This is a genomic window from Croceitalea sp. MTPC6 (genome assembly GCF_036985525.1).
In the GTDB taxonomy this organism is placed as follows: Bacteria; Bacteroidota; Bacteroidia; order Flavobacteriales; family Flavobacteriaceae; genus Croceitalea.
In genome coordinates this window covers 55,823-113,493 of sequence record NZ_BTGR01000002.1, presented here as the reverse complement: position 1 = coordinate 113,493, position 57,671 = coordinate 55,823, and the positions used below count along the sequence as shown (strand labels likewise).

The following is a 57,671-nucleotide window of genomic DNA, read 5'->3' as shown; positions in this document are numbered from 1 at the left end:
ATATAATTTCCTATGGAAGAAAATACTACGATAGACATTAGCGCTGTGAATGAGAAAATTGCCAAAGAAAGTGCTTTTATTGACCTCCTTACACTGGAAATGAACAAGACTATTGTTGGTCAAAACCACATGGTAGAGCGTTTGCTAATTGGTTTATTAGGCCAAGGTCATATATTATTGGAGGGTGTGCCAGGTCTAGCAAAGACTCTTGCTATAAATACTTTGGCAAAAGCTGTTAAAGGTAGTTTTAGCAGGATACAATTTACTCCAGACCTTCTACCTGCAGATGTTGTAGGGACTATGATTTACAATATTAAAGAAAACGATTTCTCTATAAAAAAGGGTCCTATATTTGCCAACTTTGTTTTGGCAGATGAGATTAACCGTGCCCCTGCCAAAGTACAATCTGCTCTGTTGGAAGCCATGCAAGAGAAGCAAGTCACTATTGGTGACGAAACTTTTAAGCTAACTCCTCCATTCTTAGTAATGGCTACACAAAACCCAGTTGAGCAAGAAGGAACTTATCCATTACCAGAAGCTCAGGTTGACCGTTTTATGTTAAAAACAGTAATTGACTATCCTAAACTGAATGAAGAACAGCTCATCATACGCCAAAATCTTAAGGGAAGTACTGAGGCTATTAAACCTGTAGTTACCTTAAAGCAAATACTAAGCGCCCAAGAAGCTGTCCGTGAGGTATATATGGATGAGAAAATAGAAAAATACATCCTAGATATCGTTTTTGCTACTCGTTATCCAGAAAAATACAACTTAGAAAATCTAAAGCCCTTAATTAGTTTTGGTGCTTCCCCGAGAGGAAGTATCAACCTTGCCAATGCTTCAAAATGCTATGCCTTTATTAAGCGTAGAGGTTATGTGATTCCCGAAGATGTGCGCGCTGTTGTTCACGATGTGCTTCGCCATAGGATTGGAATAACATATGAGGCTGAAGCAGAGAACATCACTTCGGAAGAAATCATCAACAAGATTATCAATGAGGTAGAAGTGCCTTAAAATCAGTTGCCAGTGAACAGTTGAGGTAAAACAAATTTATGTTTTACAGCACTGAAAACTAATCTCTGCTTACTGAAAATAAATGAATACAAAAGAGCTACTTAAAAAAGTACGGAAGATTGAGATTAAGACACGGCGGTTGTCTGATCATATCTTTGGAGGTGAGTATCACTCAACCTTTAAAGGGCGAGGCATGACTTTTAGTGAAGTTCGTCAATACCAGTTTGGTGATGATGTGAGATCTATTGACTGGAATGTAACCGCTCGTTATAACGAGCCATATGTAAAAGTTTTTGAGGAAGAGCGGGAACTCACTATGATGTTAATGGTAGATGTTAGTGGCTCTGAGCTTTTTGCAACTACCAATCAGTTTAAAAAAGATGTCCTCACCGAAATATCCGCAACATTAGCTTTCTCTGCCATGCAGAACAATGATAAAGTTGGATTGATTTTGTTTTCAGATGAAGTGGAGCTTTTTATTCCACCAAAAAAAGGGAAAAGCCATGTGCTTCGAATCATAAGAGAGCTTTTAGAATTTAAACCAAAAAGTTCGGAGACGAATATTGCTGAGGCACTCAAGTTTTTGACCAATGTAATGAAGAAGAAAGCTATCGTATTTGTGCTCTCGGATTTTATTGCAGACGATTATGACAACACTTTGCGAATTGTTGGAAACAAACATGATGTCACTGGGATTCGAGTGTACGATGAAAAAGAAGAGTACATTCCAAATCTAGGGATGATTCAGGTTCAAGATACAGAAACTGGAGGGGTAAAATTGATAAATACCAGTTCAAAAAAAGTACGTCATGAGTACTGGCGTTTTCATCTGGAGAAAGTTGATTATTTCAATAATTCCTTTACTAAGTCCGGTAGTGGTGTTATTGATTGTCGAGTGGATGAAAGTTATGTTAAAAAGCTATTGGGTTATTTTAAACGCAGGGGATAGATGAAGGTGAAAAGTTTTAAGTTAAAAGTTAAAAGTTTATCCGGACTTATTGGTCGCGGCATAAGCCTTGGCTTTTTATTGCTCACATCTATTGGTTTTGCCCAAAATTCCTCTAAAGTTTCTGCTGAAATCGATACTACAAACATCAAAATTGGTGAACAGATTAAGTATAAAATCATTGTAGAAACAGACTCATTAAACTTAGTCTACTTTCCAGAAGATCAGACTTTTTCTCCCTTAGAAATGGTTGAGACCCTAAAAATTGATACTACAAAAAATAAAGATAGGGTTACGCTTCAGCGAATTTATGCATTGACACAATTTGATAGTGGAGCCTATACCATTCCACCGCAACGAATTGCTATAAATGAAGAGCCTTTTTTTACTGATTCATTTAAAATTAGGGTTGGAGACGTTGCCGTAGATACCACCAAACAAAAGCTTTATGACATTAAACCTTTAATCGAGGTTAAAAAAAGTAATGCCAAAATTTGGATAATCGCCATCTTAATTTTGCTGGGTCTTTTAATAATTGGTGGGCTGGTTTATTGGTTTTTTCTAAGAAAAAAACCGCTCACAGAAGAAGAAAAAGTTGCTCTATTGCCCCCTTACGATAGGGCTTTGTTACAACTTAAAGAGTTGGAGAATTCAAGATATCTGATACAGGATGAATACAAAAAATATTACTCTGAACTAACTGACATTGTTCGTTCCTATCTTGAAGAGGACGCTCACGTATCCGCCCTGGAAAGTACTACCGATCAGTTAATTGAAAAACTAGAGCTTCTTAAAGATGCGGGGGAATTAAAAATTGATGAAGATACTATTGGTCAGTTCAAAAAAGTCTTGCAAACTGCTGATTTAGTAAAGTTTGCCAAGTCCAAACCACCAACTTCGGTTGCAGAGCAAGACCGTCTCCTAGTAGAAAATATAGTGGTAAAAACGAAAGAGGCATTACCAGAACCCACGGAGGAAGAATTATTGCAGAACGAAGCCTACATAGAAGAATTGATAAAGAAAAAGCAGCGTAAGAGGGTCTATATTGCTGCTGCCGTATTTGGCGGATTAGTTTTAATTGGCGGTGGAGTTTCCCTTGCTTACTTTGGATTTAAAACAGTTAAAGACACTGTTTTTGGTTATCCTACCAAAGACCTATTGGAAGGAGAATGGGTAGCAAGTTCTTATGGTTTCCCACCTATTGATTTGGAAACTCCAGAAGTACTATTAAGAAATACAGAAGAGTTGCCACAAGAAGCCCGTGAAGCTCTTAAAGAAGTTCAATTGTTCTCTTATGGCAGTATGCTCGGTCTATTTTCTATAAACGCTAGTTCAGCGACTTTTAAAGAACAGGAAGATCCTAATTTTGAAGGCGCAGTGTCCAGTGCTATGGTGGCTTTTGAATCTAATGGTATAAAAAACATTATTCCCAAGCAAGAAGAATTTGTTACCAAGTCTGGAGTTCAAGGATTAAAAGTCTATGGCTCTGGACAATACCAAGACCCTGTTTCAAAAGACAAAAAGAAAATAGAGTATACCATCTTATTGTTTGGTGGTAAAGGTTTTATGCAGCAAGTTTACATGACTTGGGAAGAGGGAGATGAATACGCAGAACAGATTGTTGAACGCATATTGGCTTCGGTCGATGTAAAAACGCAGGTGTAATGTTGGAGAATATAGAGTTTGCGAATCCACAATTATTCTGGCTGCTAATTTTGCTTCCATTGGCATTGTTATGGTACATATTAACTCGTAAAAAACAAGTTGCATCTTTAAAAATATCCAGTACTAAAGGGTTTAAAAGCTCTGGTTTTTTATCCAACCTTAAACCATTGCTTTTTATTTTAAGACTTCTGGCATTAGCAGCAATCATCACTGCATTGGCAAGACCCCAAACCAAAGAAGTATCTACACGAACCAAAACGACCAAAGGAATAGATATTGTAATGTCCATAGATGTTTCGTCCAGTATGTTGGCTAGGGATTTAAAGCCAAACAGGCTGGATGCACTAAAGGAAGTCGCAGAAGATTTTATCAGAAAACGCCCTAATGACAGAATTGGTTTGGTCGCTTACGCTGGAGAAAGTTATACGAAAACCCCAATCACTAGTGATAAATCAATTGTTTTGGCTGCATTGAGAGACATCGATTATGGACAACTGGAAGATGGAACCGCAATTGGAATGGGTTTGGCAACATCAGTAAACAGGCTCAAAGAAAGTAAGGCCATTAGCAAGGTTATCATTCTATTAACAGATGGGGTTAACAACGCTGGTTTTATAGAACCTCAAACTGCAGCCGATTTAGCCGTGGAATATGACATAAAAGCATATACAATTGGTCTTGGAACCAATGGTAATGCACTTACGCCAATAGCTTATAAACGTGATGGTACATTTCAATTTGGTATGCGACAAGTAGAAATTGATGAAGATTTATTGAAGGACATAGCAGCTGTCACTGGAGGAAAATATTTTAGGGCTACAGATAATGACAAGTTGGAAGAGATATACGACGAAATCAATAAACTAGAAAAAACAGAAATCGAAGAATTTAAATACACCAGGTTTGAAGAAAAGTTTAGGCCTTGGGTGTTTATAGCTGGTATACTTTTACTCTTGGAGTGGGTGTTAAGAGCTACAATATTTAAAAGCTTTATTTAGAATTATGGTGCAATTTGAAGAAAAATTATACTTCTATTTACTGGGCATTGTTCCGGTACTGGTATTGCTTTTTCTACTCTTGCAGGTATGGAAAAAAAGCAAGCAGCGTGAGTTTGCCGATTCCAAATTATTAAAACGTTTGGCTCCAGAAAAATCGAGTTTTAAATCAACTTTAAAACTTATCTTTTTATTGCTAGGAATATCCTTTTTGGTCTTAGCTCTCGTAAACCCCAAAATTGGAACAAAGTTGGAGACTATTAAGAGAGAAGGAGTAGATATTGTGTTCGCAGTTGACGTTTCTAAAAGTATGTTAGCTGAGGATATAGCACCAAACCGGATTGAGAAATCCAAGCGCTTGGTTTCAGAAATCATCAACCAATTGGCAAGTGACCGTATCGGAATTATTGCCTATGCAGGACAAGCCTATCCGCAACTACCAATAACAACAGATTATGGAGCGGCAAAAATGTTTTTGCAAAGTATGAATACGGACATGCTTTCATCCCAAGGAACTGCTATTAATTCTGCAATAGAGTTGGCAACCACTTATTATGACGATGATGAACAAACCAATCGTGTATTGTTCATTATTTCAGATGGAGAAGACCATTCTGAAGGTACTACGATACAAGCTGTTGAGAAGGCTGCCCAAAACGGGATTAGAATATTTACTATTGGCGTGGGTAAGCCTAAAGGAGCACCTATTCCCATTAAAAGAAGAGGTGTAGTAGAAAGTCTTAAGAAAAATTCGGAAGGTGAGGTGGTCATTACCAAATTAAATGAAGCTGTTCTTGATGCTATCGCACAAGAAGGAAATGGGCAATATATTAATGGCTCAAATACAGAGGAAGCTGTAAATTTTATTAAAGAAGAATTAGACCGTATGGATAAAAAAGAGTTCGAAGCAAAGCAATTTGCAGAGTACAAGGACCAGTTTCAATGGTTCCTGGGCATCGGACTTTTATTTCTATTTTTAGATATTTTCTTGTTAGATAGAAAAACCCAATGGTTGAAAAAGTTGAACCTTTTTAATGAACATGATGATGAATAGGATAAAAGTAATCGTTAGCCTAAGTATCTTCTCTTTTTGTGTAGTGCAAGCCCAAGAAGAAGACAAAAAAGCACAACGAGAGGCAGAAAAAGCACTTCGTGAGTCAAAGAACATTACTTATGAAGCAAATGAAAATTTGGTTCAAAACGACTTTGTCAATGCAGAAGCTGAATATAGAAGGGCTATCTCTAAAAGTCCAGAAAATATAGCTGCACCCTACAATTTGGGTAGGGCATATTATAACAGGGAAAGTTTTTCAGAAGCCTTTGGAAACTTTAAAAAAGCTGGAGAAAAAGCAGATTCCAAAGCTGAAAAGCACAAAGCATACCATAACATGGGCAATGTGTTCATGAAAAACAAAGAATATGAAAAAGCGGTTGAGGCCTATAAGGAAGCTTTACGCAACAATCCAACAGACGAGGAAACCCGATACAATCTCGCATTGGCTAAAGAAATGCTAAAAAAGCAACAGGACGAACAGAAAAACGACCAAAACAAAGACGATAAGAACGAGGACAAAAAAGAAGACCAAAATAAAGACCAAAACCAAGAAGGCGATAATAAAGAAGATAAGGAAGGAGACCAAAAAGACGATCAAAATAAAGACGATGGTGAAGATGGTGACAAGGGAGAGAAAAAACCTGAAGAAAATAAAGAGGGTGATGGTGATGAAAAGAAGGAGCAAAAACAAAAACCAAACGAAGGCGATAAACCTGAAGAAAAGAAAAAACCTAGGCCAAACCAACTCTCCAAGCAGCAAATTCAGAATTTGTTAGAGGCAATGCAGAATGAAGAAAAGAAGGTTCAAGAAAAGATAGATGCGAAAAAAGTGAGAGGAGCTAAAATCAAAAACGAAAAAGACTGGTAAATGCGAAGTTTGTTCTTCACATACATATTCTTATTTCTGCCAATTTATTTAATTGGCAACACCCCTCCTGTACAAGATGAGGTGACTTTTGAAATGAAACTTAGCAAAGAACGTTTGGGTGTTAATGAACGTTTGCGAGTGGAATTTGTAATGAACAAGGACGGTGACAACTTTAACCCACCCAGCTTTAACGGTTTTAAGGTTGTAATGGGGCCATCTCAATCCATAAGCTCTTCTTGGGTCAATGGCAAGCGAAGTTTTTCAAAATCTTATGGCTATATTCTAACTCCTATAGCTAAAGGTTCTTATCAAATTGGTCAGGCAACAATCGAGATAGATGGTAAAATCTACAAAACTGTTCCAAAGAAAATTGAAGTAACAGCTGCTGTTGCCAATCCAAATGCGCCAAAAACAGCAGATGATATAGCTGATGAAAACCTACATTTGGTAGCAGAGGTTTCAAAAGGTAGTCCTTATTTGAATGAAGCCGTAACCGTGGTCTATAAATTATATATTAGTCCTTCTGTAACTGTAACTAATTTTAGACCTCTCGACAGTCCCAAATACAATAATTTCTGGAGTCAAGATATTCCTGTAAAACGGTATGATACCCAAAACACCACTTACGATGGAAAACCATTTAGAAGCGTAATTCTTAAGCGTGTTGTATTATATCCACAAAAAGCGGGAAAGCTTATCATAGAACCTTTGGCATTGGAAATATACGTAGATGTTCCTACCAATAGAAGAGATTTTTTTGGTGGAAGAATCCTTAAGCAAGCTAAGAAAACAGTTTCTGCGGGCAGGAGAACGCTAAACGTAAAAAACTTGCCTGAAGCAGGCAAACCAAATGATTTTGGTGGCGCAGTTGGAGATTTTAATTTTTCGGTAACAACCAGTAAGAGTTCACTGAATGCTTCAGAATCTTTGCAGGCCAGAGTGGAAATTTCGGGTAAAGGAAATTTAAAATTATTTCAACTTCCTGAACCAGAGTTGCCAAGTGCTCTCGAAGTTTACGAACCAGAGTTTGATGAAAGTGTAAGGACCACCCTTTCTGGTATGGAAGGTAAAGTTGCCAATAACTATACCGTAGTCCCATCATTTAGGGGTAAATATCCCATCCCAAGTATTTCATTTAGTTATTTCAATCCTAAAACAGGAAAATACAATACACTTAATTCAGATGAAATAACAATTAATGTTATGGAAGGTCCTGAAGATGCCAATGCAAGCATAAACTCAACCTCCCCTAACCAAAGACTAGTAGTGCCAACCGGCAAACAGTTTCATTTTATAAAGGTACAGCCCAATCTTAGCACTATTGGCACTAAATATTTCTTTGGATCCAACAAGTTTTACTTGATGCTCTTGGGACCACTTTTGCTGATTCCCTTGTTCATTTTACTTTACAGAAAGAAAAAAGAAAAAGAACAGGATGTTGTGGGCAATAAAGTCAAAAAAGCAAACAGATTGGCACGCAAATACTTGTCCAAAGCAAAAAAAGAGCTTGGTAATGAAGGCGACTTTTACATTGCCCTAGAAAAAGCATTACACAACTATTTAAAAGCTAAACTAAAAATTGAAACCTCTGAATTCAGTAAAGAAAAAATAACTTCTTTATTAAAAGGAAAAGTTGTAGATGATACAGCTACAGAAAGTTTTATCAACTTACTTAAAAACTGTGAACTTGCTAGGTATAGCCCTTTTACAGATGTACAGATGCAGCAAGATTATGATAAAGCTAGTGAAGTGATCTCTCAAATAGATAAGCAATTATGATAAAAGATATAGTTGTTGTTTTAGTCTTTCTATTCGTTACAGGGATATCCGCCCAAAATGAAGTACTGTTCAGTCGTGCGACCGATGCTTACAATGAAGGTGATTATGGCAAAGCCATTAAGTACTATCAAAACATTCTTGATAATGGTAAACATTCCGCTGAGCTCTATTTTAATATGGCCAATGCATATTACAAGCGTGATGAAATTGGACCCAGTATTTACTATTATGAAAAAGCCTTGCTTTTAAAACCTAATGATCAAGAGATTATAAATAATCTGGGGTACGCACAGAATATGAGACTAGATGCCATAGATAAAATGCCAGAAAGTGCTATGACAAGATTCTACAATACTGTAATTGGAAGGTTTTCTTTTGACCAGTGGGCCTATTTTGGCGTAGTAATGATTATACTTTTTGTACTTGCATATTTAGCATATTATCTTTTGAATATGGCAACACAAAAACGAATTTCATTTATTGTGAGTATGACAGCTTTGATTTTATGTGTGGTTTCCATAACCTTTGCTTATTTACAATACGATGTCTATATAACTGACAACCCCGCCATCATTTTTGAACGTGAAGTAGCGGTAACTTCTGAACCAAATCAACGAAGTGAGCGCATTTTCACTTTGCATGAAGGCACTAAAGTCAATGTTTTAGAAGAACTGAATGATTGGGTAAAAATTAAAATTGCTGATGGACAAACTGGCTGGCTTCCTGTAGAAAGCTTAAAAGTGTTGAAGGGTTTTTAGAACAGTTTTAACAAAAATTCAATAGTTTTACTATTATCTTTACAGTTCAACATTTTTTAATGCTCAAATCTCTAACATTTTCGCTTTTATCAGTTATGCTTGTCGTATCGATATTAGCCCCATCTATAGAGACGCTATGCAAATCCAAAGCCGATTCGATTCTTGTAATGGATTTTAGCGAAGAAGAGAACAACAATAAAGAATCAGAAAAAAAGTTTGATCAAAAAGAATTGTTTTTTTCGAGTATTGCTGAAAAAAACAGTTTTTCCTTTACAAATGAGATAACTAAAAGTCAAACTTCATTACTTCCATATTCAGATTTTTCTGCTGAAATAGTCCTGCCCCCTCCTAAAAAGTTGGTGTAGTTATTAACTTTTTTTAAATTATTCCTTCAACTGTCTTCAAATCAAACAACTAAGAAGACTAAAAACTATTTTTCATGTTCAAGAATATTAAAAAAGACTTGCCTGCAAGTATTGTAGTGTTTTTTGTAGCATTACCTCTATGTTTGGGTATTGCACTTGCTAGTGGTGCGCCTCTCTTTTCAGGTTTAATCGCCGGTATTGTAGGTGGTATTATGGTTGGTGCTTTAAGTGGCTCGCAAATTGGGGTAAGCGGTCCCGCAGCCGGACTAGCTGCTATTGTATTAGCTGCAATAGCTACATTAGGTTATGAAAACTTCCTAGTAGCCGTAGTTTTGGGTGGTGCCATTCAACTGCTGTTTGGGGTACTTCGCTTAGGTATTATCGGGTACTATTTTCCTTCGTCTGTAATTAAAGGGATGTTAACAGGTATTGGTATTATTATCATACTGAAGCAAATCCCTCATTTTTTCGGTTATGACCCTGATCCAGAGGGTGACTTTGCCTTTTTTCAGGTAGATGGGAAAAATACATTTTCTGAAATTTTAGAAACTGTAAACAACGTAAGTCCTGGAGCAACTTTGATAGCCGTAATTGGTCTAGGTATTTTGTTGTTATGGAGTAATGTGTTGTCCAAAAAAGGCAAGATATTCCAGCTTGTTCAAGGGCCCCTAGTAGCTGTGGCTATAGGAATACTATTTTATGTTTTCACTAAAAACAACGAAACACTTGCAATATCTGCAGATCATTTGGTGAATGTGCCAGTTCCGGAAGATGCCAGTTCCTTTTTAGCACAGTTTAGTTTTCCAAATTTTGCTGCCATAACTAACCCGGCTGTGTGGTTGACTGCCTTTACTATAGCCTTAGTGGCCAGTTTAGAAACATTATTGTGTGTGGAGGCCACGGATAAATTGGACCCAGAAAAGCGGGTTACACCAACCAATCGCGAACTTTTGGCACAAGGTGCAGGAAACATTGTTTCTGGTCTTATTGGGGGTATTCCCATAACGCAGGTAATTGTGCGTAGTTCTGCAAACATTCAATCTGGTGGAAAGACAAAAGCTTCCGCTATCATTCATGGGTTCTTTCTACTGATTTCTGTAATGCTGATTCCAAGGTTACTGAACATGATTCCACTTTCTGTTTTGGCAGCGATACTATTTATCGTAGGCTATAAATTGGCAAAACCTAAGCTTTTTAAAACAATGTACCAGCTAGGATGGAAACAGTTTTTACCTTTCATCACAACTGTATTGGTCATCGTGTTCAAAGATTTGCTTTGGGGTATCGGAATTGGGCTGGCAGTAGGTATTATTGTAATTTTAATAAAAAGCTACCAAAATTCGCATTTTTTACATATTGAAGAAAACCACTCTGGTGATAAAGACCTTGTAAAAATGACCTTGGCAGAAGAAGTTACTTTTTTTAACAAAGGTGCTATACTTAAAGAATTGGATAGCCTACCTGAAGGAGCTTATTTAGAGTTGGATGTGAGAAAGACCAGATATCTTGATAATGATATCATTGAAATTTTAGAGGATTTTTCGACCAAAGCCAAAAACAAGAATATAGACATCAAGCTAATTTCTGAACGAGGCATCGTTGAAAACCCTCCTAGCTATATCGAATTTTTTAATCTAAGAAAGAAAACATCAGCATAATTATGAAAGCACAAACAAAAGAAACACAAGACGCATTAAACCCAAGTAGTGCTATTACATTATTAAAAGAGGGAAATGCTCGTTTTGTGGAAAACAAAAAAGCGGATAGGGATTTGTTGGCTCAAGTTAAACAGACCACATCCGGTCAATATCCCTTTGCTACCATTCTAAGTTGTATTGATTCACGCGTATCTGCCGAGTTGGTTTTTGACCAAGGTGTAGGTGATATTTTTAGTGCTAGGGTAGCGGGTAATATTGTAAATGAAGATATTTTAGGCAGTATGGAGTTTGCGTGCAAACTTGTAGGAACTAAAGTGATCGTTGTGTTGGGGCATACCAGTTGCGGTGCTGTGAAAGGAGCCTGTGACGATGCAAAAATGGGTAATCTTACTACTTTATTGCATAAAATAAAGCCTGCCGTAAGAGCAGTTTCCGAACCTACTGATTCAGCACAAAGAAACTCTAAAAACATCGATTTTGTAAATGCTGTTGCCAACGAAAACGTGCAACTTACAATTGAAGACATTCGAAGCCTAAGCCCTGTATTGAAAGATATGGAAGATAATGGCGAAATTGCTATTGTGGGTGCTATGTATGATATAACTGATGGCAAAGTACATTTTATGTAAATTGCTTTTTGGTAAAACACTTAAAAAGGTCAATGGAAATCCATTGACCTTTTTATTTTAACGCATTCCATCATTAAAAAAAGCACTAAATTTGTCTGCCAATAGTGCCATCAACCATGATTGAGACCATAAAGGAACATTTAGCTGAAGTTGAAAAGTTTACCTCAACTTCAAAAGATGAAATCGAAAATTTCCGAATTAAGTATTTGGGGAAAAAAGGCCTACTCAATGAATTCTTTGCGGAATTCAAGAATGTTCCCAACGAGCAGAAAAAGGAATTTGGTCAGGTTATCAATCAGTTAAAAACCTCTGCTACTGAAAAGGTGAATTCCTTAAAAGCAGCTTTAGAAAACCAAACAGAAACTACTGGTAAATATGGCGATTTAACGCGCCCTGGTGAACCTATAGAAATTGGCGCCAGACATCCTATTTCAATTGTAAAAAACCAGATAATCGATATTTTCTCTAGGATAGGTTTTAATGTATCTGAGGGACCGGAAATTGAAGATGATTGGCACAATTTTACGGCACTTAATTTACCGGAATACCATCCTGCACGTGATATGCAGGACACCTTCTTTATCCAAACAGATCCAGATATTTTATTAAGAACCCATACCTCATCGGTACAGGTTCGTTATATGGAAAACAACAAACCACCTATCCGTACTATTTCCCCCGGTAGGGTATATCGAAATGAAGCTATCTCTGCCCGTTCGCACTGCTTTTTCCATCAAGTGGAAGGTCTATATGTGGATAAGGACGTTTCGTTCGCAGATTTAAAGCAAACGCTTCAATACTTTACTTCAGAAATGTTTGGGAAGTCAAAAATTAGGCTTCGCCCATCGTATTTTCCTTTTACAGAGCCTAGTGCAGAAGTGGATGTATACTGGGGATTGGAAACCGAAACAGATTATAAAATGACCAAAGGAACAGGTTGGTTAGAAATTATGGGTTGCGGAATGGTAGATCCTAACGTTTTGACCAATTGTGGAATTGACCCTGAAGTCTATTCTGGATTTGCTTTTGGTATGGGTATAGACCGTATCGCCTTACTACTTCACCAAATTTCAGATATCCGTTTACTTAGTGAAAATGATGTTCGCTTTCTAGAACAGTTTAAAAGTGCACTTTAAGGCATAGTATTGAGCAACCTTTACCTGTTGTTGTTTGTTTAAAGGATTATTGTGGTTATTTTTAGATAATAAATCAACCCTTTGACTCTATCCTCATGGCCAAATCATTTTACGACACTAAATATTTAAAAGGGGACATTACCGGTGGCCTAGTTGCAGGTGTGGTAGCGCTACCATTGGCACTAGCATTCGGCGTCCAATCTGGCCTTGGTGCCATAGCAGGATTATATGGAGCTATTGCAGTAGGTATTTTGGCAGCAATTTTCGGTGGCACCACTACCCAAGCCAGTGGTCCTACAGGACCAATGACGGTCGTTTCAGCTGCTCTGGTAGCAAATGCAATAGATATGGCAGGAAGTTTACAAGACGCAATGGGCATTATCCTCTTAAGCTTTTTGGTTGGTGGTGCATTACAGATTGTGTTTGGCCTAATTAATATTGCTGGATACATTAAATACTTTCCCTATCCAGTTGTATCAGGATTTATGAGTGGTGTTGGACTTATAATTATAATCCTCCAGATTTTTCCTTTTGTAGGATTAGATTCTGCAAAATCTACCCTAAAAGTAATGAGCGATTTGCCAAGATTGTTTATCGATTTTAACTGGCAAGCATTAGCTCTTGGGGGAATGACAGTAGTTATTTACTACCTATTCCCAAAAATTACAAAAGCAATTCCCAGTGCATTGGTAGCGCTCATAGCAGTTTCAATTTTTGCTTATTTTATCCAATGGGATGTTCCTATTATAGGTGAAATTCCATCTGGTCTTCCAGCACTACAACTGGAAGGTCTGTTCACAGTTGATAGCAGTGCTTATGGTCTAGTATTGGAATATGGTTTGGTACTGGCAGTTTTAGGTTCTATAGACTCTCTACTTACATCTGTTATTGCTGATAATATGACCAAGACCAAACACAATAGCAACCGCGAACTTATTGGACAAGGAATAGGCAATATGGTCGCCGCTGTAATCGGTGGTATACCTGGTGCCGGAGCAACAAAAGGAACAGTAGTGAATATAAATTCTGGTGGTCGCACAAGGTTATCTGGAGCTTTACACGGTGCTTTTCTTTTGGCTGTGTTATTGGGGCTTAGTTCATTAGCGGCCTATATTCCGTTAGCAGTTTTGGCGGGGATTTTAATTCCTATTGGCTTTAAAATTGTCGATACCAAGGGGCTTAAGCATTTAAAGGTAGTACCACGGGCAGATGCTATTGTACTATTGATCGTATTGCTTTGGACTACTTTTGGTAGTCTTATCCAAGCAGTGGGCATAGGGGTAACCTTGGCTGCGCTACTTTTTATGAAACGTGCCAGCGATATTGGTGAGAAGGGAATGCAAGTAGGTACTTTGGCTGGCTTTGATGGTGAAAAGCCCTGGGAAGATGAGACGGAATTCTATGAAAAATTTAAGGACAAGATTTATATAAAACATCTATATGGACCTTTATTTTTTGGTTTTACTTCGCATTTTCAAGAACAGGTCAAGAATATTGATGATGATATAAAGGTGCTAGTCATACGTATGGATCGTGTGCCCTATGTTGACCAATCCGGTATATATGCCCTTGAAAATGCCATCTTGGATTTAACCTTAAAGAAAATTAAGGTAGTTATCACAGGATTACAAGAACAGCCCAGGGAGCTTTTGGAAGGAATTGACATCATCCCGGATTTGGTCCCAGAAAATCAGGTTTTTCCTCATATCGAAGACAGTTTTGGTTGGGTTTCTGCTCAACTAAATGCATAAAACTTTCTAATACTGCCCATAAAGACCACGATGAAAAATGATATTGAGATTCCTGTAGTTAAGGACGTTTATGTTGCCATTGTTCATGAGTGGAATAAAGAATTTCTCTCAAAAGACTGGAATGCCTATATCATAAACAATCGTACTGCGCCTATTGAGATGGCACTAGTAGTTTCTAAAGGCTATGATGGGGAACGAAAAACCTCTACCATGCGATATGCCTTTGGTATAGTTAAAGCAAAAGGATATGAAAAAATAGAAATGGTGACTGAAGATGTGCTTAACTTAAATAATGAGTTTTATGTTACCTACTATATAGACAAGAAACTGTATGAAAAACGATTTCTTTTTGAAAAAAATAGGGTAAAAGAAAGTAACCTTGTTACTATTCCTCTCATAGAAATGGATGGGGTTTTTGCTGAATAGAAACTCTTATGCCTAATTCTAAAAAGCCTATTCCCAATATAAATAAGGCTTTTTACTTAATTGCGAATTGTAATATTTGGTTCGGCCTGTAACTTCTTCCCCTAGCCAATCAGGTTTTATAAAGAGTTCGTCTTCATGTTGTAACTCGATTTCAGCAATCACCAGTCCTTTATTCTCGCCTAAAAATTCATCCACCTCAAAAATGTGTTTTCCAATAGCAACTTCATAGCGTATTTTATCTAAAATGACTGGTTCACATAAATCCATGAGGTTAGTTGCTTCAGCTACGCTAATTTCTGTCTCCCACTCAAAGCGTGTGGTGCCAGAATCATTCCCTTTTCCCTTTACAGTTAAATAGCCTTTAGCACCTCTAACACGAACACGCACTGTTCTTTCCGGGTCTGTATTCAAGAACCCTTGAACAATTCTAGTTTCTGTAGTTGAACTAGTTTTATATACACTGGATTTTACTAAAAACTTACGTTCAATTTCTAGATTGCTCATACTGCGGAAGCTGTTTTAGTTCATCTGAAAGAATCCTATTTTTTTCAAAATCGTTATTTGCTAACCAAACCATAGATTTCGCAATAGTTCCCGGGTGAATTACCCTATATTTCTTTAATGACCCTTGAAACAAAAAGCTTAAAACCTGCATCATTTTTTTAAAGAAATATTCTCTAGGTCTCTTCTCTTTTCTATTTCCCCCAATCATAGAGGGTTGTACCATGTGTGTTTTTGGAATCTCAAGTGTTAAAACTTCATCTTCCATCTCTCCTTTAATACGATTGTAAAAAATAGAACTGTTTGCATCTGCCCCAAGTGCTGAAACTATAATAAGCGTATTGATATTATTTTGGATACAAAGCTTGGCTGTTGCAACGGGAATCCCATAATCTATTCTCCTGTACAGTTCTTTATCTGGAGTCTTAGCATTTGTACTACCAATGCAACAAAAAACTTCATCCGCCATAAAATGTTCTTGCTGCTGGTCTAATTCTAATAAATCACAAAGGTACTCTTCAATTTTTTGGCTTTTAATTTCGACTGGCCTTCTAGAGAAAAGAACAATTTTTTTATATCGCTCATCCTTTACCAAAAGCTCTAGCAAAATACCTCCAACCAAACCAGTAGCACCTAAAATAATTGCAGTTTTTCCTGTCCTTTTCATCCATCTAAATATAGTCTAAATTTGAAGTATGGACTTCGATTTTCCTTTACGAAAAATCATTCATGTGGATATGGATGCTTTCTATGCTTCCGTAGAACAGCATGACAATCCTGAGCTCAAAGGAAAGCCTGTTGCAGTTGGTGGGGGTTCAAAAAGAGGTGTAGTTTCTGCAGCAAGTTACGAAGCCAGAAAATTTGGTGTTCGAAGCGCCATGAGCGGTTACATTGCTCAGCGTAACTGCCCAGATTTAATATTTGTAAAACCTAGGTTTGATCGTTATAAAGAGATTTCTCAACAGGTAAGAAGCGTCTTTTTTGAATATACGGATTTGGTTGAGCCACTATCCTTAGATGAAGCTTATTTAGATGTTACCAAAAATAAAAAGGGAAATCCATCAGCTACGCTAATTGCGGAAGAAATTCGGAAAAAAATACTAGAGAAAACAGGTCTTACAGCTTCTGCAGGAATCTCGATAAATAAGTTCATTGCCAAAGTGGCCAGTGATTACAACAAACCTAATGGGCAAAAAACGGTAAACCCAGAAGAAGTAATCCAATTTTTGGAAGATTTGGATATTCGAAAATTTTATGGTGTCGGTAAAGTGACCGCTGAGAAAATGTATAAACTGGGTATTTTTACGGGCAAGGATTTAAAAGAAAAGTCTTTAGAGTTCCTAAATGCAAATTTCGGCAAAGGCGGTAAATTTTATTACAATGTAGTACGCGGTATTCATCTAAGCGAAGTAAAGACCCATCGTATTCCAAAATCAGTAGGTGCAGAGCGTACTTTTAGTGAAAATTTAAGTAGTGAAATTTTTATGTTAGAACGTTTGGAACACATAGCTGTAGAACTAGAGCGACGGCTCTTAAAATCTAAAATTGCTGGTAAAACCATAACTCTAAAAATTAAGTATAGCGATTTTACCCTACAGACGAGGAGTAAAACACTACCCTATTTTATTTCTGATAAAGACCTTATCCTAGAGACGGCCAAAGAACTCCTCTACCAAGAAAAACCGGAAAATTCTGTACGTTTACTTGGTATTTCTTTAGCAAATCTTAATACTGATAAAAAGAAAGTTGAGAAAGATACTCCGCCTGAACAATTATCCGTACAATTGAAGTTTGACTTTTAGTCCTTAAATGTTTTTTACAGAAACAGTTAAAAACCAGATTATTATAGAAGAAAAGAGAATCCCAATAGCATTTGCCATAAAGGCTTTCTTACGTTCAATTTTAAATAAATATGCCACAATTGTCCCAGCATAAACACCAGTGCCAGGTAATGGAACCATTACAAAGAGCACAAGTCCAAAAAATCCAAACTTTTTAATCTTATCCCTACTCCCAAATTTTGCTCTTTGCGCCACCCAAACAGCCGCCCTTTTATATGGGCGCCATCTCACAAGAACTTCATTTACATATTCTAAAAAGAATATCATAATAGGGAATACCAATAGATTAGCTAGAAAACAGGTAATAAGAACCAAGTAACTGTTCACTCCTTGGGCTATTCCATAGGGAATGCCCACTTTAGATTCTCCAAACGGAGAAATACTCCAAAGTAAAGCAACCAATAAGTCTACAATCACAGCTAAAATTTCTTGCAAAACTACGTCTGAAAAATGCGATACTCGTTAATAAAAAACCTAAAAATTGATTAAAATTTGAGGTATAGACAGACTAGTCTTTATTATCTTTAACCAATGCAAAGAACCAATATAAAGCAACATATTGTTGATGTTGCAAGTAAACTCTTCTATACGCAAGGCTATAATGCTACTGGCATCAATGAAGTTATTGCCAAATCTGAAATTGCCAAAGCGACACTTTATCACCATTTTAAATCCAAAGAGGATATTTGCATTGCCTATCTAGAGCAGCGTCACCATACTTTTTTAAAATCATTAAAGGAGTTTGTTGCTCGAGCTAGCAGCAGTAAACATCAACTGTTAAGTATTTTTGATTTTCTTAGAAATAATTACAGAGAAGGCGATTTTCATGGTTGTTGGGCCATAAAAACATTGGGGGAACTACCACCACAAAACAAAAAAATTCTTGCGGTAATACAAAAACAGAAGAAAGAATTACTCTTGTATCTAGGCGAAATTGTAGGTGATAATATCGCTAATATCTCTATCGCAGAAACAGAGAAAATTTCTGGTGGTATTTATTTACTTTATGAAAGCGCTATTACTGAAAGTCATCTCCATAAAAATGACTGGCCAATTCATTTGGCGAAGAGCATTGCCCCTTCACTATTTGCTGAAGCTAAGTTAGTATCATAAAAAAGCCCCGTCACTTGTTTAAAGCAATAGGGCTTTCTTTAACACTTGAAAAATTATTTTACTAACAACGTATTATCTGTTGATGTAGGGTTCAATGGGCAAAAATAGATATACTCCCCTTTGCTCAAGGTTGTTGGTTTTGATGTTTGCGAAGAATTAGTTCCAACAGGTGCTGTCACATATGCGGTCTGTATATGGTTCTCTGCCTTACTAATATCTCTCCCCTTTTCCACTAAAACAAAACCCACATTATGATCTACTCCATTATTTGAAATTTCAAATACATAAGTACCTTCTGATACTGTTACTTGTTTTTGTGTGAATTCACCTTCTGTTTGTTCCAATGCAATGGTTTTGACTGATTTGGACATCATTTTGTCTTTCATCATCTTGTCTTGTGCATTTACTGTGAATACAGTTCCTACAGCTAATACTAAAACTGCTGCTATTTTTTTCATCATTCTTGTTTTTAAGTTATTAATATTGAATTAAACTGTTGCTACTTCCAATGGTTGTGCTACTGGAAAATCAACTGGGATTTCTGTTGTGTTATTTATATAATTGGATATGGTTTTGTCACCTACCAAAACAATGGTGTCTATTAAGTTTTCTTTTGTCCATCCTGCTTCAAAGAAGTTTTCCAATACTTCTGTATCAGTTGCCCCCCTATTCTCCGTGATGTTTTTTGCTAACTTAGCTAGGGCGTCCAACCTCTTATCAAATGGTGCATTGCCAGATCTAAGTTCTAATATTTGCTCGTGTGTAAATCCGTTCATTTTACCAATAGCGGTGTGTGCAGAAAGGCAATAAAGACAGTTATTTACTTCACTCACCACTAAATTCACAACCTCTTTTTCTTTTGCCTTTAAAGATGTTTTAGCATTTGACAGGTTTAGATAATTACCTAACGCATTTTCTGAATGCGCATAGGTTGCGAATAAGTTAGGTACAAAACCTACGGCTTTTTCAAGATTGTCGAAAATTACTTGATTGTTACTACTTACTTCTTCTCTTTTGGGTACATTAAATGTGCTCATAATTTTATTTATTTAAATTTTCTATAAATGGTTTTTCAGCATCACAATAAAAATCATGATGATGTTTTTGCTCGAAATGCGCATCAGTTGAGATGATCTGCATTGTAGGTTTTCCTGATGTTCTAAATATTTCTATAAGATTAAAAATTGATTTCTGTGCTATATTCATCGCTATAGATTTTTAATTACACAGCAAAGATGTAGCAAATGGAAGAGTAAGTGTTAGCAGTGATTTCCCGACTGCTTGCCAAAATTTCCCTTAAGCAGGTATTTCAGCCTTTTCACGGTATTGTGAAGGTGTAAACTGGGTCATTTTTTTAAAAAAACGGCTAAAATGGGCTGGGTCATTAAACCCAAGGTCATAAGCAATTTCTTGATTTTGCTTGTCCGTAAAATGAATAAGTCGTTTGGCCTCTAATGCCAATCTGTCCAAAATAATTTGTTGCGGAGACTTCTGGTTATAGATTGAGAAAAGGTTAGAAAGCGTTTTAGGTGATTTAAAAAGTAAATCTGCATAATCGCTAACTCTTCTTTTAGTCTTGTAATGAATATCCACTAAATAGTTAAACTTACGAATAACGTCTATTTGTTCATTATTGAGTTCCCTAACAATAAGTTGCTCTTTGGCAAGGCGCGTACTCATGATAATAAGTCTTTTAAGCATCATTTGGAGCATGTCTCCCTGTATCTTATCTGGTGTAGAAAACTCCTCTACAAAAACTTCGTAGAGGGTATCAAATCTTCTTTGTTGTTGTTCTGGAATTGTAATAATAGGTAAGTCTTGGGTTCCAAAAAAGAGGATTCCGTTACATGAAACTTCAGTATCGTGATCTGCGATACAATAGAATTCACGGTTAAATAAAAAGGCCGTAACAGGCAGTTCAGATTCGTTAAAAGAAATGTTTTGCAAATAAGTTGTGGTCACTATCTGATTAGGTAATAAATTAAAACTAATACCATCCACATGCAGCTTAACCACCTCTTTATTTCTATTCCATAATAATTTGATGGTATTCTCAGTTGATGAAAACCTCTTTTCATCATGTCTAATATTATCTGTTAAACCTAAAATAGAATTTAATTTGTCCTCTCTAAATTCCAGTTTCATAGTTAATTTTACCTTTTAAAATGCTTATTATATAAGCTTTGGTCTGCTTTTTCTGTTGATTCTTACAGTACATAAAACTCCATTTTTAGATAATAGGTTCAACAAAAATGTTAATCCTTTGCCCAAATTTTAATCCCCCTACAACTTTTTATAGTATTGGGCTATGAAAGAGATACAACATTACGATAGGGCAGCACATAAATTCTACCAAAAACAAAGTTTTAATGCCTTGCCCCTCACCTCATGGGATTTGTTTGCTGAAGAATTTCAGACAATTGGTGACGCGTTAAATGATGTGTTCATTTTAAAGAAGTTAGCTGAAACTAATAACTGGAATTCAACAGTTTCTTTTGAGGAAGAAATTTTGAAAAAGAATCATGTGGTTGTGATTACTGATGAATCTTTGAACATTGTTCACTCCTCCAAAAATATTTTTAAAATGAACGGATATTCCTCTGAAGAGATTATTGGTAGAAAGCCAAAAATGTTCCAAGGAGAACTTACCTGCAAAGAGACCGCACATAAAATTGGAAAGGCGGTTGCAAATAAAATTCCTTTTGAAGCAACTATTCTTAATTACAGAAAAGACGGTTCAACCTATAATTGTTGGATAAAAGGTGCTCCTATTAAAGATAAGAATGGAAATGTGGTAAATTTTATCGCTTTTGAAAGAGAGGTTGCATAGCCTATTCTATCTCGGTTACCCGTAATGTATTTACCATTCCTTTGGCTTTAATAGGCATTGCTGCTAGGCTAACAACCATGTCTCCTTTATTTAAAAACCCTCGCTTAATAGCTATAGCATTTACATCTTCTATAGTATCATCTGTAGAAACAAATTTGTCATAAAAGAATGCTTTAACTCCCCACAATAGATTTAACTGTGTTAATATTCTTCGGTTTGAAGTAAATACTAAAATATGGGCACTAGGTCTCCAAGCTGAAATTTGAAAAGCCGTATAGCCACTATTGGTTAATGTTGAAATTGCTTCTGCCTGAATTTCATTTGCCATCAAAGATGCATGATAACAAATTGATTTTGTAATATATCTTTTTGTTCTTATATGTGGAGGCGCCTGTGGTACAGTTATCAATTCTGACCCTTCTACACTTTTAAGGATACTCGCCATTTTTTCAATAACCTGAACAGGATAGTTCCCAACCGAGGTCTCACCGGAAAGCATTACTGCATCTGCTCCATCCATCACAGAATTAGCAACATCATTGACTTCTGCTCTAGTAGGCGTTAGGCTTGTAATCATTGTCTCCATCATTTGCGTGGCAATAATTACAGGTATTCTTGCCTTCTTAGCAGTAAGCACCAATTTCTTCTGAATCAAAGGAACCTCGTGAGCTGGAACCTCTACGCCTAAATCCCCGCGAGCAACCATTAAACCATCACAATAGGCAACTATCTTCTCAATATTTTCAACCGCTTCTGGTTTTTCAATTTTAGCTATTATTGGAATCTTATGCTCAGAATGTTCTTTGATTATATTTTGAAGGTCAATTAAATCTTGACTAAACCTTACGAATGACAATGCTATCCAATCCACCTCTTGGGAGATAGCAAAAATGGCATCTTTTACATCTTTTTCTGTAAGTGCGGGCAAAGAAATATTTGTATTGGGAAGATTTACCCCTTTTTTAGATTTTAACGGACCACCTTGAACTACTTTAGCTTTAACCTCATCTTTTCCGTTAGTGGAGATTACTTCGAACATCAATTTCCCATCATCTAATAGGACCCGCTCTCCAGCTTTTACATCTTTAGGAAAATTAGCATAGTTCATATAGACCCGTTCTGCATTACCTTCAAACGGTTCTCCGGTTACAAAAGAAATTTCATCTCCTGGAGCAACAACAACTTCACCACCCATTACACCAACCCTTAGTTTGGGTCCCTGTAAGTCTGCCAAAATGGAAGTGTTCTTTCCTGTTTCTTCATTAAGTTCTCGAATCATTTTTATACGCTCGATAACATCATCATAATTAGCATGTGAAAAGTTAATCCGAAAAACATCGGCACCAGCTTCCATCATACTTCTTAAAACATCTTTATTGCTAGTTGCAGGTCCTAATGTTGCTACGACTTTGGTTTTTTTCTTAGTTGGCATTTTTCAGAAAATTAAGTTTCTCTTAGATTTTAAAGTAGTTGCCTCTAGACTATAAGCGGTAACTACTCTTGGTATAAGATTAATTTTTTTTATCGTTTCCCTTGTTAAGGTATCATCCTCTGCTTCAATTTTAAGAAAGTAATCTACTTCCTTCCGCTCTTCTACTAAATGAATTGTATTTATGGCAATTTCACTTGAAAAAAGCCCTAAAGCATCACTTTTTTGCTCTTCTTTTACGGTGTTGCCGACAAGTGTCCAATAGTGTTCTTTTATTTTATCCTTCCATTCATAAATAGAAAAAGATTCCAACCATTCATCCCTGTCTTCATCATCCTCTTCCTTTTCTTCTCGCCTACTTAGCTTTAGACCAAGTACACTATTTAAATGATAGGCCATTGCATAACCCTCTAAACCACAATGTATAGCAATGAGTTTAAAAGTATCGTCATAAAAATCTGCCGATATCTTATTTATAGTGACCATCAAATTTGAGCGAATTGTAAATATAGGACTAAATAGGCAAAACAGCCTAGTAGTTATAACTGTTTACACCCTTAAAAAGCTACGAAAACGTTTGAGTTTACCTTTTCTTAAGCTTTACGTATTATCAATTTTATCTTGTAGCGCAAAGTAAGCCCGTTTAGATGCTTTTTCTTCTGCCTTCTTTTTTGATGTGGCTCTAGCCTTTGCCGTTATTTTATCCCCTATAGTTAATTTAACCGCAAAATGCTTTAAGGAATCATTGCCTGTGTCTTCATAAACATCATAATGGAAGTTTTTCTTTTGTTTTTGACACCATTCAATAACCAAGCTTTTGTAGCTGATTACCTTACCCTCCAATTGCTCAATATCCACATAAGGTTCTATCACTCGATTCTTTATGAATTTTTCGCAGTACTTGTATCCTTTATCCAAATAAATAGCCCCAACTAGCGCTTCAAAAACATTACCATGTATATTCTCCCCAAAGTGTGATTTTGGGATTCTACTTTCAACGTATTTAAGAAGTTCTAAATCTTTCCCCAGTTCATTTAGGTGCTTTCTACTCACAATTTTAGAGCGCATTTTAGTCAAGTACCCCTCATCCCCTTCAGGCACTTCATTGTAGAGGTGTTTAGAAATTATAGTTCCGAGCATGGCATCGCCCAAGAATTCTAATCTTTCATAGTTCATTGGGTTTCCATTGTTATCCCTTCTGTTAACTGACCTATGGAGAAATGCCTTTTTGTAAAAGTGGATATTTTTAGGTGCGAATCCTAAAATTGCTTTCATTCCCAAAAAAAAATCCCCATCCGTTTTCGAATGGGAATTAAATATTTTGGGGTAAAATTTCATATGTAATATTAGCTCATTTTTTTGAACAAAACACAAGCATTGTGTCCACCAAAACCAAACGTGTTGCTCATAGCAACATTAACTTCCCTTTTTTGTGCCTTGTTCAATGTCAAGTTTAAAGAAGGGTCAATATTTTCATCTACCGTGGTGTGGTTTATTGTAGGGGGCACTAAGCTGTGCTCCATTGCTAAGATTGAAGCTATTGCTTCAATAGCCCCAGCAGCTCCTAATAAATGACCAGTCATTGACTTGGTAGAATTGATGTTTATATTGGATGCATGTGAACCAAATACTTTAGAAATTGCTTTTAACTCTGCTACATCCCCTAAAGGAGTAGATGTTCCATGGGTATTAATAGCATCTACATCTTCAGCTTTTAGACCCGCATTCTCTAGGCAATTTTCCATAACCTTAACAACACCTATTCCTTCCGGATGTGGGGCGGTCATGTGGTATGCATCACTAGATAGTCCACCTCCTAAAACCTCTGCATAAATCTTAGCACCTCTTGCTTTGGCATGCTCATATTCTTCTAAAATCAATGCTCCTGCCCCTTCGCCTAAAACGAACCCATCTCGGGTCGCATCAAAAGGTCTTGAGGCCGTTTCTGGGCTTTCATTTCTTGTAGATAGTGCATGCATAGCGTTAAATCCTCCCATTCCCGCAATAGTTACCGCAGCTTCGCTACCACCAGTAACCACAACGTTACAATGTCCTAAACGTATATAGTTTAAAGCATCTATCATTGCATTGGCAGAAGATGCACAGGCTGAAACCGTAGTATAGTTTGGTCCCATAAAGCCATGCTTGATTGAGATATTACCTGGAGCAATATCTGCAATCATTTTAGGAATAAAGAAGGGATTGAACCTTGGTGTCCCATCACCTGCGGCAAAATTCATTACCTCATTTTGGAAAGTTTCCAATCCGCCAATACCTGCACCCCAAACGACACCTACCTTAAATTTGTCTATTGTATCTAAATCCAATCCTGAATCTGCAATAGCTTCATCTGAGGAGACCAAAGCGTATTGCGCAAAACGATCTAGCTTTCTAGCCTCTTTTCTATCGAAAAAATTTAGTGGGTCGTAATCTTTAAGTTCGCAGGCAAATTTTGTTTTAAATTTCTCTGTATCGTAATAAGTAATGGGGGCCGAACCACTTTTTCCATTCTTTAGTCCATCCCAATAGGTTTCAATATTGTTTCCTATGGGCGTTAATGCACCCAATCCGGTAACGACAACTCGTTTTAATTGCATATAACTAATTTTTTTAACCTATTCCGCCTTAAATTAAAAAAAATTATCCATGTGGTAATACCCACATGGATAATTTACAATCTTTAGTAAGATATCATAAAATTACTTAGCTTCCTCTATATAGCTTGTTGCTTGACCAACGGTTGCAATGTTTTCCGCTTGATCATCAGGAATTTGAATATCGAATTCTTTTTCGAATTCCATGATAAGTTCCACAGTGTCCAATGAATCTGCACCTAAATCGTTGGTAAAACTTGCTTCAGGTACCACCTCATTTTCATCAACTCCTAATTTATCAACGATGATAGCTTTTACTCTTGATGCAATGTCTGACATAATAATATTGGTTTTAAAAAATTTAATCGGGGCAAAAATATAAAACTTTGGATTAATTACACTATTTGTCGATAAAATGTGACTTAAAATAAGAATTTTAAGCTGAACAAACTTAATTTAGCCTAGTTTAAACTTAGATTTTAGCTTTCTTTATTTGAATGAAACGTATTGTACTACTTGCTTCGGGTTCGGGCTCAAACGTCGAAAACATCATTGAACATTTTCACAGAAATGATAACGTAGAGGTTACGGCAGTACTTACAAATAAAAATACGGCCCATGTTTTAGAACGCTGCAAGCGATTAAAGGTTCCTGCACTATACTTTAATAGAGCTGCTTTTTTTAATACAGATACCGTTTTAAAGCTTTTAGAATCCCAACAACCGGATTTAATAGTATTAGCTGGGTTTTTATGGAAAATCCCTGAACATCTTATAACCGCTTTTCCCAATAAAATCATCAATATTCATCCTGCACTGCTTCCAAAATATGGCGGAAAAGGAATGTATGGCAACAAGGTCCATGAAACCGTAAAGCAAAACAAAGAGACCGAAACCGGCATTACTATCCACTATGTAAACGAAAACTACGATGAGGGTGCAATTATTCATCAAGCAAAGACAGTAGTAACACCGGAAGATACTTCTGAAACTATCGCCGAGAAGGTACATGCATTGGAATACGAGCATTTCCCTAAAGTAATTGAGAAACTATTAGATTAGCATGGCTAAGAAGCAAAAATTCTACGTAGTATGGGAAGGAAAGCACCCTGGTATTTTCGAATCTTGGGAAGATTGCAAGGCACAAATTACAGGGGTAAAAGGCGCTCAGTATAAATCTTTCTCCACATTTGCCGAAGCGAAAAAGGCCTTTAATGGTAATTATCTTGAATATAAAGGAACGAAAAAGGGAAAACCTTCACTAACGCCTCAAGAATTGTTGAAGATTGGCGAGCCCAATATGCACTCTATAGCAGTCGATGCAGCTTCCAGTGGTAACCCAGGAATAATGGAATATCAAGGTGTAGATACAAAGACCAAGAAAAAACTGTTTAAACAAGGCCCATTTAAGCAGGGGACCAATAATATAGGTGAGTTTTTAGCTCTGGTTCATGGATTGGCGTTTTTAAAACAGCAGAAAAGTGATCGAATTATTTATTCCGATTCGCGAATTGCAATTGGTTGGGTGCGAAAAAAAACCTGTAAAACCAAGCTAAAACCCAATGCGAAAAACAAAGTAGTTTTTGAATTGATTGAAAGAGCCGAAACCTGGTTAAAGCAGAATTCTTACAATACACCAATAGTAAAATGGGAAACAAAAGCATGGGGTGAAATACCTGCTGATTTTGGAAGGAAATAGTTCTATAAAATCGCCATATATTTGCAGCAAAATTCTAATTGAATGGGCAAACTATTGATTTTGGGCACCCTAGCCTTCGACGCCATTGAATCTCCTTTTGGAAAAACGGACAAAATACTGGGTGGTGCAGCCACTTTTATTGCCCTTGCAGCTTCAAAATTTGATGTTGACTCGTCTATTGTTTCTATAGTTGGTGATGATTTTCCACAAGCATATCTGGATTTGCTTACCGATAGAAATGTAGATATTTCTGGCGTTGAAATTGTAAAAGGAGGGAAAACCTTTTTCTGGAGCGGCAAATATCATAATGATATGAATACCCGTGATACACTTATTACAGAATTAAACACACTAGCGGACTTTAATCCTATTGTTCCGGATAATTACAAAGATGCTGGCGTGGTAATGCTAGGAAACTTACACCCTAGTGTACAGTTGAGTGTAATCAATCAGATGGAAAAGCGACCAAAACTTATCATTTTGGATACCATGAATTTTTGGATGGACAATACCTTGGATGAGTTGCTGGAAGTAATCAAAGAAATTGATGTAATAACCATAAATGATGAGGAAGCGAGACAATTAACAGGAGAATACTCCTTAGTTAAAGCCGCTGAAAAAATACACACCATGGGACCAAAATATGTAGTCATTAAAAAAGGAGAGCATGGTGCTTTACTTTTTTATAACCAACATATCTTTTTTGCACCTGCTTTGCCTTTAGAAGAAGTATTTGATCCTACGGGAGCTGGTGATACTTTTGCAGGCGGTTTCGCAGGGTATTTAGCATCAACAGAAAATAGTTCGTTTGAGAATATGAAGAATGCCGTAATACACGGTTCCAATCTAGCCTCTTTTAGTGTAGAAAAGTTTGGAACAGAACGTATGAAGGTTTTAAATAAAGAAGAAATCGATAGTAGATTGCATCAATTTAAAGCATTGACACAATTTAATATTGAATTACAATAACCCAACGCCCTGAATATTCGGGGCTTTTTTATTTTATAGAAACATGAGTGATGCCATTAAGCACGAATGTGGAATTTCATTGATTCGATTGTTAAAACCTCTCGAATATTATAAAGAGAAATACGGAACGGTATTTTATGGGGTAAACAAAATGTACCTCATGATGGAAAAGCAGCATAACCGTGGGCAAGATGGGGCCGGTTTTGCAAGTATTAAATTGGACATGAATCCTGGTGAGCGTTATATGAGCAGGGTAAGGTCTATAGAGCAACAACCCATACAAGATATCTTCAAACAAATAAATGATAGAATAAATCTGGCGATAAGTCAAGATTCTGATTTATTGGAAGATGTCAATCGTCAGAAAAAAGAGATTCCTTATATCGGTGAACTACTTTTGGGTCACGTTCGCTATGGCACTTTTGGAAAGAACAGTATTGAAAGTGTACATCCTTTCCTTAGACAAAACAACTGGATGCACCGTAACTTAATAGTAGCTGGAAACTTCAACATGACCAATGTTGATGAACTCTTTGGGAATTTGGTGGAGTTGGGCCAACACCCAAAAGAAATGGCGGATACTGTTACCGTAATGGAAAAAATAGGTCACTTTCTGGATGATGCTGTTGCCAAAATTTACAAACAAATAAAAAAGGAGGGTTATAACAAGAGAGAGGCTTCCCCTCAAATTGCGGAACGTTTAAACCTAGCCAAAGTGCTGCGTAAAGCAGCCAAAAACTGGGACGGTGGATATGCCATGGGCGGATTGGTTGGCCACGGAGATGCCTTTATGTTGCGTGATCCGGCTGGAATTAGACCAAGCTATTACTATAAGGATGATGAAATTGTAGTTGTAGCTTCGGAAAGACCGGCCATACAGACAGTATTCAATGTAAAATATGAAGATGTAAGAGAACTCGACCCTGGTCATGCCATCATCATAAAAAAGAGCGGTGCTGTTTCTTTTGAACAAATTTTAATCCCTACAGAACGAAAAGCATGTTCTTTTGAGCGTATTTACTTTTCTAGAGGAAGCGACAAAGAAATTTATCAAGAAAGGAAAAAGCTTGGACAATTGGTTTTCCCACAGATTTTAAAGTCTGTCAACAATGATTTGGCAAAAACCGTCTTCTCCTATATACCAAATACTGCGGAAACCTCTTTCTTTGGAATGGTAAGGGAAGCGCAACGGTATTTAAACAAGAAAAAAGAAGAACAAATACTAAATATTGGCTCATCTATTACCAAAGAACAACTTCATACTATTTTGGATGTTCGCCCAAGAATTGAAAAAGTAGCTATTAAAGATGCCAAACTACGCACATTTATTACCCAAGATAGTAGTAGGGATGATTTGGTTACACATGTCTATGATATTTCTTATGGATCTGTGAGTAAAGATGATAATCTGGTGATTATTGATGATAGTATTGTGAGGGGTACTACCTTAAAAAAGAGCATTCTAAGAATGTTGGATAGACTTTCCCCTAAAAAAATTGTTGTGGTATCTTCCGCACCGCAGATACGCTATCCCGATTGTTATGGTATTGATATGGCCAAATTGGAAGATTTTATAGCCTTTAGGGCTGCTCAAGCATTACATGAAGAACATGGAACAACCAGCAAAATAGAAGAAATTTACAAGAAATGTCTTCACCAAGTGAACTCTAAAGATAAAGACGTAGTAAATTATGTTCAAGAATTTTATGCTCCTTTTTCAGCAGAGGAAATTTCCAATAAAATTGGGGAATTGTTAAGTTCTGAAACGATTAAGGCCGAAGTAGAAATCATTTATCAAACTATAGAAAACCTCCATGAAGCATGTCCCAAAAATCTTGGTGACTGGTACTTTACGGGAAATTATCCTACTCCAGGTGGTAACCGTGTGGTGAATAGGGCCTTCATTAACTTTTTTGAAGGTAAGAATGAACGTGCCTATTAGGTTTCTGCGTTTTATCGTGTAGTTTGTGCAATTCATCGATGAAAACAACTATTCAACGTCATTTTGGGTCTTTTGGGAAAATCAAAAAGTAAATTAGTGCTTGCCATAGCATAAGTAGGTTAAGTTCATGGTAAGATTTGGGGCAAAAAAGGTGGAGACTTCTCCGCCTTTTTTATTTGTACTACTCAACATTCAATCTCCTTGTACTCCTTTTCTTCAGCTTTTATAATCCATTTAATTTTGCTCGGTATTTCAACGTAATTAAGTGATGCTCGTCTAAAACCTTTTGTGTACACTAGAGGCTGCCATACATTTGGAGAACCATAGCATAAGTAGGTTAAGTTCATGGTAAGATTTGGGGAAAGAAGGCGGAGAAATCTCCGCCTTCTTTATGTTTGAACATCAATGTTTTACCTCTTTTTCCCCTAAAAAAAATACTCTTGCAACAGTTTTTAAAATCAAAAAATTGTTAAATATTCTTTGTTATTTCTCACAATACCAGTAATTTAGTCCTGCCATAGCATAAGTAGGTTAAGTTTATGGTAAGATTTGGGACGAAAAGGGTGGAGGCTTCTCCACCCTTTTCTATTGCCCTAATTTGAGTTTCACCATAAAAAAAGCGCACCTTTTAAGATGCGCTTTAAAAATTTAAAAGATTTTTAATTCTATTTATTCGCAGCGTACAGTTCTGAAACCTTATCCCAATTGATTACATTGAAAAAAGCAGACACATAATCTGGTCTTCTGTTTTGGTAGTTTAAATAGTAAGCATGTTCCCAAACATCCAAACCTAAAATAGGGTGTCCACCACAACTTGTTCCGGGCATAATAGGATTATCTTGATTAGGAGTAGAACATACTTCCACTTTACCTCCTTTGTGCACGCAAAGCCAAGCCCAACCCGATCCAAAACGAGTTCCTGCTGCTGCACTGAACTTTTCTTTAAATCCATCAAAAGAACCAAAGGCATCATTAATGGCATCACCAAGTTCCCCAGAAGGGGTTCCGCCACCATTAGGTGACATTATACTCCAAAATAGTGAATGGTTATAAAATCCACCACCATTATTTCTTACTGCACCATTAGACATGTCTAGTCCTGAAAGGATATCATCAATAGATTTTCCTTCGAGACCCGTTCCTGCAATAGCCCCATTTAATTTGGTGGTATACCCATTATGGTGTTTTGTATGGTGAATCTCCATAGTGCGTGCATCAATATGTGGTTCTAATGCATCATATGAATATGGTAAATTAGGTAATTCAAAAGGCATAATTATTTGTTTTTAAGTTAATATTCGTGTCTCTCAAAAGTACGGGTTTTAACACTAAAATTCATCAAAATTTATGTTAAGAACATTACAAGAATGTGTAATTTGCGTAGAAAACACTTGTCTGTCAATACCATTAAAATATACAATGCTTCAGCTGGTTCAGGTAAAACTTATCAACTAACAAAGGCCTATCTAAAATTAATTCTTGCGCCTTATTCAAAACAAAAATACAGGGAGTTGTTGGCCATTACTTTTACCAATAAAGCTGTTGCTGAGATGAAGCAGCGTATTCTGGAAAGTCTTCATGCTTTTAGTAAGGAAAAGCTTGAAAAAGACAAAACCCCTCTTTTTAATGATATACTAGAAGAGCTTCATTTAACCCCATCAAAATTGCGCATAATATCTAAACAGGTATTAAAAGAGCTTCTACATAATTATGCTTTTTTTGAAATTTCAACCATTGATAAATTTACCCATAAGATTATCAGGACCTTTGCTCGAGACTTAAAAATTTCTCAAGGTTTTGATGTTGTTTTAGATACTGATGTTCTTCTTGAAGAAGCTGTTGGAAGATTGTTAAACCGAGCTGGTGAAGAGGATAGTCTTACAAATGTTTTACTCGATTTCTCCCTTGAAAAAATAGATGATGATAAAAGTTGGAACATTGCCTATGACCTTTTTGAAATTGGAAAACTACTTTTTCAAGAAAATCATAACTCCCATATAAAAGCCATTTCAAGTAAAAGTATAAAAGATTTTGTGCGGCTGCAGAAAACATTGAAAGCTACTATTAAACGTAATGAGGATAGTATTAAAGCAGCAGCAGAACATACGCTAGAATTAATTCATTCCCATGGACTGGAATTTACCGACTTTACACGAAGTTCCTTCCCTAAATTTATGCAAGGAATAGCAGATGATGGCTTTAATATTGATTTCACTGCCAATTGGAAACAGAATTTTGGTTCAAATAAGCTCTATAACAAAAATTGTCCAGAGCCAATAAAAGCTAAGTTAGATGAACTTCATCCAAAGTTTTTAATCCTTTTTAATACTGTAAAAGATAATTTCCATAGCCTGAGTTTTTTAAAGAATTGTTACAAGAATATTGTTCCGTTGACAGTACTGAACGAAATAGCCAAAGAAGTTAGCAAGTTGCAAAGAGAAAATGATGTTTTGCCAATTTCAGAATTTAATTCCATCATTTCAAAAGAGATTAAAAATCAACCCATACCTTTCATTTATGAACGTTTGGGAGAAAAATATCGACATTATTTTATAGATGAGTTTCAAGATACTTCCTTGATGCAATGGGAAAACCTTATTCCCTTAATTAGTAATGCTATTGAAAGTGAAAATGAAAAAGGTGAAAAAGGGTCATTACTCTTAGTTGGTGATGCAAAACAGGCCATTTACCGATGGCGGGGTGGTAGGGCCGAGCAATTTTTAAACCTTTTGAATCTACATACAAATCCATTTGCGATTGCTCCCCACATTGAAAACTTAGATACTAATTGGAGAAGCAAAAAAGAGATTGTTGATTTTAATAATACTTTTTTCAGTTTTGCAGCAAAAAAACTGAACAACCCTACTTATAGAAATCTATTTGAAATTGGAAATAAACAAAAAGCCAACAAAGAAAATGGTGGTTATGTTGAGTTGATTTTTACTGAAAAAGAATTAGACGATACTGACTACCAATATTGCGTAAAAACTTTTGAGGTTTTAAAAAGAGCCTTGGACGCTGGCTATAGGTTGCTAGATATTTGTGTTTTAGTGAGGGATAATAAAAAGGGAGCTATACTGGCAGATTTTCTTACTGAAAAAAAAATCCCAATAATCTCTCCAGATTCACTCTTATTGGCCAACAATAATGAAGTGCTTTTCTTGGTTTCTTTACTTCGGTTCATAGATAATCCTGAAAATAAAGAAGCGGGATATTCAATTTTAGATTACTTGTTTAAAGAAGAAAAAGGCCATCATGATTTTATAAGAGAGCACCTAACTTCAGTTGATGCTTTGCTTGATAAGGAATATGGTTTTATAATTGATTCTTTAAAAAGGCGTCCCACCTATGATATTTTAGAACAAGCTATTTCAAGTTTCAAGCTAACGGGGCATTCAGATGCGCACTTGTCTCATTTTATAGATGAGGTTTTTGATTTTTCGCAGAAAGAAGACTCAAGCATTTTTTCATTTTTAAAATTCTGGTTCCATAAAAAAGAAAAACTAAGTGTAAAAGCTCCTGAAAGCTTAAATGCTGTTCAAGTCATGACGGTTCATAAATCAAAAGGTTTGGAGTTCCCTGTCGTAATTTTTCCTTATGCCAATTCCAAAATAGTGGACCCCCGAAGTAAAAAGTTATGGCTATCCGTAGAACAAGAAACTTTTGACGGCTTTGATGAGCTATTGATCAATTCAAATAAAGAACTTACAAACTATAATAAGATAACAGAGGAAGTTTATAATAATGAGTTGGACAAGCTAGAGTTGGACGCTTATAACGTTTTATATGTAGCATTGACCAGGGCTCAAAAAGCCTTATTTATAATTTCAAATGAGGGAAACAACAAAGGCACCTATGGTGAATTGTTCATTGATTATCTTAAAGACATTAATCTTTGGGAAGCCTCAAGGTTATCATATTGTTTTGGGGATTTTTTGTTAAATGAGGTACAGATAGAAACTGCTGAACTTCAAGAAAACATACCTTACATATGCTCTCAAAAAAGCAACACAAATTTTAAAATAGTAACAAAGGCAGAAATGTTATGGGATTTGGAAAGGCAAGAAGCTATACAAAAAGGAAACTTGATTCATAAGGCACTCTCTAGGGTAGATTATCAAAATGATATTGAAGAAGCAATAATATCATTTAAAAACAATGGTGATATTAAAGCTACAGATGTACCTTTGATTGAGAAAAAATTAAAGCAAGTTGTTTTTCACCCCCACCTTAACCCATATTATCAAGAAGGGTTGATAATTTACAATGAAAAAGAACTATTAAATCCAAATGGGACGCTTTTAAGACCAGATCGCTTGGTAATAAAAGATAATAGTGTAACCATCATAGATTATAAAACTGGTAGTAAGAGCCAAATACATATAAATCAGTTGCAAGAATATGCAAGCGTTTTAGAAAAAATGAACTATGTCGTCAAAGACATGATACTTGTATATATAAACGAAACGGTAAACCCAATTTTCATATAAATTAAAAACATGTACGGGAAAATTAAAGAACACCTACAAAAAGAGTTAGAAGAAATTAAAGAAGCAGGACTCTATAAAAAAGAACGGGTCATAACATCCCCACAGGGAGCTGTTATAAAAATTTCGACCGGTGAAGAGGTTATCAACTTTTGCGCAAACAATTATTTAGGCTTGTCATCACACCCCGAAGTAGTAAAAGCGGCCAAAGAAACTTTAGATTCACATGGTTTTGGAATGTCATCCGTTCGCTTTATTTGCGGAACCCAAGACATCCATAAAGAATTAGAGGAGAAAATAGCAGAATTCTACGGCACTGAAGATACTATACTCTATGCAGCTGCTTTTGATGCAAATGGAGGGGTTTTTGAACCTCTTTTAACTGCTGAAGATGCTATCATTTCAGATTCTTTGAACCATGCATCTATCATTGACGGGGTTCGTTTGTGTAAAGCAAAGCGTTATCGCTATGCTAATAATGATATGGCAGATTTGGAAAAACAACTAAAGCAAGCAAATGAAGACGGCTCTAGGTTTAAAATTATAGTTACAGATGGTGTATTTTCCATGGACGGTCTTTTGGCCCCATTAGATGATATCTGTGATTTAGCAGACAAATATGATGCTATGGTGCTAATCGATGAGTGCCACTCAGCTGGGTTTATAGGGGAAACAGGTAGAGGCACCTTGGAAGAAAAAGGGGTTTTAAAAAGAATTGACATTATAACTGGAACCCTAGGTAAAGCTCTTGGAGGGGCAATGGGTGGTTATACAACCGGAAAAAAGGAAATTATTGAAATCCTGAGACAACGCTCAAGGCCTTATTTATTTTCAAATTCGTTGGCCCCAGCTATTGTAGGAGCATCTATTAAGGTGTTTGACATGCTAAAAAATGATACTTCATTACGTGATAAGCTTCAAAAAAACACGGAATACTTTAAAAAAGGCATGAAAGTCGCAGGCTTTGACATTATTGATGGTGACTCTGCTATAGTACCCGTTATGCTATACGACGCCAAATTATCACAACAAATGGCAGACAAGCTGCTTAAAAAAGGCATTTATGTTATTGGTTTTTTCTATCCTGTGGTCCCAAAAGGGAAAGCAAGAATAAGGGTACAGCTTTCAGCCGCACACAAAAAAGAGCACTTAAATCTTGCAATAAATGCATTTATTGAGGTTGGGAAAGAACTAAACATCGTTTAAATGCATGTTTTTTTCTATGTAATGCGTTAAAAAAAATAAGTAATTGATTTTGTTAATAGTTCTTAACAACTTACATTTGCAGCTGATAAACACTTAAACTTAAAATTTTGAGCATGAAACATCTTAGCAAATTTTTAGTTGTTGCCTTACTAGTAGTAGGCTTTAACAACCTACAAGCGCAAGACGAGAATAATCCATGGCAGGTAAGCTTTGGGGTAAACGCAATTGACACATACCCTGCAAATGCAAGCCAACTTTCTGAAGCATTGGGTCAAACAAGTTCTTTCGGTGATGAATTCTTTAATGTAACTGATCACTGGAACATTTTACCTTCTATATCTTATGTATCTGTATCTAGATACATCGGTGATGGTTTCTCTGTTGGAGCTAGAGGTTCTTTAAATAGAATAGATAAATTAGGTGATGTTAGTGTGGATGACTTGTCCCATTATGCAATTGACGGAACAATTAAGTACAACATTCTCAAAAATACTAAATTAGACCCTTTTGTTGAAATCGGTGGTGGTTACACATGGGTTGACGAAATCGGTGCTGGTACAGTTAATGGTGGTATTGGTTTAAACTATTGGTTTTCCGATAACCTTGGTGTTAGTGTTCAATCTTCGTACAAGCACGCTTTTGAAGATTATGGAGTAACACATCTTCAGCACTCAGCTGGTCTTAATATTCGTTTCGGTGGTACAGATACAGATGGTGACGGTATATATGACAAAGACGATGCTTGTCCAGAAGTTGCTGGTCTTGAAGCATTCAACGGATGTCCTGATTCTGACGGTGATGGGATAGAAGACGGTAAAGATAGTTGTCCTAATGCAGCTGGTTCTAAAGAAATGAATGGATGTCCTGATTCTGACGGCGATGGCATTGCTGATAAAGACGATGCTTGTCCTAACGAAGCTGGTGTTGCTGCTCTAGCTGGTTGTCCTGATGGTGATGGTGACGGTGTTGCTGACAAAGACGATTCTTGTCCAAGCGAAGCTGGGCCAGCTGAAAATAAAGGTTGCCCATGGCCAGATTCTGACAATGATGGTGTACTAGACAAAGACGATCAATGTCCAGAAGTTGCAGGTACTGTAGCTAACAATGGTTGTCCAGAAGTAACTGAAGAAGTACAGAAGCAATTGAATGACTACGCTAGAACTATATTATTTGATACTGGTAAATCTTCTATAAAAGCTGAATCAACATCAGTTATGGTTGATATTATCACAATATTAAAAGAATATCCTAACGCTAAGTTTACGGTAGAAGGACATACTGATAGTGTTGGAAGTTCTAAATTAAATCAAAGTCTTTCTGAATCAAGAGCATTATCAGTTAAAGATTTCTTGGTAGACAAAGGAATCGAAGAATTCAGATTATCTGCTGTAGGTTACGGTGAAGATAAGCCGATAGCTACAAACAATACTAGAGCTGGTAGAACTCAGAACAGAAGAGTAGAAATCAACTTAGTAAAATAAGTTTAAGATAAAATTTTTTAGGAAAGCCTCAGCAAAATTGCTGAGGCTTTTTTATTTTTAATGAATGCAGAGTTTTCTTGAAAATGTACTAAACGAATTACTTCTCGAATATGAAAATGTAGAAAAACTCACTTTTGTACTCCCTAGCAAAAGAGCATCAACTTTCTTGAAAAAACACCTATCTGCTCATATAGATAAACCAATATTTTCTCCAGAGGTTTATAGTATTGAAGAATTTGTTGCAGAGATAGCTAACTTAAATTATGCTTCAAATACAGAGCTTTTATTTGAACTCTATAAATCTTATTTAAAAGTTTTTAATGGAGAAAAAGACGATTTCAATTCCTTTTTAAAATGGGGCCAAACTTTACTTCAGGATTTTAATGAAATTGATAGATACTTAATCGATGATTCAGAGTTGTTTTCTTATCTATCGTCTATTCAAAAACTTAAAAATTGGGGCGTAGAAAATAAGAAAACTGCACTCGTAGCAAATTATATTGCATTTTGGAACAGTCTTCCTGCCATTTATAGTGAATTCAATTCTCAGCTAATAAATAAAAGACTAGGTTATCAAGGTTTGGTGTATCGCCTTGCATGTAAAAGAGTAGGTTCCTATATAGATGACGCTAAAAATAAAGATTTTGTGTTCATTGGTTTTAATGCCCTGAATGAAGCTGAATCAAGAATAATTCAAAGTTTCTTATCCCAAGGAAATACTGACATATATTTTGATATTGATGGTTATTTTTTAGAAGACAAAGTCCATTCCGTGTCCCATTTCATACGACATTATAAAAAGAGCTGGCCCTATTATAAGTCCAATCCATTAAAAGGAATAACAGAAAACTACTTAAAAGGAAAATCAATAAAAATTGTTGGTGTTCCCAAATCAATATCCCAAGCGAAGTATGTAGGAGGATTAATCAAGAAACTAAGTACTCCCGATACCAACAATTTGAGAAATACTGCTCTGGTTTTAGCGGATGAAAATTTGTTGAATCCTATTTTAAACTCAATTCCCAAATGTTCGACTCAGATAAATATTACCATGGGACTTTCCATAAGGAATAGTGCGTTATCAAATTTTTTTGAGTCCTTATTTCAACTACACATTGATAAAAATAAAAACGGTCTTTTTTATAAAGAAATATTGTCTTTTTTATCCAACCCATATACATCAATACTTCTTACTGAAAATGGTGTAGATTACTCCAAAACACTACAAGACAAAATCAATATTAACAATTGGGTCTATCTAAAATCAGAACATATTTTAGCTGTGATTCCAACCAAAAATACATTATGTCAAAGACTTTTTAATACCTTGTTAAATGCTGCATCTTTATTGGAGTTGCTTCATGACAGTGTTGTTCTTTTAAAAGAAAAAATTGCTTTGGAGCATTCAACTTATGATTTGGAACAGCTTTATCATATCTACCAAATCTTAAATCAAATTGAAGAACAGCTAAGTGCCCATTCTTTTATTACTGAAACAAAATCATTAAAAAGTCTATTTTTTGAGCTACTAAGTCATGAAACATTAGACTTTAAAGGAGACCCTATCAATGGCCTACAAATAATGGGTATGCTTGAAAGTAGAGTATTAGACTTTGATACGGTAATCATTACCTCTGTAAATGAAGGAATATTACCCTCAGGTAAAAATAATAACTCCTTTATACCCTATGATGTAAAACAAGAGTTTGGGTTGCCAACCTACAAGGAAAAAGATGCTATTTATACGTATCATTTTTATCGTCTCTTACAGCGTGCTAAAAACATCTATCTCATCTACAATACTGAACCAGATGTTTTGGAAGGTGGAGAAAAAAGTCGTTTTATAAATCAACTACTAACAGATGAAAACGTAAATGCCAACATCACGCATACCATAGCAGCTCCTACCGTGAAGTCAAATACTGTCAAGAACTTGTCTGTTGAAAAATCCCCTCTTCTTATTGAAGAATTAAAAGCCTTGGCCAAAAATGGATTTTCTCCTACCTCTCTTACCAATTATATAAGAAATCCGCTAGGTTTTTATAAAAAGAATATTCTTAAAATAGACATTGCCCAAGAAGTAGAAGAAAGTATTGCACATAATACCTTTGGGACAATTATCCATGATTCTCTTGAGGATTTATACAGGCCAATAGTCTCCCAAACCTTAACTAATGAGGTGCTTTTAGGACTAAAAGAAAAGGTGCCAACTATAGTTGAGCATAATTTTATAAAAGTTAATCCTGAATCTGATTTAACCAAAGGGAAAAATTTGATTACCTATAATGTAATAATAAAATACTTAGAAGATTTTTTAAAAAATGAGCTCCTACAGCTAAAGAAACATAAGATTAAAATTTTAGGAATAGAACAAAGTTTAGCTATAGAACTAACCATTCCTAGTCTAAATTTTCCTGTTTTCCTAAAAGGGAAGTTAGATAGGGTAGATGAAATAGACGGACAATTAAGAATTATTGACTATAAAACTGGCAAAGTAGAATCCAGTGAGGTAGAAATTATAGATTGGGATTCCTTAATAGAGGACAAGAAATACAACAAAGCGTTCCAGTTATTATGCTATGCACTAATGTATCAGGAAAAAGAGTACAAAAGTCGTTTAGAGGCGGGAATAATCCCAATAAAAAAATCAAGTGTAGGGATTTATCGTTTTGCGACCAAACCATCTCCGAGAGGTACTAAAAACCATACCATAGACGCTCAAGTACTTTCAGAATTTAAGATGCAACTTTACAAGTTAGTAGAGGAGATTTTTAATTCAAGCATTCCTTTTATTGAGAAAGATGATTAATTACTTTAAATCTGGCCGAGTGGGTCTAACTTCTATCTTACTAGGTAGAGTTCTTGGGTGCATTTTCAATAAATCAATGACTAATTTCCCAATGTCCTCAGGTTGAATTTTCCAAGCATCCTTTTCCGATGGCTCATTATCATTAAAATGGGTAGATACTGAGCCTGGCATAATTGTAGTTACCTTAATCCCATATTTTCTTAAGTCGAGCATTGCAGCTTGCGTGAAACCTACAACACCAAATTTAGTGGCATTGTAACCCGCTCCTGAAGCAAAGAAATTAGTGCCAGCTAAACTGGCTAAGGTCATATAATATCCTTCGGAAGTCTTTAATGCTTCTACCGATGCTTTTAGCGTGTAAAAAACCCCAGTAAGGTTAGTGTCTATCATTTGTTTCCATGCAATCTCGGTCATTTCATCCACTGGTGCAAAATGTCCTACTCCGGCATTGGCCAAAATAACATCTAAACGTCCCCATCTATTTAAGATAGCTTTTATTGCTTCTTCTTCATTCTGCAGAATACTAACGTCGGACAGTAATGGCAAAACACGATTTTCATATCCTAAGGAAGTAGCAGCTTGTTCAACAGTTTCTTTGGTTCTTCCACTAATCGCAACCTTCATCCCCTCTTCCAAAAGGCATTTGGCTACACCAAGTCCTATTCCTTTACTCCCTCCTGTGATATAAGCAACTTTATCTTTCAACATAGTATGAATTTTGATGACAAAAATATCACCAATCTTTTAAGAAAAGTACCCTGTGAAGATTTTAATTACTTTTTATAAATAAGTCAAAAATCAGTATCGATTGCGCAAACAGTTGAGCTTAAATATCCTTTTTGAGGGAAGCTTTCTCTTTTTAATAGATTCTTGTACCAAAGGAGCAATTAAATATACGGTGAAGAAAAATGCAAATATGGCCAAGCCCAAAAATATGCCGAGTAAAACATTGATAATTGTGTCGTTCATATCGTTGTCGATTTAATGTTGTACTCTATTGGACACCAGAAGTTTAAGAAAGTCACTTTTTTGTATTGGATTTCGATTTTATCCATAAAACCAGAATTGGTCTCTTGACTCATACCTACAAGCAACTATTTGTCAAACAATTTTGTTCTTCATAATGATACAGGGTAAAAAGGTGTTTAATTCATTGGAAAATATTATCTCAAAAGAGAAAAATTTAACACAAATCAATCTGGGGATACCTTATTAGTAGTAATCTAAGTGCTATCTTTAATATGCATATATACAATCAAAAAATGTTTTCAAGATTATTCCAAACACATTATATCATTGTAATAGTACTGTTACAATTTAATTTTCTGTATTCGCAACAGGATAGGGATGTATCCCTTGTTTATAATTGGTTTGATGAAAAGATAGGTATTGAAAACTCTGGGTTATACAATGGTTCAATTTATACTGATGAGTTTACAATCATAAACGATAAACACCAGTTTTTTAATTCTCCGGAACTAAGTTTAGGCAACGTAACATATGATGGGCAAACATACTATGGGCAAAAAATAAAGTATGATTTGTTTAACGATATGCTGTTAATTACACCTAAAAATAAGACAAATGGCTTGCTGGTAAAACTAGAGCGTGCAAAGACGAAGGGTTTTTCCATAAAGGGACATTCTTTCATTAAAGCAGACAATACTATCAATGGGGCTTCAACAACTTTAGGGTTTTGCGAAATTATCTCTAAAAAAGGCACATCCCTACTTGTTAAAAAGTATAGAAAAAAGAAAGTAGATAAGCGGGGAGCCAAGAAAGTATATGAAGTATATCAAGAGTTTAAACAAAACATCAATTACTTCGTATTATATGACAATATGTTCTATCCCGTTGATTCCAAAAGGGAATGGATATTGGCTTTCCCCAATCACAAAAAAGCTATTAAGAATTACTACAAGAAGTATGCTGAAGTAAGAAAAACCGATGTAGATACATTCATGAAGTTTGCATTAGAGAACTTGTTTTCATTTCAACAAGATCAAAACAACTCTTTTTGACTATGAAGCTTTTTAGAATACTGTTTTTGACATTTATATTCAGCTTTTATGCTAAAGCCCAAGTAAGCACTGCTACGATTTCAATATCCTTTGAAGACTTGTCAAGAGTAAATGTTTTGGAAAGGTTGGAAAATTTAACTGAATATGAGTTCTATTATATTGCCGAATGGTTTGATGACAAACTTATTTCCGGTGAATATAAGGACGTAAAATTGGATTTACTTTTAAAAGACATTTTTGAAGGCACCAATATCAATTACTTTTTAATTGACACAAATAGGGTGATACTTACCAAAAACAACAGTATTTATAATGAATTACCCGAAGGCTTTTTTGGAAGGAAGCGCAAAATGGTTAGTACAGATAAAGAAATAAGGAAAGAGACACCCCCTGTTTTTTATGATGATTTGATATCTGTTGGAAGAAAAAAAATAGAGACCCATAGGATTGGAAAAGAGAATAAAAATAAAATACAAAGGAACTATAAATTATCAGGTTTTGTAACAAGAGTGGACACTGGAGAGCCTATTCCCAACTTGGCCTTAGTAGTAAAGAATCAAAACCGTGGTACAGTAACCAATGAAGAAGGATTCTATGAGATTGAATTGTTCGCCGGTGCCAGTATACTCCAAGTAAAAGCATTAGGAATAGAAAATATGGAGAAAAGAGTCATTATGTACAATAATGGTGTTCTCAATATGGAACTTGAGGAAAGCCTAGAGCAACTTGATGGAGTAACAGTAACGGCTGAGGTAAATAAGAACGTTAAAGATACCAGCACGGGCACTGAAGAGATAGATATTGAAGAATCAAAGAACATTCCATTGGTCCTAGGGGAAAGGGATGTGTTGAAAGTAGCAACAGCTCTCCCTGGAATTTCTACTGCTGGAGAGGGTGCAACCGGTTTTAATGTAAGAGGAGGTAATGTAGATCAAAATCTAATCCTTTTTGATGATGCGGTTATTTATAACCCACAACACTTTTTCGGTATTTTTTCAGCATTGAACCCGTTCGCAATTGGGGCATTAAACATCTATAAAGGTAATATCCCCTCCGAATATGGCGGAAGGTTGTCCTCTGTTTTTGATATCAAAACAAAGAATGGAAACACTGAAAACTTTGCTGGAGAGGCATCAATAGGTCCGGTCACAGGAAATTTATTGCTGGAAATTCCTGTTTTAAAGGAAAAGTCTTCTCTGCTGATTGGAGGAAGGGGGGCATACGCAGATTGGATATTAAGATCACTTGATGAAGAATCCTTGAACAATAGTCAAGCTTCTTTCTACGACGTTATGGCAAGTTACAGACATAATATTGACGAAAAAAATGACATTAAGGCTACGGCATATTACAGCAGAGATGATTTTAGCATCTCTTCGGATTCGCTGTATATATATGCCAATAGGCTTTTTTCATTTAGCTGGGATCATCAGTTTAGCAAAAAAAGTAGAGCAAATTTAGTGTTGTCAAATAGTGAATACAAGTTCGATATTGAATTTGACAGTGATTCGGATGATGATTTTAATTTAGATTATTCAATCATGGAAACAACTGCAAAATTAAAAATGAACTACCAGTACAATACAAAGTTGAAATTAAACTATGGCTTGGAAAGTAAGTTATACAATGTTTCACCAGGGAGTATTTCACCATTAGGAAGCGGTTCTATTGTTGAACCTTTTGATATTGATAGTGAAAAGGCATTGGAATCAGGTATATTTCTATCAGGAAATTATGATGTAACAGAGAAACTTTCACTAGATGCGGGTATAAGATATTCCTTTTTTGCTGCATTGGGAGAAGCATCACAGAGAGTATTCACGGAAGGAAGTCCAAGAAATGAAGGAACTGTTATCGATACCTTGACATATGAGAAAAATGAGGTTATAAAAACCTATGGTGGTCCAGAGTTTCGGCTAGGCGCTAGATATTTACTTACCCCTGATTTCTCTGTAAAGGTTAGCTATAACAATATGATTCAATACATACATAGGCTTACCAATAATACAACTGTTTCGCCTATAGATACATGGAAGCTTTCCGATTTGAACATTAGACCTCAAAGAGGTAACCAATTTTCATTGGGATTCTATAAAAATTTTGATGGGGATACCTACGAGTTAAGTCTTGAGGGATATTATAAAAGGAGCGATGATATTTTGGATTTCAAGACAGGAGCACAGCTTTTACTAAATGAAAATATTGAAACAGAAGTTATACAAGGAGATGGAAAATCTTATGGAGCGGAATTTCTTATTCGTAAAAATAATGGAAAATTAAATGGATGGCTGGGATATACCTATTCACGTTCATTTATTCGATTTGATAGCCCATTTTCGGAAGAACGCATAAATAACGGAGAGTTTTTTCCATCTAATTTTGATAGGCCTCACGATATAAGCTTAGTGGCAAACTATAAGCTTACTAGAAGATTTAGTCTTTCCACTAACTTTGTATACCAAACTGGAAGGCCAGTAACCATTCCTGTAGGTAGTTTTAACTTCAATGGCGCCCAATTTTCAGTGTTTAGTGACCGTAATAGCTTTAGAATCCCTGATTTTTATAGACTAGATCTTGGTCTTAATGTGGAGGGTAACCACAAAATCAAAAAGTTTGCCCATAGTTTTTGGACATTTTCCGTTTATAACGTTCTTGGAAGAAACAATCCTTTCTCCGTTTTTTTTGTAACGAACAATGGTCAGGTAAAAGCTGTTAAGAGTTCCATTTTTTCAATACCGGTGCCTGCCATTACCTATAATTTTAGATTTTAAGAAATGAGAAAGGTTTTGCTTAGATATCTTAAAAAAGGTTCATCCATGGTTTTAGTACTTTTATTTACCATCAACTGTACTGAACCTTTTGAATTTGAGGCGGAAGAATTTGAAAATATTTTAGTAATTGACGCAAGTATAACCGACGAAATTAAAACGCAAGAAATACTTTTATCACGTACATTTTTATCAGGAGAAGAAGAGGTTCAAGAAAGTGGTGCTAATGTAAGTGTAGTTGATGATACGGGAGTTGTATATCAATTTCAGGAACTACAGGCAGGCATATATGTGTCAAGTATAGATTTTGGTGCGGTTAGTGGTCGCGAGTATAAATTAAATGTACAGACCCGTGATGGAGTATCCTATTCTTCTGCTTCAGTATCGCTTCCGCCCGTTGCTGAAATTGAGCAGCTGGAAGCAGTAAGGACTACTAATGAGTTGGGGATTGATGGTGTAGCCATATTGGTTAATGCCATAAGTCAAGGTCAGGAGGCCGGATTTTATAGATACGAATATGAAGAGACCTATAGAATTGTTTCTTTGTTCAAAACATTTGAACAATTAGTAGTGGTTTCAGAAGACCCTCCAATGCTTGAACTTGTCGTTAAGGACAGAGATGAGTTCTTTTGCTACGACACGTTGGGTTCTAACGTTATCTCCATAACAGACACACAGAGTTTTTCGCAAAATAGGGTCAGCGATTTCCAAGTGAGGTTCATCGCTAAAGATGATCCAATAATTTCCAGTAGGTACAGTATTTTGGTAAAACAATTTACCCAATCAAGGGAGGCCAATGCTTTTTATAACACTTTACAGGAATTTTCTACAATAGAGAGCATATTTACTCAAACACAGCCTGGGTTTATAGAAGGGAACATCCGTCCTGATAATAATCCTGAAGAAAAAGTGTTGGGCTATTTTGAAGCTACTTCGGTCACTTCTAAAAGGCTTTTCTTTAGTTTTAACGATATTTTTACCCAAGATGACCCACTGCGTCGTCCCTGTGGAGATGAAAGAAGGGTTAGTAGGTTCGATTCAGAGCTTTTTACATTAATAACATCGGGCAAATGGAGATTTTTATCTACGGACCCTTTGGACGAAAGCCAGACAATCTACTTACTTGTAAAGACAAATTGTGTGGATTGTACCTTGTTTGGCACCAATATTAAACCTGATTTCTGGTTAGATTAATTCTTAAATATGTTAAAAAATAGTGTAGCCATATTGTTAGTTTCTCTAGTAGTCAATTATACCTATGGACAATCTGTAGCGGAAAGTAGAGATTCAAATATGTATTCTTACATAGGAAAAGAAGGTGTTTTTATACATTACAACGCTCCGCTGCTTTTCGTTGGCGAGTATTTATATTACAGTGTATATTGTTTAAATAAGAGAACCGGTACAACCAGTAATATCAGTAAGATAGCATATGTAGAGCTGATAGGCGAGGACAAATCGGTTGTTTTTAGACAAAAGATTGCTTTAGAGGATGGTAGTGGTCAGGGAGATTTTTTTATTCCTGTATCTGTTCCATCAGGAAATTATAAGCTTGTAGGATATACACAATGGATGCTTAATTGGGGTGAAAAGTATTTTTTTCAAGACGACATCAGTATTCTAAATCCATATACAAATTCTCAAAAACCTTTTCTTTCCGATTTTGAAACGGATAGCACGGCAACTAATATTGAATCGATAAATTTTAAAGGAGAAAGTGGGAGGGAATTGGTGTCAACTGGAAATAAAAACAAACTTGAACTGTCCTTAGTGAAGGACACATTGTCAAAAAGGGAAAAGGCCACTATGCTTCTTAGAAGCAGAGATGGTGAGTCGTCACTCGGCAGTTTTTCAATTTCTGTCAGAAAATATGATAGTTTGCACAATTTTGAAAGAACCACCTCTCTATCTTTTAAAAAAACACTTACTCTAGCCCATGCTGGGTTATCTTCTACTAATATGGTTTTACCAGAAATGAGGGGAAATTTGTTTTCCGGTACCATCTACACTGATAACCCAATATTGAAACTAAATAATCAAAAGGTTTTATTTTCATTACCGGGAGAAGAATACCTATTAAAAGTATTGAATACAAATGAAAAAGGTAATTTCAGTTTCTCTTTGAACAAGGAGTATACAAGTGATACAGCTTTGTTTCAAATATTGGGAAATGAACGGGAAAATTATACCATAGAGCTAAATGAGGAAGTCCGTCCAGATTATAGCTTTTTTACATTTGAGAAGTTCAAATTAAATCCTAAAATGAAAAAAATGATTTTAGAGCGAAGCGTTCATAATCAAATTGAAAATGCATATTTCAGTGCTAAACCAGATACAATTGGAACAGCAAAAAAGGAAATTCCATTTTACGGAAAAGATGTGATTGTATATAATCTGGATGACTATACAAGATTTTCAACGTTTAAGGAAACCTTGGTAGAAATAATAGGTGAAATTGGAATATTTAAGGATAAAACCGGAAAGTCTGCCTTGTTTTTAAAATCAAGAAATTTTACCCCAAATAAAATTGGGTATCTCCCTCTTGTAATAGTTGATGGACAAATACTTCAAGATTTTGAAAAGCTCATTCAGTATGACGCAAGAAAAATAAAAAGCATAAGCATAAAGAAAGATTTGTATATAATTGGAGGACACATTTTTCAGGGCATAATTGATGTGAAAACATTAGAAAGCAATTATCAAATCGTAAATGCCCCTTACCTGAAAAAAGTTACAATGTTAAAGCCTTTAGAGAGGAAGAAATATTTTAAACAAGTATATGTGCCTGAAAATGAGCCTGGGCTAAAAAAAATACCAGATTATAGGCACCAATTGCTTTGGATGCCAAAAGTTAAACTTGATAATATTAAAGAATCTATTGACTTTTTTGCTTCTGATGTGCCAGGTAACTATGAAATATCTTTAGAAGGATTCACATTTTCTGGGAATCCCGTTTCAATAAAAAAGATATTTTTAGTGGAATAAGATTAGTGCACTCTTCTTATTTTACCTTCTTAAGCGTATGTTTAATCCTTTGACATAGTATATCTTCAAGAAATTTGTCATGATAAATATCACTAAAAACAATAGTATTAAAAGTTCTAAAGCACTGTAAAAACAGTGCTTTAGTGGAGAATACCGGAGTCGAACCGGTGACCTCTTGCCTGCCAGCAAGAGGATTACCATATCAAATCAACACAAATAAATTCATAATAATTTGTTTATCAATATGTTAATTAATTTTGCATTCATTTAAATTCAGATAAAATCAGCTATTTGCGTGCAAATTGCGTGCAAATTTTTTTTACCTTTGATTAGGATGAATACCAATATAAAACTTTCTTTAGATACGCGTAGGAAGAAAAAAGATGCCTCCTATCCGATTATTTTACGATTAACTCATTTTCGAAAAACAACTTCCATAAGCTTAGGTCAATCTATAAAAAAGGAATTTTGGGATAATAAAAACGAGAAAGTTAAAAGAGCATTCAAAGGCACTTCATCAGTTAGTAAACTAAATAATCAACTCTTAAAAGAAAAGACCAGAGCGGTCGACATAATTAATGAGCTGAACGAAAAGGACGAGCTTAACTTTTTATCCATTTTGCAGCTTAAGAAGAAGATTGTAAAAACCGCATCATTGGATTCATTTTTTAAGTTTAGCGAGGATATTGTCGATGAGTTAAAAGCAGCTGAACGTTATGGTAATGCAAACACATACTACGCGGTAATTAAGGTGTTGGAGAAATTCGCTGATGGAAATGATATCAAATTCAACGAAATCAATTATGATTTTCTCAAAAGATTTGAGAACTGGCACTTTTCCAAAGGCAATTCTGTTAACAGCCTATCGACGTATATGAGAACAATCAAAGCGGTCTTTAACAAGGCCATTAAGTCTGATGTTGTTTCTAGAGATGCTTATCCTTTTACACATTATAAGATTAAAACTACTCCTACAGAAAAAAGAGCGCTTGACATTAAAAGCATCAAATCAATTATGCTTTTAAAACTGGAAGAAACGGATAGTCTGTTTCACTATAGAAATTACTTCCTTGCCTCTTATATGCTTTATGGTATTTCCTTTATGGACTTGGCTTTTTTAAGGGTTCAAAATATCATTGACAACCGAATTAAATTCCAAAGAAAAAAAACATCAAAGCCGTATGATATTAACATCACGCCTCAGTTAAAGGAAATCCTCTCGTTTTATCTTAAGGACAAAGAGAGGTCTGAGTTTATATTTCCAATAATTAAAAGAGCCACATTTGAACTTCAATATAAAGACGTCTTATGGGCACGAAAGAGATATAATAAAGGACTTAAAGAAATTGCAAAAAAATGCAAGATAGAACAGCGGTTGACTTCATATGTATCTCGTCATAGTTTTGCAACCCAAGCTATGCTGCAAGACGTTCCCTTACAAGCTATTTCTTCAATGCTTGGCCATAATCGACTATCAACTACTCAAATATATCTGAAGTCCCTGCCCAATAATATACTAGACAATTATAATCAGAAGTTGGTTAAACTGTAGCCTTAACCTTTCCTAGTCCCAAATCCTTACTCACAACTTCAGCGCATGGATCCTAGCCTATTTTTGTAGCGAATCGGTAAGATAAGCGTATAGCAAAATAGGCTAGGGCGCTGTCCTACTTTTTGCCATTTTCCACTAGCCATTCTTGATAGAGTTCCTTTGCCTGTGTACTCTCGTCAAGGAATGTCCCGTAATGTTTGATGGCACCTTCCTGACCTTTTAAATAAGCAGCCTCTTCTTTCTTGGCTATCCTTGATACCTGATAGATGGAAAATCCAAGGACCAACAGGACACAGGTCAACAATCCCCATGATAGTTTTATGGCCCAACTGGGCAACAGAATGGATTTCTCCACTTTGCCAAGGATTCTTTCCATCAATCTTTGCTGTTCCTCAATATTGTTTTTTTGGTTGTTGCCGTACTCCTTTAGAAGAGCATTTAACTCGCTGGTATCTGGCCTTAATGGAAGGCCTTTCAAATCTTCATGTACCTTTTCCAATCGACCGATGCTCTTCTCAAATCCGTTGATCTCCTCGGTCAACAGTTCCGCTATTTCATCCAGTTTTGCCATGTTGTTGTGTTTAGATTCCTATTCCCGTATCCCTGACCACCTTGATGGCCAATTTGATGGTCTTCTTTATGATGGTCTGGGTCAGACTTGTTGGGACATTCACGGTCTTCCCCAAAAGCTGCATGCTCTTGTCCTTGGCGATTCGTTGTGCCATGTTCCTTTCAAAGTTCATTTGACGGGCGATCCTGCCCATGGACATCGAACGGTGCACTTCGCTTCCCTTGAGGTTCTTTCCCTTATGCTCAAAACGGAAGCCCTGCAGTTGGTTCTGCCTGTTGATGCTCGGGATGACCTTTACATTGTTCTGCTCCATGGATTTGATATACTGGTCAAAATCCCTTGGCCGGTCCCTCGCCATGACCTTTTCATGGATCTTTTGTATTTCCGATCGGACATGTTGCATCCGGTACAGTTTTTCCTGCTGTACTTCCCGTACCGTGGTCAGGTCCATTTGTTTGGCCACCCGCTCGGCCACTTGCTGGCTCCGCTTTCCGATGAAACTGTCATTGTAGGCCTTGCCCTGAAAGTTTATCCGGTTGGCATACAGATGGACATGTACATGTTCCCTGTCCCTATGGACAAAGGCGACGGCCTGGTGCTGCTTGAGGTTCATTTCTTTAAGGAACCGTTCGGTCATTTCCTTGAGCCGTTCGTTTTCCAGTTTCCTGCCGTCCTCGATGGTGGGACTGAGCACAAAGCTGAGCGTGTTCTTCCGGCACAGCTCGTTCTGCTCTTGGATGACCTTGAACTCCTCGGTGATCTCCCGTGGGGTCTCCCCTGCCAGATGTTGGCTATGGATGATCTCCGATCCTTTCTCCTGGTTCATCCCGTAGCTCATGGAGGCCGATGTGTGCGATATGGATTTGCCCATGCCTATCATTTCCTGAAATTTAAAAGGTGTTGTCGTATCTCTTTGGCCAGTTGGGCCGTTTCCTCGGCCAATCTGGGGTTCCGCTTCCGGAACATGTTGGTGATCAGCCTAAAATTTCGTTGGTATTTCACCAACAACTTATAGGCCTCTATCTGTTCGTCCGTCATGCGCTCCACGATACGGTCATCGAAGGCGGCACGGCGGCAGTATTCACTGATGGAAAGACCGCTCTTTCGGGCCTTGACCTTCAGCAGTTTCTTCTCGTAGACCGAGCACCGGAACTGGACGAACTCTTTCTTCATTTTCCCATCAACTTTTGCGACCTTCGGGAGCAAAAGCAAGATTTGTCATGACAATGACACATCTTGAATTCGTTGCCGAACTTCATCCTTCGCGCTTTTTACCTTCCATTCATTGATATCCTTGAATCCCTCATAGAGAAAGGACATATCCCTGCTGTTCGGGCACTTTTCCAATAAAAGTTCCGTCATCCCCAGTCCCGTTTTGTCCCTATCAAGAAATAGCATTACTTCTTTATAATCCCCTATTTCAATGATCATCCGTTTTACAAAGGCCGTGGTGTTCAATACCAAAAGGTCATTGCTGTTCTCAATTTCTGGTATCAGCTCCATTAGGGTGAGCATATCGAACATGCCTTCGGTAATGGCCAAATTTTTGGAATCGTTCTTGATCATTGAAACATCCTTTGGCGATGTGGACCCTTTCCAATAGCTGTTTCGCAGTTCCCAGCCTCCCGACCTGTTTTGGAGTCCGATGGCAAAGTATGACCGACCACTGATTTTATAATGGATTTCCTTGCACAGCTTTCTGGCTGTTGTGATCGAGATCTTTCTGGAGCTCAGATAGTTTTGCAGGGCCCGGTGTTCGATTTCCTTTTCCTGGATGATCTCGATCGGGTCGGCCCTGTGTTCTGTCTTGGTTGGATTCTGCCGCCGGTGAAAAGAAAAATGGTCCATGTTCCCGGACAATCTTTCCAATGCCTCCTTTACGGAACAGTTTTCCATTTTCATGATCAGGTCTATGGTACTGCCCCCCTCAAAGGTTCCGAAGTCTATCCAATAGTTCTCTTTCAACGATACCTTGAAAGAGGCTTGGGTCTCGCTCCGCAACGGGCTGAGGAACCAAGCTTCTTTTTCCGTTTTCCGGACTGGAAAGTGCCCCAAATTGGCCAGCGTGGAAACGATGTCAATGTTGCGGGCTTTTTCGCAGTCCAATCTCTTTTCTTTCATGGTTCTGTTTTTAATCGATTTTTGATGATTTGATGACAAACCTCTGGGAGACCCCGTAAATACTGGTTGTTTCCCCGTCATCATTTTGTCATCGTTTCATCGTTTTTATTTTTTTCTTCATAGTACCTGTCATCATTTTTTATTTTGATGACAGAATGATGACAAAGTGATGACAGCCTGAACCCTTATAAACACTGGGCTTAGATCAATCTGTCATCAAATCATCAAAATTTTGGACCAAAAAATTCTTTTTTATGGTAAAGTACCTTCCCTTCGCGTCCTCGGTGTTGATATCGCCGGTATTCCAGATGGTAATCTTTTGGTACTTGTTGGAATTGGGCTGGTTGTCCAGCTTCCAATCATTTTTCAGCAACCGCCTCAATTGGGTAAGGTCGGTCTTGACCCGTGTGCGGTTGAGCATGTGCAGGGCATCGATGGGACAAAGGTCCACAGAGTCCATCTCGAACTTTTCCATGGCACTGAGCAATAGACTGGCCAGTTCCTTCTCCACCCGGTTCCGATTATTGTTCACCAGTTTCTTTAGGGCAGGGGTATAAACCTGTTTGGGCGTGAACCACATTCGTGTTCTTTGCTTGGTGCTGTATTCCCTTTTTGAAAGGAAATGCAAAAAAGCGGGAACTTCCTGGGCCAGTTGGTCCAAGAAATCGGTGTCCTCTTTCTTCAGGGAAGGTATCTTTCTCACCCAGAACCGGGTCTCATGGGCATCGATCTTGATAAAACTGTCCTCGTTGTTGCTACAAAGGATGAACTTGCCGAAAAACTCCACTTCCCGTTTGTCCTTTCCCTTGGCCTCCAGTTTGTTGCGGTTGGTCGTGCTCAGGTATTTGATGCGCTCCGTGAGCTCCTCCTTATTGAACAGTACCTCGTCCACGCAAATCAGCAGTTTGTTGGCCCAGTCCGCATTGAACTGGCTTGCAAAGCTGTCATTGGTCAGGTAGGTCAGGTTGTTCCCAAAGATTTCCTTGAGCCATTTGAGGAAGGTGCTTTTCCCGGTGTTCCTTTCGGCGGATACCAGACAGAGGATGGGGAGCACCTGCACCGGTCTTTGGTAAAGGAGTTTCAGATAGTCCAGTCCCAGTTCCAGCTGGTTTCCGAAGATATGCTTCAAAAAGGCCCGTGTCCTTTTGATGGTTCCCTCTTTGGGTTCATGTGCCAAAGGGGAATAGGTATTGTAGAAACCATGGTGTTCCTTTTTAAAATCCATATGGCACGGAATACAGGCGAAACCGTCATATTTGGGCACCTTGCCCAGATAGTCCTTGCCATGGTCCTGTTTTATGATGTGCTCGTTCCAAGGGACCAGCTGCTCGTTGAAATGTCCTGATATGGTCGGAATCCTGACCAGCTTGTAAAAAGTGGTCCCGACCCTTATGTATGGTACTGTTTCCATATTGGTGCTTTTTGAAATTTTGTGATTACTTCCACTTTTGGCGAATCCACAAATAATTTAAAGATGAATCCGACTAGGGATTCGAATCCCCGATCGTTTCGCATTCCGGCAATGGCTTACGTTGGTTCTGCAGCAGCCAACGGACTATCTTTTCCCTTTCGAAGAAGATCAGTTTCCCATTGGGCTTGGAGTGCGGGATATGCCCCGCAGCGGTAAGCTTGTACAGATAGCTTCTTGATATACCAGTGTAGTCACAGGCCTCATCAAAGGTCAGCACCTCTTTGTTGGCTATCATAAGCCGTTCCAAACGGTCGAGCCGTTCAAGTATCAAAAAATTGTCCATTTTGTTTCTTTTAGGAGATTTGAAATGAACAAAAGCGCTTTTGTTTTCTTTTGAAGAATTCTTTGGATAAAGATAAAAAGAAGGCGGAACGAAAGTATGATGGAATAGATAGTTTTATTCACATATATCTGATAAACAGTTTTTTATATCAAAGCAGTTCAGATTAAATAGCATTGATGAACCCTTAGATTTATTTGGTTTTATTTGATACCAAATGAACCTATTCTCTATATGGCCAAATAGATGGTTTAGTGGAAGAAAACGGGGTTATCAACAATTAAGACCAGGGGAATTTGAAAACTGGTGCTTTAGAAGAGGTAGATTTTTGTGTTTGAATGTTTCAAGTTTTAATGCCTCTGGCATGAAGCCAAACATTTTTTGGGAAAAAACTGCTCTAAAAATCGTTCTTTTTACAAAACTTGAAATAAATTCCTTTCTAAATTAAAATAAAGAAAGCCCAGAATTAATCTGGGCTTTTGAAAGCAATTTGTAACAACCTATTCGATTATTATTTGATGAGTATCCTCAACTTCCCTAGCGATAATTTTAAGGAAATAGTTGCCTTTTTTGAATTTGAAAACTTCCATACTTGACTCCGCATTCAAGTCATCGTAATCGTATTCTTCTACCAAAATTCCACTGAGGTCATAAAGTTCAGCCCTAAAGGGTTCTTTTTGTTTGGTTGATGCTGAATTGTCGCCACTCCTTTTAAAGTACAATCGGGTACTGGTCGGATTGGGATAGACCATAGTTGACCCGGAGCTTCTAAAGCCCTGACTGCAATCTATGTATTCAACTTCCCAGCCTGTCCATGGACCCGTTCCGCAGGCATTGGTACTCCTTACCTGAAACTCATAAAATCCCTGTGGTGGAATATAATTTATAGTTCCCGTATTGAATTGTCCCGTGGTAGATGTGTAGACTACATTTAGATTTGGATACCTTCTTAGCCTATATTGATATGTTGCCCCTGAAATATTCGGATAAATTTGGTACATATTGCCATAATGACTAGTACAAAGATATTCCTCGCCGTCGGCGCTATTGGTAAACGAAACATTGTCTATTGGAGCTTCCGTCACATTTACGTTTTTTGTAATTATAATGTTTGAGCAAGAAACCTCTACATCCGCAGTAATGGTTGCAAAACCAGAAAAACTTCCGATTCTTGCGAAAGTTGTTGTAGGATCGCCTTGTGTAAAACTTAATGAATTTGAAGGGGAAACGGACCAAGTTACCGTGCCATTCTGTGGGAAGTTATTAATTTCAAAAAATCCTGAAGGGCAAAAATTCGTTGGTCCATTGATTGAATAGTTACCCTCAAAATCATTCAGACAATCGGAATTAGCATTTATGTAGTTAGTAATTTGATTTGTCGAAAATGGAGAGAATACAATTCTTGCAATATTGGTTCCTTGGCACATTACCGTTCGTTGGTTATCGTTTCCCGCGCAAAAGGAAGTAGGTTCACCTAATGGCGGATGGGTGCCTCCTAAGTTATGACCTAATTCGTGAGCCACAGTATATGAATTATTTAGGTTTACGTCTACAGTATAATTATTTGCATAATCATCTTGGCATACGTTTCCAATATCATTTGCACGGCCTAAAAGACCTCCTAAATTCTTCCCTGTGAACATTTGTATAACATCGAAATTTCTATTGCTAAAAGAATTTTGCCAAGCCGTTTCAATTTCAGCGTTTATTTGAGCGAAATTTGTACTGGTATAAGGATCGTTCGAAGATGTCCAGACGTTTTGGAAAACAACAACCAAATCCAAATCAAAAGTTGTTTCATACACACCTTGTATGTTGTTGAATTCGCCTAAAATTCGAGTCATTGCATTCCCTCCATGCTCTAAAAAGTATTCATAATCAGCATCTGTTGCCACTTCTAGTATCTCGCAAGTAGTCGGAACTGATGACTTGAGGCCATTGGGGGCTTTAGAATACATAGGAGGGACATCCTTTCCTTTTTTATCCTCAGTAAAGCAAATACCATTATCACTATATACACTATCGCTACGATAAATAATAACTTGGTCGTCTGGTATAGATGGATTGTCTAGAACATATTTCAATTGGTCGATAATATATGAGCCATTTTTATCATCAATTAGGCCATAAATAAAATTCTCTTTCACTGTTAAACGGACGAATCCACCCTCGGTTAAATTGCCCCTGTAAGTATAGGTTTCTTCCAAATCATACACTTTCTCATTAATACCATGCTCAGAGATTACCGAACTTTTGTAGTTACTACCACGTATATCCTTTTTGTACAATGAAAAGTAGAATGACTTACCGCTTGGAAGTGCAATGCTCATGTCCTTTTCATTGCTTTCTTTAGTTAGGAAAGTGTTGAATTGTTTTAAGTTCATTTCTATCAGATCGTACTCCGACAGCATTTCACTCAGTTGCTTTTTTTGATTTTCGTCAACGGCAAAACCATCATATCGAAAGTCCTGACCAATTGACAATTGTACGGCGATTAAAACAATAAAAATTGATAGAGTAATTTTTTTCATGGGGTATCTATTCGGGTTAATAAAAATATTTGTGCACAGATGTTCTCTGTATCAAATGTTTCGTATAGGTCACCGCTAAAGACTACCTCAAGCCCATTACTTTTGTATGAATCGGGAAGGTTGCATGCAAAAAGTCTATCGACGTTTCTTCCTTCTACCATGGGGCCACCAGTTAATGCAAATATTTCGGGACAACCATCGTCGTTAACTATCATCCCCCTAACGTCGGTGAAAGTTGCGATGACTGACCTATCTACAAGAGCTTGTTGTTCTTGTTCTGAACATTCGGGCAATGTGTTGTTTAAATCATCGCTACTGCAAGAGAACATAAAAACAAATAATAATAGCAAAAGAACAATGGTATTTTTCATAATTGATTTCATGAGCTTATAGTTTTAAATATATGTGAAAAAATTAAAATATAGTCTTTTTCTTACTTTAATTCAAGGTTAATACTAATATCAAGATGAGATAATTTAAAATGGTTGCTTCACCTGAAGATTGTAAAACAGTCATATTTATTAACTAAAAATGCTTTTTTGGAACTTAGATTCCTAAAGCTAATAAGAAGTAAAAGAATGTAATAGATGTGATACTTTTTCAAAATACACTGCAAGGAGTGAAAAAACATCAAAACGGACCAGTTTGTATCAAAAAATAATGAGGTTAAATTAAAACCCAGTTTGCGTGCAAAACGCGTGCAAATAAAAAAAGCTTCAAAAGTCAAAAACTCTTGAAGCCTTATATTTACTGGTGGAGAATACCGGATTCGAACCGGTGACCTCTTGCCTGCCAGGCAAGCGCTCTAGCCAGCTGAGCTAATCCCCCATTGCCGACAAAGGAAATACATTTTAAATTGGAATCAAAATTGGAACTTCTTTTACTTAATCTTTTTTTACGCTAAGTACCAAAACAGGCACTGGAGCATAAAACTCTGATTTAAGTACTGTACTTTTTTCCCAAAGTTTCTTAAAAAAACCGCGCTTTTTTCTAAAAACACAAAGCAAGTCTGGCTGTTTCGTTTGAAAATGCTCCAAAACGCCTAAATAAGTGGTTGCGTTTTGAGTGATTGTCAAGTTTTTACTAATATCTAAAAGGGCAGTATTTACTTTTAAATCTTCTTCCGAATATCCAGGCGTTTTAACCAATAGCAAATTAACCTCAGACTGGTGCTTGTTCATTATACTAACCAACGGATGTATAATTTTGCTTCGCTTTAGAATACCGGATTTAAAAGCTGTTAGAATACTTTTTATAGGTTTGTAGGCAGTTCCTTTTGGCACTACAAGTGTTGGGATGTTCGTTTGCTTTATAATCCTTCCAGAGGTGTTTCCCAAATAGTACTCTTCATTAATATCATTACTTCTAGGAGCAATAATAATTAAGTCTATTCCAAGTTCTTTTTTTATTTCAAAAAGGCCATCAAG

53 protein-coding genes and 1 tRNA gene (1 of these 54 cut by a window edge) are annotated in these 57,671 nt (G+C 36.6%); 30 read left to right on the top strand and 24 right to left on the bottom strand.

The window, feature by feature from the left end:
• Positions 1 to 12 precede the first annotated feature (12 nt).
• From AACP56_RS04935 to AACP56_RS04870, 14 genes are all read left to right on the top strand, one after another.
• Complete coding sequence (locus tag AACP56_RS04935; protein WP_339336418.1) at positions 13 to 1,014, top strand: AAA family ATPase; 1,002 nt, start codon at positions 13 to 15, stop codon at positions 1,012 to 1,014.
• 82 nt (positions 1,015 to 1,096) lie between these two features.
• Positions 1,097 to 1,963 (top strand): DUF58 domain-containing protein, encoded by an 867-nt coding sequence (locus AACP56_RS04930; protein WP_339336416.1) that lies wholly within the window; start codon positions 1,097 to 1,099, stop codon positions 1,961 to 1,963.
• On the top strand, positions 1,964 to 3,625 hold the full coding sequence (locus AACP56_RS04925) for a hypothetical protein (protein WP_339336414.1): 1,662 nt from the start codon (positions 1,964 to 1,966) through the stop codon (positions 3,623 to 3,625).
• A complete protein-coding gene (locus tag AACP56_RS04920; protein WP_339336412.1) occupies positions 3,625 to 4,623 on the top strand; it encodes a vWA domain-containing protein in 999 nt (332 codons plus the stop codon). Before AACP56_RS04925 ends, AACP56_RS04920 begins: the two co-directional genes overlap by 1 nt.
• A 4-nt stretch (positions 4,624 to 4,627) precedes the next feature.
• Entirely contained in the window at positions 4,628 to 5,674 is a 1,047-nt protein-coding gene (locus AACP56_RS04915; RefSeq protein ID WP_339336410.1) for a VWA domain-containing protein, read from the top strand.
• Positions 5,667 to 6,542, top strand: coding sequence for a tetratricopeptide repeat protein (locus AACP56_RS04910; RefSeq protein WP_339336408.1), 876 nt, complete (start codon positions 5,667 to 5,669; stop codon positions 6,540 to 6,542). The genes AACP56_RS04915 and AACP56_RS04910 overlap by 8 nt, the downstream gene beginning before the upstream one ends.
• Positions 6,543 to 8,321 carry a BatD family protein gene (locus AACP56_RS04905; RefSeq protein WP_339336406.1) on the top strand — a complete coding sequence of 593 codons (1,779 nt, stop codon included), beginning with the start codon at positions 6,543 to 6,545 and terminating at the stop codon, positions 8,319 to 8,321.
• Entirely contained in the window at positions 8,318 to 9,079 is a 762-nt protein-coding gene (locus tag AACP56_RS04900; RefSeq protein WP_339336404.1) for an SH3 domain-containing protein, read from the top strand. Before AACP56_RS04905 ends, AACP56_RS04900 begins: the two co-directional genes overlap by 4 nt.
• Positions 9,080 to 9,138: 59 nt before the next feature.
• Positions 9,139 to 9,444, top strand: a complete 306-nt coding sequence (locus AACP56_RS04895) for a hypothetical protein (protein ID WP_339336402.1) — start codon at positions 9,139 to 9,141, stop codon at positions 9,442 to 9,444.
• Between the two features lie 74 nt (positions 9,445 to 9,518).
• Positions 9,519 to 11,102, top strand: coding sequence for a SulP family inorganic anion transporter (locus AACP56_RS04890; RefSeq protein WP_339336400.1), 1,584 nt, complete (start codon positions 9,519 to 9,521; stop codon positions 11,100 to 11,102).
• A gap of 2 nt (positions 11,103 to 11,104) precedes the next feature.
• Positions 11,105 to 11,731: a carbonic anhydrase family protein gene (locus tag AACP56_RS04885; protein ID WP_339336398.1), complete on the top strand. Its 627-nt coding sequence runs from the start codon at positions 11,105 to 11,107 to the stop codon at positions 11,729 to 11,731.
• Between the two features lie 116 nt (positions 11,732 to 11,847).
• Positions 11,848 to 12,867 carry a phenylalanine--tRNA ligase subunit alpha gene (gene pheS / locus AACP56_RS04880; protein ID WP_339336395.1) on the top strand — a complete coding sequence of 340 codons (1,020 nt, stop codon included), beginning with the start codon at positions 11,848 to 11,850 and terminating at the stop codon, positions 12,865 to 12,867.
• Between the two features lie 95 nt (positions 12,868 to 12,962).
• Positions 12,963 to 14,618: a SulP family inorganic anion transporter gene (locus tag AACP56_RS04875; RefSeq protein ID WP_339336393.1), complete on the top strand. Its 1,656-nt coding sequence runs from the start codon at positions 12,963 to 12,965 to the stop codon at positions 14,616 to 14,618.
• 30 nt (positions 14,619 to 14,648) lie between these two features.
• Complete coding sequence (locus tag AACP56_RS04870) at positions 14,649 to 15,044, top strand: hypothetical protein (RefSeq protein ID WP_339336391.1); 396 nt, start codon at positions 14,649 to 14,651, stop codon at positions 15,042 to 15,044.
• Positions 15,045 to 15,071: 27 nt separating this feature from the next.
• Here AACP56_RS04870 and AACP56_RS04865 read toward each other — a convergent pair whose 3' ends face one another.
• Together AACP56_RS04865 and AACP56_RS04860 are read right to left on the bottom strand one after the other, a co-directional pair.
• On the bottom strand, positions 15,072 to 15,548 hold the full coding sequence (locus tag AACP56_RS04865; RefSeq protein WP_339336389.1) for a CYTH domain-containing protein: 477 nt from the start codon (positions 15,546 to 15,548) through the stop codon (positions 15,072 to 15,074).
• On the bottom strand, positions 15,529 to 16,212 hold the full coding sequence (locus tag AACP56_RS04860; RefSeq protein ID WP_339336387.1) for a nucleoside-diphosphate sugar epimerase: 684 nt from the start codon (positions 16,210 to 16,212) through the stop codon (positions 15,529 to 15,531). Before AACP56_RS04860 ends, AACP56_RS04865 begins: the two co-directional genes overlap by 20 nt.
• 28 nt (positions 16,213 to 16,240) lie before the next feature.
• Between AACP56_RS04860 and dinB the strand changes: the two genes are divergently transcribed.
• A complete protein-coding gene (dinB, locus tag AACP56_RS04855; RefSeq protein WP_339336384.1) occupies positions 16,241 to 17,347 on the top strand; it encodes a DNA polymerase IV in 1,107 nt (368 codons plus the stop codon).
• A gap of 3 nt (positions 17,348 to 17,350) precedes the next feature.
• On the opposite strand, the gene AACP56_RS04850 is transcribed toward dinB, so the two are convergent.
• Complete coding sequence (locus tag AACP56_RS04850; protein ID WP_339336382.1) at positions 17,351 to 17,803, bottom strand: COG2426 family protein; 453 nt, start codon at positions 17,801 to 17,803, stop codon at positions 17,351 to 17,353.
• A 114-nt stretch (positions 17,804 to 17,917) separates the two neighbouring features.
• Between AACP56_RS04850 and AACP56_RS04845 the strand changes: the two genes are divergently transcribed.
• A complete protein-coding gene (locus AACP56_RS04845) occupies positions 17,918 to 18,499 on the top strand; it encodes a TetR/AcrR family transcriptional regulator (RefSeq protein WP_339336380.1) in 582 nt (193 codons plus the stop codon).
• Positions 18,500 to 18,552: 53 nt separating this feature from the next.
• Here the strand turns inward: AACP56_RS04845 and AACP56_RS04840 are convergent, their stop codons facing one another.
• The 4 genes from AACP56_RS04840 to AACP56_RS04825 form a co-directional block, all read right to left on the bottom strand.
• Complete coding sequence (locus tag AACP56_RS04840) at positions 18,553 to 18,957, bottom strand: plastocyanin/azurin family copper-binding protein (protein ID WP_339336378.1); 405 nt, start codon at positions 18,955 to 18,957, stop codon at positions 18,553 to 18,555.
• Between the two features lie 30 nt (positions 18,958 to 18,987).
• On the bottom strand, positions 18,988 to 19,536 hold the full coding sequence (locus AACP56_RS04835; protein ID WP_339336376.1) for a carboxymuconolactone decarboxylase family protein: 549 nt from the start codon (positions 19,534 to 19,536) through the stop codon (positions 18,988 to 18,990).
• A 4-nt stretch (positions 19,537 to 19,540) separates the two neighbouring features.
• A complete protein-coding gene (locus tag AACP56_RS04830) occupies positions 19,541 to 19,705 on the bottom strand; it encodes a hypothetical protein (protein WP_339336374.1) in 165 nt (54 codons plus the stop codon).
• A gap of 90 nt (positions 19,706 to 19,795) precedes the next feature.
• Positions 19,796 to 20,644 (bottom strand): helix-turn-helix domain-containing protein, encoded by an 849-nt coding sequence (locus AACP56_RS04825; protein ID WP_339336372.1) that lies wholly within the window; start codon positions 20,642 to 20,644, stop codon positions 19,796 to 19,798.
• 163 nt (positions 20,645 to 20,807) lie between these two features.
• On the opposite strand from AACP56_RS04825, the gene AACP56_RS04820 reads away from it, so the two are divergent.
• Complete coding sequence (locus AACP56_RS04820) at positions 20,808 to 21,329, top strand: PAS domain-containing protein (RefSeq protein WP_339336370.1); 522 nt, start codon at positions 20,808 to 20,810, stop codon at positions 21,327 to 21,329.
• 1 nt (position 21,330) lies between these two features.
• On the opposite strand, the gene pyk is transcribed toward AACP56_RS04820, so the two are convergent.
• The 5 genes from pyk to AACP56_RS04795 form a co-directional block, all read right to left on the bottom strand.
• A complete protein-coding gene (gene pyk, locus AACP56_RS04815) occupies positions 21,331 to 22,761 on the bottom strand; it encodes a pyruvate kinase (RefSeq protein ID WP_339336368.1) in 1,431 nt (476 codons plus the stop codon).
• Between the two features lie 3 nt (positions 22,762 to 22,764).
• Positions 22,765 to 23,244: an IPExxxVDY family protein gene (locus tag AACP56_RS04810; protein WP_339336366.1), complete on the bottom strand. Its 480-nt coding sequence runs from the start codon at positions 23,242 to 23,244 to the stop codon at positions 22,765 to 22,767.
• Between the two features lie 114 nt (positions 23,245 to 23,358).
• Positions 23,359 to 24,096: a ribonuclease III gene (gene rnc, locus AACP56_RS04805; protein ID WP_339336364.1), complete on the bottom strand. Its 738-nt coding sequence runs from the start codon at positions 24,094 to 24,096 to the stop codon at positions 23,359 to 23,361.
• A gap of 8 nt (positions 24,097 to 24,104) precedes the next feature.
• A complete protein-coding gene (fabF, locus tag AACP56_RS04800) occupies positions 24,105 to 25,355 on the bottom strand; it encodes a beta-ketoacyl-ACP synthase II (protein WP_339336362.1) in 1,251 nt (416 codons plus the stop codon).
• A gap of 102 nt (positions 25,356 to 25,457) precedes the next feature.
• A complete protein-coding gene (locus AACP56_RS04795; RefSeq protein ID WP_339336360.1) occupies positions 25,458 to 25,691 on the bottom strand; it encodes an acyl carrier protein in 234 nt (77 codons plus the stop codon).
• Positions 25,692 to 25,849: 158 nt separating this feature from the next.
• On the opposite strand from AACP56_RS04795, the gene purN reads away from it, so the two are divergent.
• From purN to AACP56_RS04775, 4 genes are read left to right on the top strand one after another with little or no spacing between them, the layout of a single operon-like run.
• Positions 25,850 to 26,413: a phosphoribosylglycinamide formyltransferase gene (gene purN / locus AACP56_RS04790; RefSeq protein ID WP_339336358.1), complete on the top strand. Its 564-nt coding sequence runs from the start codon at positions 25,850 to 25,852 to the stop codon at positions 26,411 to 26,413.
• Position 26,414: 1 nt separating this feature from the next.
• A complete protein-coding gene (locus AACP56_RS04785) occupies positions 26,415 to 27,050 on the top strand; it encodes a ribonuclease H family protein (protein WP_339336356.1) in 636 nt (211 codons plus the stop codon).
• Positions 27,051 to 27,092: 42 nt separating this feature from the next.
• On the top strand, positions 27,093 to 28,019 hold the full coding sequence (locus tag AACP56_RS04780) for a PfkB family carbohydrate kinase (protein WP_339336354.1): 927 nt from the start codon (positions 27,093 to 27,095) through the stop codon (positions 28,017 to 28,019).
• A gap of 43 nt (positions 28,020 to 28,062) precedes the next feature.
• The gene (locus AACP56_RS04775) at positions 28,063 to 29,961 is read left to right on the top strand and encodes an amidophosphoribosyltransferase (protein ID WP_339336352.1); all 1,899 of its coding nucleotides are present in this window, start codon (positions 28,063 to 28,065) and stop codon (positions 29,959 to 29,961) included.
• Between the two features lie 665 nt (positions 29,962 to 30,626).
• On the opposite strand, the gene AACP56_RS04770 is transcribed toward AACP56_RS04775, so the two are convergent.
• Entirely contained in the window at positions 30,627 to 31,235 is a 609-nt protein-coding gene (locus AACP56_RS04770; RefSeq protein WP_339336350.1) for a superoxide dismutase, read from the bottom strand.
• A 102-nt stretch (positions 31,236 to 31,337) separates the two neighbouring features.
• Here AACP56_RS04770 and AACP56_RS04765 point away from each other — a divergent pair, with 102 nt between their 5' ends.
• From AACP56_RS04765 to AACP56_RS04750, 4 genes are all read left to right on the top strand, one after another.
• Positions 31,338 to 34,451, top strand: a complete 3,114-nt coding sequence (locus AACP56_RS04765) for a UvrD-helicase domain-containing protein (RefSeq protein ID WP_339336348.1) — start codon at positions 31,338 to 31,340, stop codon at positions 34,449 to 34,451.
• Positions 34,452 to 34,460: 9 nt separating this feature from the next.
• Positions 34,461 to 35,654 (top strand): glycine C-acetyltransferase, encoded by a 1,194-nt coding sequence (gene kbl, locus AACP56_RS04760; protein ID WP_339336346.1) that lies wholly within the window; start codon positions 34,461 to 34,463, stop codon positions 35,652 to 35,654.
• Positions 35,655 to 35,767: 113 nt separating this feature from the next.
• A complete protein-coding gene (locus AACP56_RS04755; RefSeq protein WP_339336344.1) occupies positions 35,768 to 37,135 on the top strand; it encodes an OmpA family protein in 1,368 nt (455 codons plus the stop codon).
• Positions 37,136 to 37,199: 64 nt separating this feature from the next.
• Positions 37,200 to 39,944: a PD-(D/E)XK nuclease family protein gene (locus tag AACP56_RS04750; protein WP_339336342.1), complete on the top strand. Its 2,745-nt coding sequence runs from the start codon at positions 37,200 to 37,202 to the stop codon at positions 39,942 to 39,944.
• On the opposite strand, the gene AACP56_RS04745 is transcribed toward AACP56_RS04750, so the two are convergent.
• Positions 39,945 to 40,652, bottom strand: coding sequence for an SDR family oxidoreductase (locus AACP56_RS04745; protein ID WP_339336340.1), 708 nt, complete (start codon positions 40,650 to 40,652; stop codon positions 39,945 to 39,947).
• A 554-nt stretch (positions 40,653 to 41,206) separates the two neighbouring features.
• Between AACP56_RS04745 and AACP56_RS04740 the strand changes: the two genes are divergently transcribed.
• The 5 genes from AACP56_RS04740 to AACP56_RS04720 all read left to right on the top strand — a co-directional run bounded on the left by AACP56_RS04740 (position 41,207) and on the right by AACP56_RS04720 (position 49,270).
• Complete coding sequence (locus AACP56_RS04740; protein ID WP_339336338.1) at positions 41,207 to 41,965, top strand: hypothetical protein; 759 nt, start codon at positions 41,207 to 41,209, stop codon at positions 41,963 to 41,965.
• Positions 41,966 to 41,967: 2 nt separating this feature from the next.
• Positions 41,968 to 44,736: a TonB-dependent receptor gene (locus AACP56_RS04735; protein ID WP_339336336.1), complete on the top strand. Its 2,769-nt coding sequence runs from the start codon at positions 41,968 to 41,970 to the stop codon at positions 44,734 to 44,736.
• Positions 44,737 to 44,739: 3 nt separating this feature from the next.
• The gene (locus AACP56_RS04730) at positions 44,740 to 45,927 is read left to right on the top strand and encodes a DUF4249 domain-containing protein (protein ID WP_339336334.1); all 1,188 of its coding nucleotides are present in this window, start codon (positions 44,740 to 44,742) and stop codon (positions 45,925 to 45,927) included.
• Positions 45,928 to 45,936: 9 nt separating this feature from the next.
• Positions 45,937 to 47,718 (top strand): hypothetical protein, encoded by a 1,782-nt coding sequence (locus AACP56_RS04725; RefSeq protein ID WP_339336332.1) that lies wholly within the window; start codon positions 45,937 to 45,939, stop codon positions 47,716 to 47,718.
• 334 nt (positions 47,719 to 48,052) lie between these two features.
• Complete coding sequence (locus AACP56_RS04720) at positions 48,053 to 49,270, top strand: site-specific integrase (protein ID WP_339336330.1); 1,218 nt, start codon at positions 48,053 to 48,055, stop codon at positions 49,268 to 49,270.
• Between the two features lie 115 nt (positions 49,271 to 49,385).
• Here AACP56_RS04720 and AACP56_RS04715 read toward each other — a convergent pair whose 3' ends face one another.
• The 10 genes from AACP56_RS04715 to AACP56_RS04670 form a co-directional block, all read right to left on the bottom strand.
• Positions 49,386 to 49,841 carry a DUF6730 family protein gene (locus AACP56_RS04715; protein WP_339336328.1) on the bottom strand — a complete coding sequence of 152 codons (456 nt, stop codon included), beginning with the start codon at positions 49,839 to 49,841 and terminating at the stop codon, positions 49,386 to 49,388.
• Positions 49,842 to 49,851: 10 nt separating this feature from the next.
• A complete protein-coding gene (locus AACP56_RS04710) occupies positions 49,852 to 50,712 on the bottom strand; it encodes a relaxase/mobilization nuclease domain-containing protein (RefSeq protein WP_339336326.1) in 861 nt (286 codons plus the stop codon).
• A 5-nt stretch (positions 50,713 to 50,717) separates the two neighbouring features.
• Positions 50,718 to 51,014: a mobilization protein MbpA gene (gene mbpA, locus AACP56_RS04705; RefSeq protein WP_297786050.1), complete on the bottom strand. Its 297-nt coding sequence runs from the start codon at positions 51,012 to 51,014 to the stop codon at positions 50,718 to 50,720.
• A gap of 45 nt (positions 51,015 to 51,059) precedes the next feature.
• Complete coding sequence (locus AACP56_RS04700) at positions 51,060 to 51,962, bottom strand: toprim domain-containing protein (protein WP_339336324.1); 903 nt, start codon at positions 51,960 to 51,962, stop codon at positions 51,060 to 51,062.
• A 205-nt stretch (positions 51,963 to 52,167) separates the two neighbouring features.
• Positions 52,168 to 53,373, bottom strand: a complete 1,206-nt coding sequence (locus AACP56_RS04695) for a primase-helicase family protein (protein ID WP_339336322.1) — start codon at positions 53,371 to 53,373, stop codon at positions 52,168 to 52,170.
• Positions 53,374 to 53,446: 73 nt separating this feature from the next.
• Positions 53,447 to 53,716: a helix-turn-helix domain-containing protein gene (locus AACP56_RS04690; protein WP_339336320.1), complete on the bottom strand. Its 270-nt coding sequence runs from the start codon at positions 53,714 to 53,716 to the stop codon at positions 53,447 to 53,449.
• A 497-nt stretch (positions 53,717 to 54,213) separates the two neighbouring features.
• The gene (locus tag AACP56_RS04685) at positions 54,214 to 56,244 is read right to left on the bottom strand and encodes a zinc-dependent metalloprotease (protein ID WP_339336318.1); all 2,031 of its coding nucleotides are present in this window, start codon (positions 56,242 to 56,244) and stop codon (positions 54,214 to 54,216) included.
• Positions 56,241 to 56,627, bottom strand: coding sequence for a hypothetical protein (locus AACP56_RS04680; protein WP_339336316.1), 387 nt, complete (start codon positions 56,625 to 56,627; stop codon positions 56,241 to 56,243). The genes AACP56_RS04685 and AACP56_RS04680 overlap by 4 nt, the downstream gene beginning before the upstream one ends.
• Positions 56,628 to 56,995: 368 nt before the next feature.
• Positions 56,996 to 57,072, bottom strand: a tRNA-Ala gene (locus AACP56_RS04675).
• Between the two features lie 56 nt (positions 57,073 to 57,128).
• Positions 57,129 to 57,671 carry the 3' portion of a universal stress protein gene (locus AACP56_RS04670; protein ID WP_339336314.1) on the bottom strand. 255 nt of this gene lie beyond the right edge of the window, so 543 of the gene's 798 nt are visible here — the last part of the coding sequence; its start codon lies off the right edge, out of view; its stop codon occupies positions 57,129 to 57,131.

What these genes read in the sequence shown, in the direction of transcription:
- pyk (WP_339336368.1), bottom strand. Translation starts at nt 22,761, where the DNA reads ATGCCAACTAAGAAAAAAACCAAAGTCGTAGCAACATTAGGACCTGCA.
- AACP56_RS04890 (WP_339336400.1), top strand. Translation starts at nt 9,519, where the DNA reads ATGTTCAAGAATATTAAAAAAGACTTGCCTGCAAGTATTGTAGTGTTT.
- AACP56_RS04835 (WP_339336376.1), bottom strand. Translation starts at nt 19,536, where the DNA reads ATGAGCACATTTAATGTACCCAAAAGAGAAGAAGTAAGTAGTAACAAT.
- AACP56_RS04820 (WP_339336370.1), top strand. Translation starts at nt 20,808, where the DNA reads ATGAAAGAGATACAACATTACGATAGGGCAGCACATAAATTCTACCAA.
- AACP56_RS04785 (WP_339336356.1), top strand. Translation starts at nt 26,415, where the DNA reads ATGGCTAAGAAGCAAAAATTCTACGTAGTATGGGAAGGAAAGCACCCT.
- AACP56_RS04720 (WP_339336330.1), top strand. Translation starts at nt 48,053, where the DNA reads ATGAATACCAATATAAAACTTTCTTTAGATACGCGTAGGAAGAAAAAA.
- AACP56_RS04830 (WP_339336374.1), bottom strand. Translation starts at nt 19,705, where the DNA reads ATGAATATAGCACAGAAATCAATTTTTAATCTTATAGAAATATTTAGA.
- AACP56_RS04685 (WP_339336318.1), bottom strand. Translation starts at nt 56,244, where the DNA reads ATGAAAAAAATTACTCTATCAATTTTTATTGTTTTAATCGCCGTACAA.
- AACP56_RS04725 (WP_339336332.1), top strand. Translation starts at nt 45,937, where the DNA reads ATGTTAAAAAATAGTGTAGCCATATTGTTAGTTTCTCTAGTAGTCAAT.
- AACP56_RS04845 (WP_339336380.1), top strand. Translation starts at nt 17,918, where the DNA reads ATGCAAAGAACCAATATAAAGCAACATATTGTTGATGTTGCAAGTAAA.
- AACP56_RS04910 (WP_339336408.1), top strand. Translation starts at nt 5,667, where the DNA reads ATGAATAGGATAAAAGTAATCGTTAGCCTAAGTATCTTCTCTTTTTGT.
- AACP56_RS04930 (WP_339336416.1), top strand. Translation starts at nt 1,097, where the DNA reads ATGAATACAAAAGAGCTACTTAAAAAAGTACGGAAGATTGAGATTAAG.
- AACP56_RS04735 (WP_339336336.1), top strand. Translation starts at nt 41,968, where the DNA reads ATGAAGCTTTTTAGAATACTGTTTTTGACATTTATATTCAGCTTTTAT.
- AACP56_RS04840 (WP_339336378.1), bottom strand. Translation starts at nt 18,957, where the DNA reads ATGAAAAAAATAGCAGCAGTTTTAGTATTAGCTGTAGGAACTGTATTC.
- AACP56_RS04770 (WP_339336350.1), bottom strand. Translation starts at nt 31,235, where the DNA reads ATGCCTTTTGAATTACCTAATTTACCATATTCATATGATGCATTAGAA.
- mbpA (WP_297786050.1), bottom strand. Translation starts at nt 51,014, where the DNA reads ATGAAGAAAGAGTTCGTCCAGTTCCGGTGCTCGGTCTACGAGAAGAAA.
- AACP56_RS04775 (WP_339336352.1), top strand. Translation starts at nt 28,063, where the DNA reads ATGAGTGATGCCATTAAGCACGAATGTGGAATTTCATTGATTCGATTG.
- AACP56_RS04905 (WP_339336406.1), top strand. Translation starts at nt 6,543, where the DNA reads ATGCGAAGTTTGTTCTTCACATACATATTCTTATTTCTGCCAATTTAT.
- AACP56_RS04900 (WP_339336404.1), top strand. Translation starts at nt 8,318, where the DNA reads ATGATAAAAGATATAGTTGTTGTTTTAGTCTTTCTATTCGTTACAGGG.
- fabF (WP_339336362.1), bottom strand. Translation starts at nt 25,355, where the DNA reads ATGCAATTAAAACGAGTTGTCGTTACCGGATTGGGTGCATTAACGCCC.
- AACP56_RS04935 (WP_339336418.1), top strand. Translation starts at nt 13, where the DNA reads ATGGAAGAAAATACTACGATAGACATTAGCGCTGTGAATGAGAAAATT.
- AACP56_RS04875 (WP_339336393.1), top strand. Translation starts at nt 12,963, where the DNA reads ATGGCCAAATCATTTTACGACACTAAATATTTAAAAGGGGACATTACC.
- AACP56_RS04745 (WP_339336340.1), bottom strand. Translation starts at nt 40,652, where the DNA reads ATGTTGAAAGATAAAGTTGCTTATATCACAGGAGGGAGTAAAGGAATA.
- AACP56_RS04730 (WP_339336334.1), top strand. Translation starts at nt 44,740, where the DNA reads ATGAGAAAGGTTTTGCTTAGATATCTTAAAAAAGGTTCATCCATGGTT.
- AACP56_RS04780 (WP_339336354.1), top strand. Translation starts at nt 27,093, where the DNA reads ATGGGCAAACTATTGATTTTGGGCACCCTAGCCTTCGACGCCATTGAA.
- AACP56_RS04885 (WP_339336398.1), top strand. Translation starts at nt 11,105, where the DNA reads ATGAAAGCACAAACAAAAGAAACACAAGACGCATTAAACCCAAGTAGT.
- AACP56_RS04825 (WP_339336372.1), bottom strand. Translation starts at nt 20,644, where the DNA reads ATGAAACTGGAATTTAGAGAGGACAAATTAAATTCTATTTTAGGTTTA.
- AACP56_RS04755 (WP_339336344.1), top strand. Translation starts at nt 35,768, where the DNA reads ATGAAACATCTTAGCAAATTTTTAGTTGTTGCCTTACTAGTAGTAGGC.
- dinB (WP_339336384.1), top strand. Translation starts at nt 16,241, where the DNA reads ATGGACTTCGATTTTCCTTTACGAAAAATCATTCATGTGGATATGGAT.
- AACP56_RS04895 (WP_339336402.1), top strand. Translation starts at nt 9,139, where the DNA reads ATGCTCAAATCTCTAACATTTTCGCTTTTATCAGTTATGCTTGTCGTA.
- AACP56_RS04810 (WP_339336366.1), bottom strand. Translation starts at nt 23,244, where the DNA reads ATGGTCACTATAAATAAGATATCGGCAGATTTTTATGACGATACTTTT.
- kbl (WP_339336346.1), top strand. Translation starts at nt 34,461, where the DNA reads ATGTACGGGAAAATTAAAGAACACCTACAAAAAGAGTTAGAAGAAATT.
- pheS (WP_339336395.1), top strand. Translation starts at nt 11,848, where the DNA reads ATGATTGAGACCATAAAGGAACATTTAGCTGAAGTTGAAAAGTTTACC.
- AACP56_RS04865 (WP_339336389.1), bottom strand. Translation starts at nt 15,548, where the DNA reads ATGAGCAATCTAGAAATTGAACGTAAGTTTTTAGTAAAATCCAGTGTA.
- AACP56_RS04920 (WP_339336412.1), top strand. Translation starts at nt 3,625, where the DNA reads ATGTTGGAGAATATAGAGTTTGCGAATCCACAATTATTCTGGCTGCTA.
- purN (WP_339336358.1), top strand. Translation starts at nt 25,850, where the DNA reads ATGAAACGTATTGTACTACTTGCTTCGGGTTCGGGCTCAAACGTCGAA.
- AACP56_RS04795 (WP_339336360.1), bottom strand. Translation starts at nt 25,691, where the DNA reads ATGTCAGACATTGCATCAAGAGTAAAAGCTATCATCGTTGATAAATTA.
- rnc (WP_339336364.1), bottom strand. Translation starts at nt 24,096, where the DNA reads ATGAAATTTTACCCCAAAATATTTAATTCCCATTCGAAAACGGATGGG.
- AACP56_RS04750 (WP_339336342.1), top strand. Translation starts at nt 37,200, where the DNA reads ATGCAGAGTTTTCTTGAAAATGTACTAAACGAATTACTTCTCGAATAT.
- AACP56_RS04740 (WP_339336338.1), top strand. Translation starts at nt 41,207, where the DNA reads ATGTTTTCAAGATTATTCCAAACACATTATATCATTGTAATAGTACTG.
- AACP56_RS04860 (WP_339336387.1), bottom strand. Translation starts at nt 16,212, where the DNA reads ATGAAAAGGACAGGAAAAACTGCAATTATTTTAGGTGCTACTGGTTTG.
- AACP56_RS04925 (WP_339336414.1), top strand. Translation starts at nt 1,964, where the DNA reads ATGAAGGTGAAAAGTTTTAAGTTAAAAGTTAAAAGTTTATCCGGACTT.
- AACP56_RS04715 (WP_339336328.1), bottom strand. Translation starts at nt 49,841, where the DNA reads ATGGCAAAACTGGATGAAATAGCGGAACTGTTGACCGAGGAGATCAAC.
- AACP56_RS04710 (WP_339336326.1), bottom strand. Translation starts at nt 50,712, where the DNA reads ATGGGCAAATCCATATCGCACACATCGGCCTCCATGAGCTACGGGATG.
- AACP56_RS04690 (WP_339336320.1), bottom strand. Translation starts at nt 53,716, where the DNA reads ATGGACAATTTTTTGATACTTGAACGGCTCGACCGTTTGGAACGGCTT.
- AACP56_RS04695 (WP_339336322.1), bottom strand. Translation starts at nt 53,373, where the DNA reads ATGGAAACAGTACCATACATAAGGGTCGGGACCACTTTTTACAAGCTG.
- AACP56_RS04700 (WP_339336324.1), bottom strand. Translation starts at nt 51,962, where the DNA reads ATGAAAGAAAAGAGATTGGACTGCGAAAAAGCCCGCAACATTGACATC.
- AACP56_RS04680 (WP_339336316.1), bottom strand. Translation starts at nt 56,627, where the DNA reads ATGAAATCAATTATGAAAAATACCATTGTTCTTTTGCTATTATTATTT.
- AACP56_RS04915 (WP_339336410.1), top strand. Translation starts at nt 4,628, where the DNA reads ATGGTGCAATTTGAAGAAAAATTATACTTCTATTTACTGGGCATTGTT.
- AACP56_RS04870 (WP_339336391.1), top strand. Translation starts at nt 14,649, where the DNA reads ATGAAAAATGATATTGAGATTCCTGTAGTTAAGGACGTTTATGTTGCC.